The organism is Streptomyces sp. NPDC127129 (genome assembly GCF_042671585.1).
GTDB lineage: Bacteria > Actinomycetota > Actinomycetes > Streptomycetales > Streptomycetaceae > Streptomyces.
Genome location: NZ_JBHXTV010000003.1, coordinates 448,341 through 504,402 on the forward strand (window position 1 = coordinate 448,341; position 56,062 = coordinate 504,402).

The window sequence follows — 56,062 nt, forward strand, 5'->3', positions numbered from 1 at the left end:
CCGCCGCCCGGGACGTTCTCGCGGGCGACCGCGGCCCCCAGGCGTGCGCTCACCTCGCCGAAGCGGGCCGCGTCGTCCCGCAGCAGCGCGTCGAGGTACTCCAGGGACCGGGGATGGCCGCCCAGACGGGCCCACACCTGGGCCCGCTCGGGCGGCGACAGGGCGTCGATGCCGGGCAGGCGCCAGATCAGCTTCCGGGTCTCCTGCCAGGTCAGCGGCCCGAGATGAAGGTGATCGACACCCGCGACCGGGAAGGGATGCCTGCTGGTGACGAGGGTGCCGTGGCGCTCCGCCCAGACCTGGAGGAACTCCGCGAGCTCCGCGTCGGCAAGGTGGTGCTCCTCGTCGAGATTGTCCTCGGCGTCGTCGAGGACGAGCAGGAGCGGTACGGCGTCCCGCGCGGGCGCCCCCAGCAGCTCCCGCCAGTCGCGTCCGGGCTCGTGCAGGGCGATCACCCACTGGTGCAGCGGATGGGTCTCGTCGAGCCCGTTCCGGGCGCAGTGGGCGCCCAGCCGGCGGCGCAGCTGCTCCATGATCGCGTCGACGGTCGTCCCGCCGGCGACGGCCACCACGACAGCGTCGGGCGCGGCCACCGTGAAGCGGTGGACCAGTTCGGCCGCGAGGCTCGTCTTGCCGACGCCTCCGATGCCGTGCAGCAGGACCCGCGGCTCGCCGTCGGCCAGCGTGCGCAGGGTCCTCCGGCGGCCGACGAAGTCGTGCCGTGCGCGGACCGTGCCGTCGGCCACGACCGCAGGGGGGTGGGGCCGGGCGAGGGAGGCGGCGGGCGGTTCCGGGCGGTGGGCGGGGGGCGCCCCGGCGGAGGGGCGGCCGCCCGGCCGTGACGCCGGATCGGCGAGGAACAGCGTCGGCGTCGCCCACTCGGGAACGGGCCGTGGTTCGCGGGCGAGCTCCCTGCGCACCTCGGAGAAGACGGCCAGCAGGTCCGCGTGCGGGCGGCGCGTCAGCCTCTCGTACAGGCGAGCGCAGAGTTCGATGGCGTAGTCGTCGCTGACGGCGCCGTTCATCGCCAGTACGGCCTGGGCGCCGTGGTCCAGCAGGCTCCTGGCCAGACCGGGCAGTTCGGCCTGTCCCTCCAGGGCGGTGGAACAGCCCGCCAGCACGATGAGCGGCACCTCGCCGCCGGTCGGCAGGACGTCCCGTACGAAGCGCCCCGCGTCCACCGCGTCCTCCTCGCCCGTCGGCGTCTCCAGGAGCAGGGCGCCGGGGCGGGCGTGGCAGGAGATGTGCAGGACGTCGCAGGGGTCCGCGTCGAGCGCGGACCGGATCGCCGCCGTGCTGCCCCACTCCAGGACCCGTACCCGGTGCCCCGAGCGGCGGCCGGGCTCCACCGCGTCCAGGATCCTGGCCCATTCCCGTTCGTAGTCGAGGAGCTCCCCCGAGCTGTCGTCGGGGGCGGCGACCGCGGCGACGATCCGCAGGGGGCCGCCGGCCGCGGCGGGGGCGGGCCCGCCGGTGCGCCGCGTCGTCCGGTACAGGTCGACGCCGGGGTCGAGCGCCAGCGGGACGTCGCGACCGGGCGGAACGAGGGTCTCCCAGGGCAGGTCGGCCACCGTCGGATCGGTCACGTCGACGCCGACCCGGTGGCGGCCCGGCCGCCGCAGCTCCGCCGACAGCGCCCGGCCGACGGGGCCGTCCAGGAAGCGGTCCAACAGCGCGGCCCCCACCTCCCGCAGCAGGTCGTCCGAGGGTGCCCTGCGCAGCCGCCACAGCAGATCGGCCGTGCGCTGGCTCTCCGCCTTCGGCGTCTGCGCGGTGGTGACGCCCCCGATGTCGCACCGCACGCTCGTGGTGCCGATGTCCAGCCTGATCACGTGAGCCCCCGCTCCGTCCCGCCCCACCGTGCCCCGTCACACCACCCGTACCCCGTTTCCGTGGTGACGCCAACTGCCCATCCGGCCATACTGAGTTCATGACCGACGCCCCGGAGGAGCCCCCGCAGCCGAACGCGGTGCGGGTCAACGACGCCGGCCTCCTGGAGTACTTCGACGGGGAGGTGTGGGCGCCGTACGTGGACCTGCCGGACGACGACCCCGGGCCGCTCGGCCTCGTGATCCGGGGGGAGTCCCCGTGAGCAGCCCGGCGGCCAGGGACTCCGGCCCCGCCGTCCTCGACGCCCTGCCCTCGCCGCTGGACTCCGTCGCCGACAGCCGGGAGGCCGCGCGGTGGACCCTCGCGTCCACCGGCGCCGTCGGCGCGCTGCTGCTCGGCGGCGGCCCGTTGCTCGCCGTGGGGCGGATCGACGACTGGGCCCACGCGGCCTGGGCGGGTGGCGGCCTGTTCGTGGCCCTGCTCGGCATCGCCTGGGCGATGTGGCAGACCAGCGAGGTCCTCGTCCCGCCGCTGACCACGCCCGAGATCCTCACCTCACCGGCCCTGCGCGGGCTGCGCGAGCGGTTCGACGCGGCGCCCGGCTTCTACTTCGGCTCCGCCGCCACCGACGTCGAGGGCCTGTTGCGGCACCGCCGGGTCGCCACGGAGATCTCCCGGCGGCTGGCGACCGCAGGAGCGGCGGAACGGGCGGCGCTGGAACAGGGGTTGGCCACGGCCCACCGCAACATCGCGCGGACGGACCCGTACCTGCGCTGGCTGCTGGCGACCGCCCACGCCTGGATCGTGCGGGAGAAGCTGCGCAGGGCCCGGCGGCACACCTTCCTCTCCGCCGTGCTCGTCATCGTCGGCGCGGTGGTCTTCCTCGGCGCGACGGGACGCTGAGCCGGCCCGGCACCGCCGGGCCGGGCCGGGCCCTAGCCGGACGGCGCCGGGTCGGGCTCCCGGGCCAGGGCGTGCGGAAGGGTGCCCCAGGGGTGGGGACCCGTGCCCGGGACCGCGCAGTGGACGCGGGTCGTCGGGAGCGCGCCGCGCGGAGCCGCGTAGACCAGGTGGCAGTAGTGGTCGGCGAGCGGCAGATCGAGGCCCCGGTAGGAGTCCCAGGGGCCCTCGAACGTGACCAGCAGGTCCGCGAGTTCGGCGTAGCCCGGGTCGGGATGGGCGCCGTGGTTGAGGACCAGGGTGCGGGCGCCCGCGGCGCGGGCGGCGACGGATATGCGACGGACGTGGGCGAGGGCCTCGGGCGCGGTCGGCACCTGGTCGAGGAAGGCCCCGTCGGCTCCGTACCAGTCGCGGTGGCGCAGCAGTTCCGCGACGACCTCGCCGTGCGGGCGCCGCCCGTAGGCGGTGTCGGTGTAGCCGAGAACCCGGACCCCGGCGGCATGGAGCCGTGCGGCGACGGCGGCGAAGCCGGGGTCGGGGGCCGTCCCCGCGCCGCTCGCGGGGTTGAGGACGACGCCGTACAGGGACGGAGCGGCCGCGACCACGGCGTCCCACTCCTCGGGCCGGTCGGCGGGGTGCTCGTAGAACGGCACGAGCAAGGCAGGGCTGGAGCGGGTGGCGGGGGTCACGGACTTCCTCAGACGCGGTGGGCGGTCGGGCGGACGAGCAGCGCGCACGTCAGGACGGCGAGGACGGCCGCGGCCACGGCGGAGACGGCCGGGCCCGAACTCGGGGCGAGGGTCTGGGTCGCGGCGGCGGCCACGCAGACGGCGGCCGCGCTGCGCACCGCGCCGAAGGCCTGGAGGAGCAGGCCGAGCCAGAGCACGACCCCGACGAGCACGAGTCCGACGAGCCGGGCGCCGCCCAGCGCCTCGGCTCCCGGCCACAGCAGGGTGCCGACGGCGGCCAGGGTGAGGAGGACGCCGAGGTAGGCGCCGAGGCAGTGGACGAGGTTCCCGGCCGCGGCCCGCCGGAAGGCGCGAGCGGTGGTGAGCGTCCGCAGCCGGGCGAGGCTGACGCTGCGGAACCGGTGGAGCAGCCACTCGGCGGGCCCCATCGAGAGCGTGAGCGCGACCACGGGCCCCGCGCCCGTGACGAGGGCGTCGCCGGTCCCCGCGTACAGCACGAGGAGTCCGGTGCCGAGGCCGAACAGGCCGTACGGGAGCGAGGCGGCGAGCGGAGGTCCGGAACGGGGCCGCCGCAGAGGCCCCGGGCGCAGCACCGTCGCCGCGAAGGCGGTCGCGGCCGCCAGGGAGAGGACGGGCAGGCCGGCCCTGACCGGGTCGGGGAGGTCGAACCAGAGCGCGGGCACGGCCCCGAGCAGCGGTGACAGCGCGCAGAGCAGGGCGCGTTCACGGCCGAGGACGAGCAGGACGGTCGCGGCGCCCAGATACAGGGCCTGGCCCGCCGCGAACACCACGGCCGGCCAGTCGCCGGGCCCCGCGGCCGCGAACGCGACCGCGGAGCCGAGGAGACCGCCCGCCGGGGCGCCGAGGAGCAGGGTGCGGGCGGCGGCCGCGGGGTCGCCGAGACCGAGCCAGGAGTACGCGCGGTGGGAGAGTGCCTGGTTCCACACCCATCCGGCCACGGCCCCCGCGAGCAGCGGGGTGGTGCTCGCCCCGCCCAGGAGCGGGGCGCCCAGGACGTAGGCGAGCCCGGGCAGCGCGAAGACGAGACCGCGCAGCAGACAGCCGGCGAGCCCGAGGTGCCACGGCCCGGCGGGCGCGGCCTGGGGCCGGGGGTGGTGCCGTTCGACGCGCGCGTAGATGTCCTCGGCGAGCGCGAAGGAGTCGGCGCGGCCGTAGGTGAGACGTATGTGGTCGTCCGTCATGCCGTCGGACTCCAGGATCGCCGCTATCTCGTCCGGGTGCACGGCGCGGGCCGCCAACGCGCTCAGGCGGTGGGCGAGTTCGCTGACGGGATCGTCGGCGTACGCCGAGTCGTGCGGGGAGCCGGTCACGCGCTGGCGCGGGACCACGGGCAGGGTGTCGCGCATCGTGCCGTTCTTCAGCCAGAGGGAGCCGCTCATGACAGGGAGCCTCCGCCCACGAGTTCCTGGCGCCAGGGGTCGGTGAGGAGCGCCGTCCAGTCCTCCGCCTCGGGCGCGGTGTGGACGGGCCGGCCGGCGAGCTCGCGGTAGATCCGGCGGAAGCCGTCCACGGAGCGGTGCAGGGTGAACCGGTCGACGACCCGCTGCCGGGCCCTGCGCCCCAGTTCGGCCCTGCGCGCGCCGTCCCGCAGCAGTTCCGTGACGGCCGCGGCCATCACGGCGGGCTCGCGGGGCGGGACGACGAGTCCGGTGTCGCCGACGGCCTCCCGTACCCCGCCGACGTCGGTGGAGACCGTGGCCCGGCCGCAGGACATCGCCTCGATCAGGGAGAACGGGAAGCCCTCGCTGATCGAGGAGAGCATCACCACGCTTCCGGCCGCGTAGGCGCGGGCCACGTCGGAGACCCGCCCCTCGAAGGTGATGCCGTCGGTCACGCCCAGCTCGGCGGCGAGCTTCTCCAGACGGGTCAGGTAGTCCTCGTTGCCCGCGGGGACCGGCCCGAACAACCGCAGCCGCAGCTCCGGCAGTTCGGCGCGGGTGATGGCGTACGCGCGGATCAGCGTCTCCAGGTCCTTGATGGGGTCGACGCGGCCGCACCAGCTGAGCGTGGGGACCTCCGGCTCGGGGCCGGCGTCGGGGAACGCGGCCGGATCGACGCCGTTGTAGACGGTCCGGATGCGCTCGGCGGGAGCGCCGCCGCGCTCCTCCCAGCGCCGGTTGTACTGGTTGCACGGGGTGATCAGGTCGGCCTTGCGGTAGCCGAGGGTGTTGAGCTCGCGGTAGAAGCCGAGCATCAGGGCCTTGACCGGCCAGCGCTGGGCCTCGGTGCGGTAGCCGAGGTAGCGCTCCCGCAGGTAGATGCCGTGTTCGGTCAGCAGGAACGGCACTCCTTCGAAGTGCTGGGCGGTCAGCGCGGGCAGGGTCGCGAGTCCGCTGGAGACCGCGTGCGCGACGCTGTCGTCGGGTATCCGGGCGGCGAGCGGGCGCAGCGCGTGTTCGAGCAGGTCGGTGGCGGTGAGCGCGTCGTGGACGGTGGGCCGGGCGGCTGCCGTCGGCAGATGGGGCATGGTCCAGATCCACATCAGCGAGCGGAGCGCGTGCTCGGAGCGCAGGGCGGCGGTGAGGCCGCCGCGCCGGGCCGCTTCGGCGAGGGCGTAGAGGCTCTCGCCGAAGTCGCAGCCCGAGCCGGGGTCGAGGATGGAGAGCAGGAAGCGCTCGTAGGTGTCGATGAAGCGGCGGCGCTCACGGCCCCGCGGGGCCCGCCCCCGCTCCGGGGCGGTGCCCCAGAGCGGGAAGGCGGTGTGCTGGTAGATGTTCGGCGGCAGCTCCCAGGTCACGGGCTCACGGCCGCTGCCGGTGAGGGCGAGGATCTGGAAGTCGACCTCGGGCATGCCCCGGACGAGCTGGTCGCACCAGGTGCTCACTCCCCCGTGGACGTGCGGATAGGTGCCTTCCGTGAGCATGGTGACGTGACGGCCACTGCTCGGCATGTGCGTTTCCCCCAGAACGTACGGGCAAGTGGTCAGGCAGAACGTACGGGCACGTGGTCAGGCGGTCGGGAGCTTGAGCGTGATCGTGGACTGCAGCGCCTCGGGGCCGGTCCAGGCCGAGCGCGCCCCGGCGTAGGGCGTCCCGAACACCGCGGTGCCGAGGAGGAGTTGCTTGCGCGTGCCCTCGGGGACGGTGACGGGGGCGGTCACCCCGGAGGGCGCCTTCACGGTGACCGTGGTGCCGATGCGGTACGCGGTGACCTGGCCGGCCGCGAGCGCCCGGTCCCAGGCGGTGCGGCGGTCCATCTCGGTGCCGACGTCGCGCTGGCGCGGGTTCACCAGCGGGGTGTTGTCGGCGAACAGGGCCCGGTAGTCGGCCAGCACCCGGTCGAGGACGGGGTAGAGGATGCGGTCCTCGGCGAGGTTGGACTGGTGGACGTAGTGCGGGCGCGGGTCGTTCGCCACCACGTGGGAGAGGGCCGTGCGGGCCTCCTGCGGGACGATGTGGGTGGCGTACCCGGTGGCGGTGTCGAGCGGGGCGGGCAGGCAGGTGGAGGCCGGGTTGGACTCGCAGATCCCGCTGCCGCCGTCGGCCCGCGAGGTGTAGACCCAGTTGTACTCGTCGGCCATCTCGGCGGCCGTACCGACGTTGTAGTACACGTTCATCGGGTGGCGCGGGACGGTCTTCGCGGCACCGACGGCGCGCTGCTGGGGCTCGCGGGAGTTGTCGCTCGCGATCCACTTCACACCGTTGTCGGAGAGCGCGCCGGACAGGTTGGGGTTGTCGACGGGCTGCTGCGGCGAGGTCTTGAGGCCGGAGTGCTCGCCGGTGACGAGCTCGGTGCGGTCGACGGAGATGCCCTTGCCGACGGCCCAGTTGTGGTTGTCGCGGATCTGCGCGGAGATGGTGCTCCGGCTCGTCCACTGGGTGGCTCCGGCGGCGGTCTTCGCGCACTGCCAGGGGACGGTGCTGGTGTCCTGCACACAGCCCAGGAAGGGGTGGGTGTAGGTGTGGTTGATCCAGCGGTACTGGGCGCGGTCGGCGATCAGCCGGGCGGCGAGCGGGTCGGTGCCACCGTTCTCGGTCTTCCACTGCTCGCCCTGGCCGCCGTTGTAGACCATGTCCAGGGTGAAGCCGGCGGACTTCTGCCAGGCGGCGGCGTACGTGGCGTCGTCGGCGGTCATCCGGACCGGGTTCTCGCCCGCCTCGCCGTCGCCTCCGGGGCAGTCGAAGTCGCCGGGGGTGCAGTTCCTCGTGGAGTCCCAGCGGGCGTCGGGGGCGAAGACGTCGTCGACGTGGACGGAGAAGTAGTTCCGGTTCTGCCCGAGGTGGACGCCCTGGGTGAGCCACTCGACGATGCCGCGGGCGAGGGCCCGGAACTGCCGCTGGTACTGGTTGTAGGCGAAGGTGACGACCAGTTCGCGCCGGCCGTCGTGGGCGTACTCGCCGATCAGGCTGGCCCGTCCGCCGCCGTCGACGGGGATGTCGAGAAGGCTGGTGAAGCCCTCGCGGGGGCGGCCCGCGTAGCCGTAGCTCTCGGAGATCGACGGGTCGTTGTCCTCGAAGGTGACCGGTCCGTCCAGGTAGCGGAACGGGCCGGTCTTGCCGACGGCGGTGACGGCGGCAGCGGCTCCGTCGAGGGGACCGGAGAAGCCCCCGTCGCTGGTGTAGTCGAGCCCGACACCGGGGTGGGCCCAGGTGTAGGCGTCGACCTGCGGGATGCCGAAGCTCTGCTCGTACGCCGTGAGCGCCGCCTGCTCGGCGGAGTCGGGCCCGAAGGCGGCCTCGTGGGGCAGGACGACGCCCTGGTACTTGGCGCGGGGGCGCCCCGAGACCGTGTCGCTGAGGAAGGCGGCGTCGATGACCGGACGGCCGGAATCGGCCAGATCGACCCGGCGGTACGGAACACCGGTCGAGCGCAGCTCGGCGGTGATCGCCTCCACCGCGCCGCCCCCGTCGTCGACGACCAGGACCGTCAGGTCGATCCTCGGGACCGGCGGCGCGGCGGCGCTCGCGCCCGCCGTCGGAACGACGGTGGCGAGGAGCGCGGCCGCGATCAGCGCGGCGGTCCTGGGCGTACGCCCCAGGCCCGGGGCCGCGGTTCGGGGCGTGCGGGATCCAGCAGAGTCCATCGGTGGTGTCCCCCCTCGACGGGTCCGCCGAATGCGAAGGACCCGTGGAGATGATGCGGATGGTGCAAAGGGGCGGCTGCCGCCCTTGCGCGAATGAGGCGAGTGTGGACGAGCTCTCCGACCTTGAGGGGTAAACGTGAAAGAGACACCACGGAAGAGTGAATCACCGTCGCCGTGAGCGAACACGTAGAGCGAGCGTAGGCTCGTTCTCGGCGCTCCTCGGGCCGAAATACGATGCGGCGGGCATGGTCGGCCCATCCCTCGACCGCCACAGAACTCAATGGAAGCGAGATTTCACCACCGTGACTGCTCTCACTCTCAGCACAGCCGGGGCCGCGACCCTGCGCGCCGACGCCCTCGTCGTCGGTGTCGCGAAGTCCGGCAAGGGCCTGGTCGTCGCCCCCGGCGCCGAGGCCGTGGACAAGGCGTTCGACGGCAGGCTCGCCGCCGTCCTGGAGACCCTGGGCGCCGCGGGTGCCGAGGGTGAGGCCATCAAGCTGCCCGCCCCCGCCGGTCTGAAGACCCCCGTCGTGCTCGCCGTCGGCCTGGGCTCCGCCCCCGAGGACGGCGAGGCGTACGGCGCCGAGGCGCTCCGCCGCGCCGCCGGCACCGCCGCCCGCTCCCTGCACGGCGCCAAGAAGGCCGCCTTCGCCCTGCCGGTCACGGCCCCCGAGGACGCCGAGGCGATCGCCGAGGGCGCGCTCCTCGGCGCGTACGCCTACACCGCGTACCAGGAGGGCAAGAACGGCAAGGACGCGAAGAAGCCGCTGGCCGAGGTCGCCCTGCTCGGCGCCAAGCCGCGCGACAAGGCCTTCAAGGCCGCCGCCGAGCGCGCGCAGGCGGTCACCGAGGAGATCAACCGCGCCCGCGACCTGATCAACATGCCGCCGAACGACCTCTACCCCGAGACGTTCGCCGCCGCCGTCACCGCGGCGGGCAAGGTGCACGGCCTCAAGGTGCAGGTGTTCGACGAGAAGGCGCTCGTCAAGGGCGGCTTCGGCGGCATCCTCGGCGTCGGCCAGGGCGCGGTCCGCGGCCCGCGCCTGGTCCGCGTCGCCTACACCCACCCGAAGGCGGAGAAGACCCTCGCCCTGGTCGGCAAGGGCATCACCTACGACTCGGGCGGCATCTCCCTGAAGCCGGCCGGCCACAACGAGACGATGAAGTGCGACATGAGCGGCGCCGCCGCCGTCTTCGCCGCCGTCGTCGCCGCCTCCCGCCTCGGCCTGGCCGTCAACGTGACCGGCTGGCTGGCGCTCGCCGAGAACATGCCGTCGGGCTCGGCCACCCGTCCCGGCGACGTGCTGCGCATGTACAGCGGCAAGACCGTCGAGGTCCTCAACACCGACGCCGAGGGCCGGCTCGTCCTCGCCGACGCCCTCACCCGGGCCTCGGAGGAGAACCCGGACGCGATCGTCGACGTCGCGACCCTGACCGGCGCGATGGTGCTGGCCCTGGGCAACCGCACCTTCGGCATCATGGCCAACGACGACGACTACCGCACCGCGATCCACGAGATCGCCGAGGAGGTCGGCGAGCAGTCCTGGCCGATGCCGCTCCCGGCTGACCTGCGCAAGGGCATGGACTCCCCGACCGCGGACATCGCGAACATGGGTGAGCGGATGGGCGGCGGCCTGGTCGCCGGCCTCTTCCTCCAGGAGTTCGTCGGCGAGGGCATCACCTGGGCCCACCTCGACATCGCGGGCCCGGCCTTCCACGAGGGTGCGCCGTACGGCTACACCCCGAAGGGCGGCACGGGCTCCGCGGTCCGCACGCTGGTGAAGCTGGCCGAGCGCACGGCCGACGGCGAGCTCTGACCGTCCCCTCGGGTCCGTCCCGAGCGTCACGGCCCCCGGGAAGACTCCCGGGGGCCGTGACGTTCCCCTCCTTCGGGAGGACCGCCCGTGCTTCCGTGGGGCGACGGCGCTTTCGTGGGGCCGTTGCGCTCTCGACGAAATCCGTAGGTTCGCACGCCGGGGTTACCCGCCCGTACGGACGATCGCCCGGTCTCACACACCGGCCCCGCGTCCCGCCGTCCGGCAACAAGTGCGAAGATGGGTTCTCGGCAGGACAGGGCCCCCACCACAGGGCCGAAGAAAAAGCGGCCGAACACCAGCCGCCGCCCGGTCATCGGAGACCGGCGCCCGGCGCACATGCATGGAGGACGTGACGTGGCGAACGACGCCAGCACCGTTTTCGACCTAGTGATCCTCGGCGGCGGTAGCGGCGGTTACGCCGCGGCGCTGCGCGGAGCGCAGCTGGGCCTGGACGTCGCACTGATCGAGAAGAACAAGCTCGGCGGCACCTGCCTGCACAACGGCTGCATCCCGACGAAGGCCCTGCTCCACGCCGGCGAGGTCGCCGACCAGGCGCGCGAGGCGGAGCAGTTCGGTGTCAAGGCCTCCTTCGAGGGCATCGACATCAAGGCCGTGCACAAGTACAAGGACGACGTGATCTCGGGCCTGTACAAGGGCCTGCAGGGTCTGGTCGCCTCCCGCAAGGTGACGTACATCGAGGGCCACGGCCGCCTCTCCTCCCCGACCTCCGTCGACGTCGACGGCCGCCGCGTCGAGGGCCGTCACGTCCTCCTCGCCACCGGTTCCGTACCGAAGTCGCTGCCGGGCCTGGAGATCGACGGCAACCGGATCATCTCCTCGGACCACGCGCTGACCCTGGACCGCGTCCCGGAGTCCGCGATCATCCTCGGCGGCGGCGTCATCGGCGTCGAGTTCGCCTCCGCGTGGAAGTCCTTCGGCACCGACGTCACGGTCATCGAGGGCCTGAAGCACCTGGTCCCGGTCGAGGACGAGAACAGCTCCAAGCTTCTTGAGCGCGCGTTCCGCAAGCGCGGCATCAAGTTCAACCTCGGCACGTTCTTCCAGTCCGCCGAGTACACCGACACCGGCGTCAAGGTCACCCTGGCCGACGGCAAGACCTTCGAGGCCGAGGTCCTGCTCGTCGCCATCGGCCGCGGCCCGGTCTCGGCCGGTCTCGGCTACGAGGAGCAGGGTGTCGCCATGGACCGCGGCTACGTCCTCGCCGACGAGTACATGCGGACCAACGTGCCCACGATCTCGGCGGTCGGCGACCTCGTCCCGACCCTGCAGCTGGCCCACGTCGGCTTCGCCGAGGGCATCCTGGTCGCGGAGCGCCTGGCCGGTCTGAAGACCGTTCCGATCGACTACGACGGCGTGCCCCGGGTGACGTACTGCCACCCCGAGGTCGCCTCCGTCGGCATCACCGAGGCCAAGGCCAAGGAGATCTACGGCGCGGACAAGGTCGTCGCCCTGAAGTACAACCTCGCGGGCAACGGCAAGAGCAAGATCCTGAAGACCGCGGGCGAGATCAAGCTCGTCCAGGTCAAGGACGGTGCCGTGGTCGGCGTCCACATGGTCGGTGACCGCATGGGCGAGCAGGTCGGCGAAGCGCAGCTGATCTACAACTGGGAGGCGCTGCCGGCCGAGGTCGCGCAGCTCATCCACGCCCACCCGACGCAGAACGAGGCGCTCGGCGAGGCGCACCTGGCGCTGGCCGGCAAGCCTCTGCACTCCCACGACTGACGCTCACGTCATCACGGGCGCGACGACCACTTACCGCAATTCGTTAGGAGCAACTGAAACCATGTCGGTTTCCGTAACCCTGCCGGCGCTCGGCGAGAGCGTCACCGAGGGCACCGTCACCCGCTGGCTCAAGGCCGAGGGTGAGCGTGTCGAGGCCGACGAGCCGCTGCTCGAGGTCTCGACGGACAAGGTCGACACCGAGATCCCCGCCCCCGCGTCGGGCGTTCTCGCCTCCATCAAGGTCGCCGAGGACGAGACCGTCGAGGTCGGCGCCGAGCTCGCGATCATCGACGACGGCTCCGGTGCGCCGGCTGCCGCCCCGGCTCCGGCGGCCGCCGCCGCCGAGGCCCCCGCCGCCCCGGCCCCCGCGGCCGAGGCGCCTGCCGCTCCGGCCCCCGCGGCCGAGGCCCCCGCCGCCGCTCCGGCCGCTCCGGCCGGTGGCGCCACCGGTACGGACGTCGTCCTGCCGGCGCTGGGCGAGTCCGTCACCGAGGGCACCGTGACCCGCTGGCTGAAGTCGGTCGGCGAGACCGTCGAGGCCGACGAGCCGCTGCTCGAGGTCTCCACGGACAAGGTCGACACCGAGATCCCGGCCCCGGCCTCCGGTGTCCTCCTGGAGATCGTCGTCGCCGAGGACGAGACCGCCGAGGTCGGCGCCAAGCTGGCCGTCATCGGTGCCGCGGGTGCCGCTCCGGCCGCCGCTCCGGCTCCGGCCGCCCCGGCTCCGGCCCAGGCCGCGCCCGCCCCCGCCGCGCCGGCCCCGGCTCCCGCCCCGGCCGCCCCGGCTCCGGTCCAGGCCGCGCCCGCCGCCCCGGCTCCGGCCGCCGCTCCGGCCCCCGTGGCCGCTCCGGCTCCGGTCGCCCCGGCCGCGCCCGCCCCCGCCGCCGCACAGCCGGCGGACGACGGCGCCTACGTGACCCCGCTGGTCCGCAAGCTCGCCTCCGAGAACGGCATCGACCTGGCGTCCGTCAAGGGCACCGGCGTCGGCGGCCGTATCCGCAAGCAGGACGTCCTCGCGGCCGCCGAGGCCAAGAAGGCCGCCCCGGCTCCCGCCGCCGCTCCCGCGGCCGCCGCTCCCAAGGCCCCGGCCCTGGAGGCGTCGCCGCTGCGCGGTCAGACCGTCAAGATGACCCGCATGCGCAAGGTCATCGGCGACAACATGATGAAGGCGCTGCACGGCCAGGCCCAGCTGTCCTCGGTCGTCGAGGTCGACATCACCAAGCTGATGAAGCTGCGCGGCCGTGCCAAGGACGCGTTCGCCGCCCGCGAGGGCGTCAAGCTGTCCCCGATGCCGTTCTTCGTGAAGGCGGCGGCCCAGGCGCTGAAGGCCCACCCGGTCATCAACGCCCGGATCAACGAGGACGAGGGCACCATCACGTACTTCGACTCGGAGAACATCGGCATCGCCGTGGACTCCGAGAAGGGTCTGATGACGCCGGTCATCAAGGGTGCGGGCGACCTGAACATCGCCGGTATCTCCAAGGCCACGGCCGACCTGGCCGGCAAGGTCCGCGGCAACAAGATCACCCCGGACGAGCTGGCCGGTGCGACCTTCACCATCAGCAACACCGGTTCGCGCGGTGCGCTGTTCGACACGATCATCGTGCCCCCGAACCAGGTCGCCATCCTGGGCATCGGTGCCACGGTCAAGCGTCCGGCCGTCATCGAGACCGCCGAGGGCACCGTCATCGGCGTCCGCGACATGACGTACCTGACGCTCTCCTACGACCACCGTCTGGTGGACGGCGCCGACGCGGCCCGCTACCTGACGGCCGTCAAGGCGATCCTGGAGGCCGGCGAGTTCGAGGTCGACCTCGGCCTGTAGGCGAGGCCGGCTTGGCAACGTAACAAGCCTCACCTGCGGCGCCCCCGCCCGGAAGTGTTTCCGGGCGGGGGCGCCGCCGTATTGTCTTGAGTGTCAACGCGTCCCTTAAGGAGCGGCTTCATGAGCGTGCCCGTCGTCCACTCGCTGCGCGAACAGATCCGCGAGCACATCGTGGAGGGCATCGTCAGCGGCCGCTGGAAGCCGGGCGAGCGGATCGTGGAGCGCCGGATCGCGACCGAGCTGGAGGTCAGCCAGACGCCGGTCCGCGAGGCACTGCGCGAGCTGGAGTCGCTGCGGCTGATCGAGTCCTCCCCCAACAAGGGCGTACGGGTGCGGAACCTGACCGCGGCCGACCTGGAGGAGAGCTACCCGGTCCGGGCCGGTCTGGAGCAGATCGCTGCGGAGCTCGCGGCGACCCGTCTCGCGGCCGACTGCTCGGCCCTGGAGCCGCACGTGGCGGCGCTCTACGAGGCGGACCGGGCGGCCGACGGTACGGCCCAGGTGCGGCACACGGTGGGCTTCCACCGCGAGCTGGTCAAGGCGGCGGGGAACGGCGTGCTGCTGCACACCTGGGAGGGCCTGGGCATCGAGGTCTTCACCGCGCTGTCGATCCGCTGGCTCGGCACGGTCCAGAAGTCGTACGCCGAGGAGCACCAGGAGCTCGTGGAGGCCTTCCGCCGCGGCGACCCGAACATCGGCTCGCTGGTCAAGGCCCACGTCCTCGGCTGCGCCCCGAGGGCCTGACGCCGCGAGGGCACGGCCCGACGCACCGGCCGGCCCGACGCACCGGCCCGACGCACCGGCGCCCCGCGCGGCGCCCGACCCACCTCCGTACCCGATGAGCGGGCCCTCCCCGGGGCCCGCTCATTCGTGCGAGGGGCCTCTCATCCGCCCTCCCACCTGCGAAAACAAGGCACCCGGTGCCCATTTTCGCGGCACCCTGTGCCGACTTTCGCGATCTGGAGCGGTTTTCCCCGGCTACCCTTTGATCGATCATCGATCGGCGGCTTACAGTCTTCGGCGGGCCGCTACCCGGCCCTTCGCCCTGTCCTGCCAGACAAGGCACCCCTTCTCCACCCCCATCTGTCCGGAAGGCGGCGATCATGACCGATCCCGTAGGCAAGATTCCGAGTGAGCTCGACCAGCTCCCGGACCGTGACACCGAGGAGACCGCCGAGTGGGCGGCCTCCCTGGACGCCGTCACCAAGGCCGCCGGCCCGCACCGGGCCGCCTACCTGATGCGCCGCACGCTGCAGCACGCCGAGGGCGCGGGCCTGGCCCTGCCCAAGCTGCTGGAGACGGACTACGTCAACACCATCCCCACCTCCGCGGAGCCCGTCATCGACGGCGACGAGGAGATGGAGCGCAGGATCACCGCCTGGAACCGCTGGAACGCCGCCGCCATGGTGACGCGCGGTGCCAAGCACGGGGTCGGCGGCCACATCGCCACGTTCGCGTCGGCGGCCTGGCTCTACGAGACCGGCTTCAACCACTTCTTCAAGGGCAAGGAAGCCGACGGTTCCGGCGACCAGCTCTACATCCAGGGCCACGCCTCCCCGGGCATCTACGCCCGCGCGTTCCTCGACGGACGCCTGAACGAGGCCCACCTCGACAACTTCCGGCAGGAGTCGGGCGGCAACGGCCTCCCCTCCTACCCGCACCCGCGCCGCCTCCCCTGGCTGTGGGAGTTCCCGACCGTCTCCATGGGTCTGGGCCCGCTCTCCGCCATCTACCAGGCGCGCTTCAACCGCTACCTCACCAACCGCGGCATCAAGGACGTCTCCGCGTCCCACGTGTGGGCGTTCCTCGGTGACGGCGAGATGGACGAGCCCGAGTCGACGGCGGCACTCGCCCTCGCCTCCCGCGAGGGTCTGGACAACCTGACCTTCGTCATCAACTGCAACCTGCAGCGCCTCGACGGCCCGGTCCGCGCCAACTTCAAGATCGTGCAGGAGCTGGAGGCCCAGTTCCGCGGCGCCGGCTGGAACGTCGTGAAGTCGCTGTGGGGCAACGCCTGGGACGAGCTGTTCGCGCTCGACACCACCGGCGCCCTCGTCCGCCGCCTCCGCGAGGTCCCGGACGCGCAGGTCCAGACGTACCAGACCCGCGACGCCGCCTACATCCGCGAGGACTTCTTCGGCAAGGACCCGGCGCTCGTCGCGATGGCGCAGCTGCTGAGCGACGACAAGATCCTCGAGTGCTTCCACCTCTCCCGCGGTGGCCACGAGCCGCGCAAGGTGTACGCCGCGTACAAGGCCGCCCTGGAGTTCAAGGGCGCCCCGACGGTGATCCTCGCGCAGACCGTGAAGGGCTTCACCCTGGGCGAGGGCTTCGCGTCGAAGAACGCGAACCACCAGATGAAGAAGCTCTCCACCGACGAGTTCAAGAACATGCGTGACCTCCTCGGTCTGCCGATCTCGGACGCGCAGTTCGTCGACGGCGTCGTGCCGTACGGCCACCCCGGCGCCGACTCCGCCGAGGTCCGCTACCTCCAGGAGCGCCGCGCGGCCCTCGGCGGCCCGGCCCCGGCCCGCCGTTCGCACGCGCTCGCCCCGCTGCCGGCCCCGGCGGAGAAGGCGTTCGCCGCCTTCGACAAGGGCTCCGGCTCGCAGTCGATGGCGACGACGATGGCCTTCGTCCGTCTGGTCAAGGACCTGATCCGCGACAAGGAGACCGGCAGGCGCTGGGTCCCGATCGTCCCGGACGAGGCCCGTACCTTCGGCATGGAGTCGCTGTTCCCGTCGCTCGGCATCTACTCGCCGAAGGGCCAGACGTACGAGCCGGTCGACCGCGACCAGCTGATGTACTACAAGGAGGCCGTCAACGGCCAGATCCTCAACGAGGGGATCACCGAGGCCGGTTCGATGGCCGACTTCATCGCCGCTTCCACCGCGTACTCCACGCACGGCGAGGCGATGATCCCGTTCTACATCTTCTACTCGATGTTCGGCTGGCAGCGCACCGCCGACCAGATGTGGCAGCTCGGCGACCAGCTCGGGCGCGGCTTCCTCGTCGGCGCCACCGCGGGCCGTACGACCCTGACCGGTGAGGGCCTGCAGCACGCCGACGGCCACTCCCCCGTCATCGCGGCGACCAACCCGGCCGCGCTGACGTACGACCCGGCGTTCGCCTACGAGGTCGCGGCGATCGTCAAGGAGGGCCTGCGCCGGATGTACGGCGAGGGCGCCGAGGGCGAGGACCGGGACGTCTTCTACTACCTGACGGTCTACAACGAGCCGATGCCTCAGCCCGCCAAGCCGGCCGGCATCGACGAGGGCATCCTCAAGGGCCTCTACCGCTTCAACACGGCGGAGTCCGCGGGCCTCGACCTCCCGGCGAACGCCTCGCGCATCCAGCTCCTCTCCTCCGGTACGGCCATCCACTGGGCCCTGGAGGCGCAGAAGCTGCTCGCCGCCGAGTGGGGCGTGGGCGCGGACGTGTGGTCCGCGACCTCCTGGACGGAGCTGCGGCGCGACGCGCTGGAGGCCGACGCGGCTCTGCTGCGCGGCGAGGAGCAGATCCCGTACATCCGCAAGGCGCTGGAGGGTGTGGAGTCCCCGGTCCTCGCCGTCTCTGACTACATGCGTCAGGTCCCGGACCAGATCGCGCAGTGGGTCGAGCAGGACTGGTCCTCGCTCGGTGCGGACGGCTTCGGCCTGTCGGACACCCGTGACGCGGCCCGTCGCCACTTCGGTGTCGACGCGCAGTCGATCGTCGTCGCGGCCCTCGCCCAGCTCGCCCGCCGCGGCGAGGTCCCGGCCTCGGCGGTGAAGGAGGCGCGCGAGCGCTACGGCCTGTAGGGCCGATGGCCGGCCGGGCAGAATGCGCGTCATGCGCGCTGCCCGGCTGATCAGGATGGTCCTTCTGCTCCAGTCCCGACCGTCGATGACGGCGGCCGAACTGGCCGCGGAGCTGGAGGTGTCCGAACGGACCATCACCCGTGATGCCCTCGCCCTCTCGGAGGCGGGGGTTCCGGTGTATGCGGACCGGGGCAGGGCCGGCGGGTACCGGCTGATCGGCGGCTACCGCACGCGGCTCACGGGCCTCGCGCGCGGCGAGGCCGAGGCGCTGTTCCTGTCCGGGCTGCCGGGCGCGCTGCGGGACATGGGCCTGGAGGACGCGGCGTCGGCGGCCCGGCTGAAGGTGTCCGCGGCGCTGCTGCCCTCGCTGCGCGACGCCCCGGACTCGGCGGCGCAGCGCTTTCTGCTCGACGCCCCGGGCTGGTACCAGGAGCCGCAGACGCCGGAGCTGCTGCCCCCGATCGCGGAGGCGGTCTGGGACGACCGGCTCGTCTCGGCCCGCTACCGGCGCGGGGACACCGAGGTGGAGCGCGAGCTGGCGCCGTACGGGCTCGTCCTGAAGGCGGGCGTCTGGTACCTGTGCGCGCGCTCCGGTACGGCGTTCCGGACGTACCGGGTGGACCGTTTCTCGGCCGTGGCCCTCGGCGAGGAGCGGTTCGAGCGGGACGGGGAGTTCGACCTGTCCGCGTTCTGGTCGGAGCGGGCCGCGGAGTTCGCCCGTTCGATCCTGCGCGCCGAGGTCGTCCTGCGGCTCACGGGGGCGGGGGCCCGCCGGCTGCCGTACGTGACGGACCGCGCGGCGGCGGAGGAGGCGCTGGCGGCCGCATCGACGGACGCCGGGGGCCGGCTGACGGCGACGCTCCGCGTGGAGAACGAGGACGTCGCCTTCAGCCAGCTGCTGACCCTGGGCCCGGAGGTGGAGGTCCTGTCCCCCGCGCCGCTCCGCTCCCGCTTCACGGCCGCGGCGGAGGGCCTGACCGCGCTGTACGGCCCGGGGGCCGGGCGGCGGGGTGGTCAGCGGTAGTCCTCCACGGACGGGGTGCCGGTCTCGCCCGCGAGCATGTAGCCCCAGGCGTCGGGCTGCGAGCCGTCCGCGTCCGTGAAGCCGTACACCCGGGCCAGCTGACCGCTGGAGAGCGACTGTCCGTTCCAGCGGTCCCGGTCGGGGTCGGCCGCGAGGGCCGCGACGGCCCGGCCGACGTACATCGGGGATTCGGCGATCTCGAAGCCCGGGACCTTCTCGATCGCGTCCCTCCAGTTCTCCTCGGTCACGCCGAAGGCCGCCAGCATCTGTTCGGAACGCAGCCAGCCGGGCGTGAGGCAGACCGCGGTGGCGCCGACGTCCTTCAGGTCGTGGGCGAGCGCGAACGCCATCCGGATCGGGGCGTTCTTCGTGAGGTCGTAGAAGAAGTTCTCGCGGAAACGCGTGTTCCACTCGGCGGTGCCGTCGGTCATCTCGACGACGAGTCCGCCCGGCCGACGGATCAGCAGCGGCAGCGCGAGGCGGGAGGTGATCGCATGCGTCCGTACACCGAGCTCCATCATGCGCAGCCCGTCGGTCAGATCGGTCTCCCAGATCTTCTTGCCGAACTTGAGCAGGTGCTCCCCGCCCCACACGTCGTTGACGAGGACGTCCAGCCGGCCCCGCTCCGCGTCGATCCGTTCGACGAGCGCCCGGACCTGGTCGATCTCCAGATGGTCGGTGGGAACGGCGACGCCCTCGCCGCCGGCCGCCGTCACCAGCTCGGCCGTCTGCTCGATGGTCTCGGTCGTACGGCCGACCTCGCTCACCCTGTCCCGGGTGGTGCGCCCGGTCACGTACACGGTGGCGCCCGCCGTCCCGAGCGCCACGGCGATGGCCCGTCCGGCGCCCCGCGTGGCGCCCGCGACCAGTGCGATCCTGCCGCTGAGCGGCTTCGTTGTGGTCTCCATGGGACGAGCGTGACAGGAAAGTACGACACCTTCTGTCCGGTTTGATTTTGGCTGTTTCCGGGTGCGTCGCCCTTCCCCAAGGTCGATGCTTGGTCCGTGATGGACGAGACGGAGTTCTGGGAGATCATCGACTCCACCCGCGAGGCCGCCGAGGGCGACCCCGAGGAACACGCCGACCTGCTCGTCGAGCGGCTGCTGCAGCTCGACCCCGACTCCGTGCTCGACTTCGCCCGCCATTTCGAGGCCCGCTACAACCGCGCCTACCGCTGGGACCTGTGGGGCGCGGCGGCGGTGCTGCTCGACGGTGCGGGCGACGACGCCTTCGACTACTTCCGCTGCTGGCTCATCGGGCAGGGCCGGGAGGTCTTCGAGGGCGCGGTGCACGACCCGGACGCGCTCGCCGAGCTGCTCGACGAGTTCGACGAGGAGATCGACGGGGACGGCGAGGAGCTGGGGTTCGCCGCGGACGAGGCGTACGAGCAGCTCACCGGCGCGGAGGCACCGGACCTGGGGATTCCGCCACAGCCGGCGGAGCCGGAGGGCGTCGCCTTCGACCTGGAGGACGACACGGGGCTCGCGGCGCGCTATCCGCGCCTGTGGGAGCGCTTCGGCGCGTAGGTCCGTACGAAGGCGCCCAGGATCGTACGAAGGGGTGAAGGGTGAGGTACGGACCCGGGGGGCCGTCCCCACCCCGGGTCCGTACCGGTCCGTCAGCCGAGCCGCAGCTCGGGGTCCACCTGACCGAGGATCATGTCCGTCCGGGCCGGCAGCGCCTCGTGGAGGGTGTCGGGCTGCGGGACCACCCAGTACTTCCCCTGCGCGACCTGCGTGAAGACCCGCTCCGCGTGCTCCTCGGGGGTCAGGCCGTGCTCGTCGCTCATGGCCTGGAGGTGGTCGGCGAAGCCGGTGACCTCGGGCGCTTCGGACGCCCCGGGGCGCGCCGCACGGAAGATCTCGCTCCGCACGGCCCCGGGAGTCACCACGGACACCTGGATCGGGGCGCCCTTCATCCGCATCTCGTAGTGCAGCGACTCGGTCAGGGCGAGCGTGCCGAACTTGGTGACGCTGTACGGGGCCATCAGGGGGCTGGGCAGCAGCCCGCCGATCGACGACACGTTCACCACCCAGGCCCGCTCGCCACGCTCCAGCATGCGCGGCACGAAGGCGCGGATGCCGTTGACGTAGCCGCCGATGTTGACGCGGAGCATGGCGTCCCAGCGCTCGGCGGGGATCTCCCAGGAGTAGCCCATGGCCATGATCCCGGCGTTGTTGACCAGCAGGTCGACGGTGCCGAAACGGCTGTACGCGCGCTCGGCGAGCGCCTCCACGGAGGACGGGTCGGCGACGTCGGTGACGACCGCCTCGGCCTGCGCGCCCGTCTCCCGCAGCTCGTCCGCGACGGCGGTGAGGCGGTCGGCGGCGATGTCGGCGAGCACGAGCTTCATGCCGAGACCGGCGGCGTGGCGGGCGAGCCCGGCGCCGATACCGGAGGAGGCGCCCGTGATCACCGCCGTACGGCCGCCGAAGACCGTGGCGGCGCTCATCAGAAGTGGGTCCCGCCGTCGACGCGGACCTCGGTGCCGGTGATGAACTTCCCGTCGTCGGAGGCGAGCATCGCGACGACACCGGCGACGGTCTCGGGACCGGCGAAGCCCTCGCCGAGGGCCGGGGCGAGCTTGGCGAAGAGGGACCAGTCCGTGTCCTCGGGCAGGCCGGGGCCGGTGGACTGCCGGCTGGCGCCGGAGCCGTCGGTCATGCCGGACGAGATGGAGCCGGGCTGGACGGCGGTGAACCGGATGCCCTGCTTGGCGTATTCGGCCGCCAGCGCGTGGGTCATGGACTGGATGCCGCCCTTGCTGGCCGCGTAGGCGGCCATGTACGGGTGGGCGAACATCGCCGAGGTGGAGGAGAAGTTCACGACGGCGGAGCCGTCGCCCTCCAGGAGCGCCGGGATCGCCTCTCGGATCATCAGGAACGTGCCGGTCAGGTTGATCCGGACGACCTGCTCGAAGGCGTCGAGCGTCGTCTCGTGGGTGTGCGAGGAACGCAGGATGCCGGCCGCGTTGACCAGTACGTCCAGGCCGCCGAGCGCCTCGACGGCGGCGGTGACACCGGCGCGTACCGAGGTCTCGTCGGCGATGTTCACGACGAGGGTCGTCAGCCGGTCCGCGGCGGCGCCGGCCTTGGCGACGGTGTCCTTGAGGCCGTCCTCGCTGATGTCGGCGGCGACGACGCTGCCGCCCTCGGCGAGCATGCGCAGCACGGTGGCCTGGCCGATGCCGGAGCCGCCACCGGTGACCAGTGCGCGGCGTCCTTCGTAGCGGTTCATGTCCTGTCCGACCTCTCGACGGCGAATCTCTCGGTGCAGGCACACGGTACGCCCAAGTGGCACGTTTTGCCATAGCTGCACGATATGCATGGTCGGCAGACGTGGGGCGTACCCTTCGTACGGTGAGCACCAAGCCCTCCTCGAAGCCCGGCTCCCTGACGGAGCGCCGCAAGGCGGCCACCCAGCTCGACATCGCGCGCGCCGCCGCCGAGCTCTTCACCGAGCGCGGCCCCGACGGCACCACGGCCGAGGACATCGCCCTGCGTGCCGGGGTCGCGCTGCGCACCTTCTACCGGTACTTCCGCTCCAAGCAGGACGCCGTCGCCCCGCTCCTCGCGGGCGGCGCGGACCGCTGGCGGGAGTCGCTGGCGGCGGCGGAGCCGGGTTCGACGGTGCCTGCCGCCCTGGAACGGTCGATCGCCGAGGCGCTCGCGGCCGCCGACGAGGAGGCGGCCGAGGGGCTGCGCTGGACGCGCGGGCTGCTGCGGGCGGCCGCGGAGGACCCGGCGCTGCGGGCCGTCTGGTACCGCGTGAACCAGGAGTCGGAGGAGAAGCTGCTCGCCGTGGTCGCCGAGCTGGCCGGCCCGGGCGCCGACCCGCTGGAGGTACGGCTCGCGGCGGCGGCGGCCACGGACGCGATCCGGGTCGCCCTGGAGGCCTGGGCGGAGACGGACGCGCCGGTCCGCGGAAAGGGCGCTCCGGCCGAGCTGGCGGTGCGCTGCCTGCGTGAACTGATGGGCGGAATGGGACCGTTGAAGCCGTCGGAGGCGGGGCGCACGGACGCCTAGAGGCGGCGCGGACGGGACGGCCCGGGCCAGGTGCGGCGGGCCGGCTCCAGGGCCGGTCCCGCGGGCACCCCTAGGGTGCGACCGAGCGGCCCATCAGGACGTCGTCGACGTACGCGCCGCCCAGGAAGAACTCGCCGGGCAGCACGCCCTCCACCACGAACCCCTCGGAGGCGTACAGCGCGCGGGCGGGCTCGTTGTGGCCGAGGACGCGCAGGGTGATCCGCGTGCAGCCCTGGCGCCTGGTCTCGTCGAAGGCGGCGCGCAGGAGCGCGCGGGCTACGCCCTTGCCGCGGGCGCTCTCGGCGACGGCGAGCCCCTGGATCTGGCGGACGTGCGCGTTGCAGGCGAGCGGGGTGGGCGGCACGAGCCGCAGATAGCCGACGACGTCCGGCCCGCGCTGCGCGACCAGGAAGTCCTCGGGCCGGTGCCGGTCGTCGAAGAACGGCGCGTACGGCGGCTCCGGCGGCGGGAGCACGGCGTGCAACGGCGACCAGGTGGCGCGGTCCAGCTCCGCCAGCGCGTCCCCGTCGGCGGCGAGGGCCTGTCGTATGTGCGTGTCCGGCGCGATCATGTGCGCCACTGTGCCACGTCCGGACCGGGGAGGGCAGGATGTCCCCATGCAACGCTCGCGTATCGCCGTCACCGGCGCCTCCGGACTCATCGGCACGGCCCTGGTGCGCTCGCTGCGCGCCGACGGCCACCAGGTCAGCCGTCTGGTGCGGCGGCCCGCCAGGACCGCGGACGAGATCGAGTGGGACCCGGCGCGGCTGTACGTGGACGCGGCGGGGCTCGTCGGTGTCGACGCGGTCGTGCACCTGGCGGGCGCGGGCGTCGGCGAGCACCGCTGGAACGAGGCGTACAAGAAGGAGATCCGCGACAGCCGCGTACTCGGTACGCGCGCGATCGCGGAGGCCCTCGCCTCGCTGGCCGACCCGCCGCGGGTCCTGGTGTGCGGCACGGCGCTCGGCTACTACGGCGACACCGGCTCGCGCGCGGTGGACGAGAGCGCGCCCGCCGGCGAGGGCTTCCTGCCTTCGGTCTGCGTGGAGTGGGAGGCGGCGGCGGCCCCCGCCGAGGAGGCCGGCATCCGGGTCGCCTACGCCCGCACCGGTCTCGTCGTGGCCGCCGAGGGCGGTGCGTGGGGCCGGCTCTTCCCGGTCTTCCGCGCCGGGGTCGGCGGGCGGATGGGCGACGGCCGGCAGTACTGGAGCTTCATCTCGCTGCACGACGAGGTGGCCGCCCTGCGGCATCTGATCGACACCGACTCCCTGGCGGGTCCGGTGAACCTGACCGCTCCCGAGCCGGTGACCAACCGGGAGGTGACGGCGGCGATGGGCCGGGTCCTGCGCCGCCCGACGTTCTTCACGGTCCCGGCGCCGGCGCTGCGCCTGGCGCTCGGGGAGTTCGCGGTGGATGTGCTGGGCAGTCAGCGGGTGCTGCCGAGCCGCCTGTTGGAGTCGGGGTTCGATTTCGCCTTCCCGACGATCGACGAGGCGATCCGCGCGGCGGCCTGACACCTCGCGGTGCGACCCCGTGCTGCGTGCACCCCCGCGCGCGCCGCTGGCGCGGGCCCTGGCGAGGCCCCAGGCTGGCATGCCCTGAATGCGAATGCGGGCATTCCGGGGGCCGGTTGGGGGCATAGGCCTCCCACCAGCCGCGCCGACCTGGGGAGGGGCACGTGCTCAGTACCGCACGCCACAAGGACGTCGCCACGGACGTCGTCATCGTCGGGGCCGGGATCGCGGGGCTCGCGGCCGCCCACCGTCTGACCAGCGCCGGGCTCGGCGTCACGGTCCTGGAGGCCGGTCCACGGGTCGGCGGCCGGATGGCCACCGACGACATGGAGGGCTTCCGCCTCGACCGGACCGGGCCGCTGCTCACGGCCTCGCACGCCGAACTGCTCCGGACGCGGGGCCTGGAGGGGGTGGCGCTGCGACCGTTCGCGCCGGGGGCCCTGGTGCACAGCGACGGTCGGTACGCGAGGGTCGGAGAACCGTTCCCGCACCCACGCCGGCGCTCCGCCCACACGCCCTGGCGCGTAGGGGGAGCGTTCAGTGTGGCGCGCGCCCTCGCGAGCGCCCCCCGTAATCCGGCCGCCTCGCTGGACCAGGCGCGGCTCGGAGCCTCGCTGGCACGGCTCGCGGCGACGCCCGCGCAGCGCCTGCTGGCCCGGCCGGAGCGGACGGCCCGCGAGGCGCTGACGGCCCGGCTGCCGGCGCGCACGGTCCAGGGGGTCGTACGGCCCCTGATCGCGGCGCTGCTCGGCGATCCCGACCTGACCACGTCCAGTCGCCACGCCGACCTGGCACTGCGCGCGTTCGCGCGCGGGCGGCTCTGCGTCCCGGAGGGCGGGTCCGGCGCACTGCCCGAGCTGCTCGCCGCGTCACTGCCGCCGGGGACGGTGCGCACGGGGGTCCGGGTCACGGACGTCGCGATCAACCGGGTCGAGACGGCGGAGCACGGGGTCTTCGGCTGCCGTTCGGTCCTGCTGGCGACGGGCGCGCGTACGGCGGCGGAGCTGCTGCCGGGGCTGCGCGTGCCGCGCTTCCACGCGGTCACCGTGCTGCATCACACGGCCCCGGAGGCGCCCGCACCCGACCCGGTCCTGATTCTGGAGTCCGACCCGGGCGGCCCGGTCGCGCACACGGCCGTCATGAGCGCCGTCGACCCCACGAGGGCGCCCGCGGGCCGGGTCCTGGTGTCCTCGACGGTCCTCGGCACCCCGCCCGACGACGCGGAGCGCCGGGTCCGCAAGCACCTCGCGACCCTGTACGGGACGTCGACGGACGAGTGGGAGCTCCTCGCCCTGCACCACACCGCCGAGGCGATCCCCGCGATGCCGCCGCCGCACGACCCCCGTCGCCCGGTGCGCCTGCTCGCCGGTCTCTACGTCTGCGGCGACCATCGGGACACGTCCACGCCCCAGGGGGCCCTGACCTCCGCCCACCGCGCGGCGCACGCGCTCCTGACGGACCTCGGCGTCCGTGTGTCCCAGGGCGCCCCGACGGAGGCGGCGGCGTAGGCGTAGGCGGGCACGACCGGCGGGCAGCACGACCCGCAGAGCAGCACGACCGGCAGGCAGCCCGGCAGGGAGCACGGATCGGCCGGGCTGCACGACCGGCAGGCAGCACGACCGGCAGGCGCGCGGGGGCGTCAGCCGATCGCCGCCACGCGGTCGCGGTAGGTACGGACCGCGGCCGCGTCGCGGTACGGCTCCAGCCGCCGTTCGAAGTCGCGGATGTACTCCAGCGCGCGGGCCGAGCGCATCTCGGAGGCCTGCTGCGCCGCCTCCGCGCCGAGCGCGCACGCCTGGTCCAGTTCGCCGAGGCCGAGGCGGGCGGAGGCGAGGACCACCCGGCAGAAGAGGCGGCTGCGCGCGAAGCCCGGGGCCCGGAGCTGGAGGGAGCGTTCGGCGTGCTGCGCCGCGGCCCGGTACTGCTGGAGGTCGCGGTGGCAGTGCCCGAACTCGTCGGAGAGCTGCGCCTCGTCGAAGGGGCGCGCCCAGTACGGCACGTCGTCCCCGGGCCTGGCCGCCTCCAGCGCCCGCTCGGCCCTGGCCAGCGCGGCGCCGCACGCCCGGGCCTCGCCGAGCACCCCGTGCCCGCGCGCCTCCACGGAGTGCAGCAGGGCCTGGACGACCGGCGGCGCGGCCGAGCCGACGCCCTGCTGGGCGACCCGGGCCAGCTGCACGGCCTCGCGCCCGTGGGCGAGGTAGACGGCCTGCCGGCTCATCGTGATCAGGACGTACGAGCCGTAGGCCCGGTCCCCCGCCGCCTGCGCGAGCCGCAGCGCCTGGACGAAGTACCGCTGGGCCAGTCCGTGCGCCGCGATGTCGTACGAGGTCCAGCCCGCCAGTCGCGTCAGATCGGCCGCCGCGGCGAACAGGCGGCGGCCGACGGTCTCCCCGTAGATGCCGCGCAGCATCGGCTCGGCCTCGTGCTCCAGGTAGCGCACGAGGGCCTGGCGCGCGTGGCCGCCGCCGTACGCGTGGTCGAGGGTGCGGAAGAGCTCGCCGACCGAGCGCAGCGCGGCGATGTCGCCGCTGGAGACCCGCTGCCCCGGCCCCCGGTCCGTGCCGCGCTGCCGGGGCACGGACAGTCGGCCCTGCTGTGGGACCCGGGGGTCCTGCGGGACCCGGGGGTCCTGCGCGAGCCGGACGTCCACGCCGAGCCGCCCGTTCGGCGCGGCGCTCTCGCTCCGTGCCACCCGGTCGTCGGCCCGGCCGATCAGCCAGTCGCGGCTGGGGACGACGAGCCCCGCCGGGGTGAAGGCGATCTTGCGCAGCTCCGCGTGGCTGCCGGAGTCCTTCCGCCACAGCCCGCTGACGATGTCGACGGCCTCCTCGGGCGTCGCCGCGAACTCGAGACCGGCGTACACGGGCGCGCAGGCGTCGAGACCGAGGTCCTGCGCGGAGAGGCGGCGGCCAAGCCGCCGGGTGAAGACCTCGGCGATCAGGGCGGGCGTGGTGCCGCGCGGCTGCTGACCGCGCAGCCAGCGGGTCACGGAGGTCTTGTCGTACCGCAGGTCGAGCCCGTGCTCCAGGCCGAGCTGGTCCACCCGTCTCGCCAGGCCCGCGTTGGAGAATCCGGCCTCGGCGATGAGCGCGGCGAGCCGGCGGTTCGGGATGCGCTGCGGGGGTCGTTCCGTCATCAGCTGTGCGGTCTCCTGCCTTCCGGGCCCGGATGGAAGCCGTGCGGACCCTCATGGAACGGCGTGAATTTAGCGGCCCTCACCGCCTATACCGCCTCCTTCGCCCCACATTCATCCGATCGTGTGAGGATTGGGGCCATCGCTGACGGAGAGGCCCCACGCGGGGGCCACCGCACCTGCCGGACCGGTCTCCGTGACGCCGCCGTACAGTGGCATGGGCGCGAATGACGCATGGTGCCGAGCCGCCCCGGGACGATCCCCGGACCCGGCCACGGCACCAGGAGGAGGCACTGCCGTGAGTGAGCTGCGATTCGTCCGTCTGGGCTTCGGCGACGACGCCGTCGAGTACCAGGTGGCCTGGGACAAGCAGCGCGAGGTGCACACCGCCCGGTTCGCCGACGAGATCACCGACACCTGTCTGCTCCTGGAGCACCCGCCCGTGTACACGGCGGGCCGGCGTACGGAGGAGAGCGAGCGCCCCCTCGACGGGACGCCGGTCGTGGACGTGGACCGCGGCGGAAAGATCACCTGGCACGGCCCGGGTCAGCTCGTCGGCTACCCGATCATGAAGCTGCCCCGACCGGTCGACGTCGTCGCGCACGTGCGCCGTCTGGAGGAGGCGCTGATCCTCACGGCCGCCGAGTTCGGCGTGGAGACCACCCGGATCGAGGGCCGCAGCGGCGTCTGGGTGCTCGGTGACCCGGTGGAGCAGCGTCCGGCGCTCGGCGGGCTCTCGCTGGACTTCGACCCGCGGCTGAGCGACCCGGAGTTCGACCCGCGGCTCAACGGCCCGGAGTACGCCCCGTCCAACGCCGGTCAGCGCCGCGAGGACCGCAAGCTGGCCGCGATCGGCATCCGGGTCGCCAAGGGCGTCACCATGCACGGCTTCGCCCTGAACGTGAACCCGGACAACGCCTGGTTCGACCGGATCATCCCCTGCGGGATCCGGGACGCGGGCGTGGCCTCGCTCGCGAGCGAGCTGGGCCGGGACATCACGATCGAGGAGGTCCTGCCGGTGGTCGAGAAGCACCTGCGCGCCGTCCTGGAGAACGCGGAGCTGAAGCCGCGCCCGGTCGAGCGCGAGACGGCCGCCGCCTCCGCGTAGCGCGTGGGGAATCGCATGGGGAATGCCGGGCTCTGGCCATAGGTTGCCCAGGCGTAAACAAAACCGTACGAACAACGGGCGTACCCTGGTGTGCGCCGAAGAATCGAAGCTACAGGGAGCCGGTCGTGTCCGCAGTCGCACCCGACGGACGCAAGATGCTGCGCCTTGAGGTCCGTAACGCCCAGACCCCCATCGAGCGCAAGCCCGAGTGGATCAAGACCCGGGCGAAGATGGGTCCCGAGTACACGAAGATGCAGGGCCTCGTGAAGAGCGAGGGCCTGCACACGGTCTGCCAGGAGGCGGGCTGTCCCAACATCTTCGAATGCTGGGAGGACCGCGAGGCCACCTTCCTCATCGGCGGTGACCAGTGCACGCGGCGCTGCGACTTCTGCCAGATCGACACGGGCAAGCCCGAGGCGCTGGACCGTGACGAGCCCCGCCGCGTCGGCGAGTCGGTCGTCACGATGGACCTGAACTACGCCACCATCACCGGCGTCGCGCGCGACGACCTGGAGGACGGCGGCGCCTGGCTGTACGCGGAGACCGTGCGCCAGATCCACGAGCAGACGGCGAACCGCGCCGACGGCCGTACGAAGGTCGAGCTGCTCGCCCCCGACTTCAACGCGGTGCCCGAGCTCCTGGCGGAGGTCTTCGCCTCCCGCCCCGAGGTCTTCGCGCACAACGTGGAGACGGTGCCGCGGATCTTCAAGCGGATCCGTCCCGGCTTCCGGTACGAGCGTTCGCTGGACGTCATCACCCGGGCCCGTGACTACGGTCTGGTCACGAAGTCGAACCTGATCCTCGGCATGGGCGAGACCCGCGAGGAGATCAGCGAGGCCCTCCAGCAGCTGCACGCGGCGGGTTGCGAGCTCATCACGATCACGCAGTACCTGCGCCCCTCCGTCCGGCACCACCCGGTGGAGCGCTGGGTGAAGCCGCAGGAGTTCGTGGAGCTGAAGGAGGAGGCCGACGAGATCGGCTTCTCCGGCGTGATGTCGGGCCCGCTGGTCCGTTCCTCGTACCGCGCGGGCCGGCTGTACCAGCAGGCGATCGAGAAGCGCGGCGCGGTGGACAACGCCACGCAGGCCGTGTGAGGCGTCGCCGCCCCACGAGCGCGTGATCGGCGTGTGAATTCACGCACAAGCAGTTACCGGCCGGTAGTGGCCGGATCCGGCGCGACCCGTACACCCCCGCAGGTCAGGGGGGAGTACGGGTCGCGTCGGCGTCTCCGGATGCGTGCAGATGGCCGCATCAACGTTTCATCAGTGTTTGACCACCGGGTCACGCACTGGTAACACCAGTCTGTGAGCCTGGCTTCACTCACCGCCACAACGTCGTGAGCGTCACACTCGCTCCACCCCCCACCTCGTCTCATCCACGCTTGAGGGAGGACCCCCGCATGCAGGCCGCGACCCACGTCCGTGCCACCGCCATCCCGTCCGTCACCGACGCCCTGAAGGCCGTCGAGGCCCTGCTGCTGGCCGGCGGGCAGCGGACGGCCCGCCGGAACGCCTGGAACTCGGTCCTGGAGGACCGCCGCCGGGCCAAGGACCGGGTCGAGGCCCAGCATGTGATGGAGGCCGTGGCTGGCCGCGCTTCCCGGGCCACGTAAACTTCAGGACATGGCGAGGAAGGCAAACACGGGCAGCGGTGACGCTGCGAACCAGGGGCGACTGAAGCAGATCGCCCTCACGTACAAGATGACCCGAAAGGCCGACCCGAAGGTCGGGCTTGTCGTCGCGGGCGTGGGCATCGTCGTACTCGGTGTCCTCCTCGCGATCGGCTTCCTGATCGGGCACCCGGTCTACCTGGGCATCCTGGGCTTCATCCTGGCGCTGCTCGCGATGGCGATCGTCTTCGGACGACGTGCCGAGCGCGCCGCCTTCGGGCAGATGGAGGGCCAGCCGGGCGCGGCGGCCGCGGTGCTGGACAACATCGGGCGCGGCTGGACGACGACCCCGGCGGTCGCGATGAACAAGAGCCAGGACGTCGTGCACCGCGCGGTCGGCCGGGCGGGCATCGTGCTGGTGGGCGAGGGCAACCCGAACCGGGTCAAGCCCCTGCTGGCGGCCGAGAAGAAGAAGATGGCCCGCATCGTCGTGGACGTGCCGGTGACCGACATCATCGTCGGCAACGGCGAGGGCCAGGTGCCGCTGAAGAAGGTCCGCACGACCATGCTGAAGCTGCCGCGGGTGCTCTCCGGCCCCCAGGTGACGGTGGCCAACGACCGGCTGCGGGCCATGGGCGACCTGATGAGCAACATGCCGCTGCCGAAGGGTCCGATGCCGAAGGGCATGCGGATGCCGCGCGGCGGAAAGATGCGCTGACCTCCGACGGAGGTCTCTCCTCCACGACGAAGGGCGCCCCCGGAACCGGACAGGTTCCGGGGGCGCCCTTCGTCGTGCGGGGTGTGCGTCGTGCAGGGTGTGCGGGGTGCCCGTCGTGGTGCGTGGCTCAGATCCGGACCTGTACGGCGCCGGAGAGGCGGTCGTGGAGGCCCCGGCCGTCGCGGTCCCAGATCAGGGCCGGGATGGCGAGGCAGACGAGGAGGCTGCGGACCACGACCCGCAGGATGCCGAGCCGGCCGCCGTTCACCGAGGCGACCCGGAGGCCGAAGAGCCGCTTGCCGGGGGTGGAGCCGACGGTTCCGACCGTCAGCACGCTCAGCACGAGCAGGATGACCAGCGCCCAGTTCCCGGTCGCCTGGCTGTAGCCGTCGGTGACCAGGCCGTATGCGATCAGCATGCAGAGGGCCCAGTCGACGGCGAGGGCGCCGATCCGGCGGCCCGGGCGGGCGATCGAACCGGGGCCCTCCTCGGGGAGCCCGAGCTGCTGACCGCGGTAACCGAAGTCGACACCTGCGTCCTCGGCCGCCGCGCGGGGGCCGGACAGCCATGATCCGAGTGCTTGCCTGTTGTCCACCCGACAACGGTACTGCGCCCGTTTTTGATCACTTCGGCCCGGGTCGCCGAGGGGCGCCGGGAAGCGGAGGGGCACCCAGGCCGGTTAACTTGGGTGAAACAAATGGGTCATGCTTGAGAAATCCCGTCTGCCTATGGTCGGGTCCAGCGTGTGCCACCGCACTGGCCGCACGAACGAGCTGCAACCCCGCCCCTCCCCGGGCCGGGAGTAGGAGGAGTTGGATGTTCCAGAACGCCGACGAGGCCAAGAAGTTCATCAAGGACAACGACGTCAAGATGGTCGACGTCCGTTTCTGTGACCTTCCGGGAGTGATGCAGCACTTCACGATCCCGGCGACGGCGTTCGACCCGTCCGAGGAGCTCGCCTTCGACGGCTCGTCGATCCGCGGCTTCCAGGCCATCCACGAGTCCGACATGGCGCTCCGCGCCGACCTGTCGACGGCCCGCCTGGACCCGTTCCGCCGCGACAAGACGCTGAACATCAACTTCTTCATCCACGACCCGATCACGGGCGAGCAGTACAGCCGTGACCCGCGGAACATCGCGAAGAAGGCCGAGGCGTACCTCGCCTCCACCGGCATCGCCGACACCGCGTACTTCGGCCCCGAGGCCGAGTTCTACGTCTTCGATTCGGTGCGCTTCAACACCACCGCCAACGAGGGCTTCTACCACATCGACTCCGAGGCCGGCGCCTGGAACACCGGTGCGGTCGAGGACAACCGCGGCTACAAGGTCCGCTACAAGGGCGGCTACTTCCCGGCCCCGCCGGTCGACCACTTCGCCGACCTGCGCGCGGAGATCTCCCTGGAGCTGGAGAACGTCGGCCTCCAGGTCGAGCGCCAGCACCACGAGGTCGGCACCGCCGGCCAGGCCGAGATCAACTACAAGTTCAACACGCTGCTCGCCGCGGCCGACGACCTGATGCTCTTCAAGTACATCGTGAAGAACGTCGCCTGGCGCAACGGCAAGACCGCGACCTTCATGCCGAAGCCGATCTTCGGCGACAACGGCTCGGGCATGCACGTCCACCAGTCGCTGTGGGCCAACGGCGACCCGCTGTTCTACGACGAGACGGGCTACGCGGGCCTCTCGGACACCGCCCGCTACTACATCGGCGGCATCCTCAAGCACGCCCCGTCGCTGCTCGCCTTCACCAACCCGACGGTGAACTCGTACCACCGCCTGGTGCCCGGCTTCGAGGCCCCGGTCAACATGGTCTACTCGCAGCGCAACCGCTCCGCGGCCATGCGTATCCCGATCACGGGCTCGAACCCGAAGGCCAAGCGCGTCGAGTTCCGCGCGCCGGACCCGTCCTCGAACCCGTACCTCGCCTTCTCGGCGCTGCTCCTCGCGGGCCTCGACGGCGTGAAGAACAAGATCGAGCCGGCGGAGCCGATCGACAAGGACCTGTACGAGCTGGCTCCCGAGGAGCACGCGAACGTCCAGCAGGTCCCGACCTCCCTCCCGGCGGTCCTGGACGCCCTGGAGGCGGACAACGAGTACCTGCAGGCCGGCGGTGTCTTCACCTCCGACCTGATCGAGACCTGGATCGACTACAAGCGCACGAACGAGATCGCCCCGATCCAGCTGCGCCCGCACCCGCACGAGTTCGAGCTCTACTTCGACCTCTAGACCGCGGACGGGTCGAGCGATCGACCGGAGCGCTGAACGACAGTGAGGGCCGCCACCCCGGATTCCGGGGTGGCGGCCCTCGTCTCTGTCTGCGGCTCTGTCTTCGTCCCTGTCCGGGGGCCGGGCGGTGGCTCGGGTCAGCGCCCGTAGCGGATCAGCGCGCGGACCATGTGGCAGGTGGTGTCCGAGGGCGGGTGGATGCCGAGCAGCTCGGCCGTGGTGCGTATCTTCGCGTTGCCCGCCTTCGCGGGGTCGTGCACACCCGCGTCGAGGAGGACGATCGCGAGGCGCATGGCCTTCAGGCGGCGGTTGTGCGTGATGTACCACTCGCGGGGGCGGCCCGCGGGGAGCGGCTGCTTCCGGAGGGGCTTCCAGGGTTCGAGGGACGGCTTCCGGATCATGGCTGTGGCCACGGGCGACCTCCTGACGAACGGTGGGTGCGGGCCCTCCCCGGGACCCTCACCTTCACCTACGATTTTACTGCCCCCCACTGACAATCGCCCCTGGCCAGAGGGGGTTTGGGGGGTGGTGGGAGGAGCCCGAGGGGGTACCGTGGGGCGCATGGAGATCTGGATCAATCCCGCCTGTTCCAAGTGCCGCAGCGCGATCAGCCTGCTCGACGCGGAGGGCGCCGAGTACACCGTGCGCCGCTACCTGGAGGACGTGCCGAGCCCGGACGAGATCCGGGCCGTACTGGAGCGGCTGGGCCTCGAGCCGTGGGACATCACGCGGACCGGGGAGGCCGTCGCCAAGGAGCTGGAGCTGAAGGACTGGCCCAGGGACGAGGCGAACCGGGACCGCTGGGTGGAGGCGCTCGCCGCGCACCCCAAGCTCATCCAGCGCCCGATCATCACCGCGGAGGACGGCACGGCGGTGGTCGGCCGCACCGAGGAGGCCGTACGGGACGCACTGTCCCGCTGACGTCACATCTCCGCGCATTGAGCAGAACCGGCGCGCTTCCCGTATCTGACGCCACAGGAACCGACAGGAAACGAACGGAGCCTCACGTGTCACGCAGGAAAACGCTCGGCCGGAAGAAGAAGATCGCGCTGATCGCCAGTGCCCTCGTGCTCGCCGGCGGGACGGCGGTGGTGCTGACCGGAACGAGTCAGGCGTCCGTGGCCTGCGACGGCCTGACCACGGCGCTCGCGAACAACGAGCGGTTCATCGCGGACCAGCGCGCCAACCCGGACGCACAGTCGCAGGCGCGGATCGCCAACCGGGAAGCGGTGATCGCCCAGATCCGGCTTCAGCAGGCGGCGTCGGGGTGCGGGGGTGATACCGGGGCGGCCGCCCCCGCCGCCCCGGCCACACAGCCGGCACCAACCCAGGCGCAGCCCGCCCCGCCTGCGCAGCCCGCCCAGCCCGCCCCGCCCGCGGGTGGCGGCGACGGCGGCGGCTCCGGGGATGTCGTCTGCGCCGGATCGACCGTCACACTCTCCGGCGAGGCCGGTGCCCCGGCCGCGTCCAGCAACCAGTTCCCGCTCGGTACGCGCCTGAAGGTCACCAACCTCGACAACGCCAAGTCGACCACCGTCGAGGTCACCTCCACCTCCGGCAGCTGCGTCCTGCTCAACGACGCGGCCTTCGAGCAGGTCCGTGAGCCGGGCAAGTTCCTGATCCGCAAGGCCCGGATCGAGCGCGTGGGCTGAGGCCGCGCCGCCGTCAGGCGGCGGGCTCCCTCCCCGGGCCCGCCGCCTGCTCCGCGAGGGAGAGGATCTCCGTGATCCGCGCGCCGAAGCGGGCGTCGCAGGCGTGCGGCACCCCCGTCCTGGCCGACTCCAGGAGCGCGTCGACCGCCCGGCCGAAGGCCTCCGTCGCGCCGTCCCACGCCGGCAGCGCCGCCCGGCCCCGCTTCCCGTGCAGCGTGAGCGCGGCCTCCGCCGCCTCCGGCGGGGCGGAGAGGGTCAGCGTCGCCGTGCTGCTCGCGCCCGACGTGTGACGCAGGACCAGGTGGTGCGTGTCCGCGGGGCCCCGTACGGCCGTCACGTCGGTGACGTCGCCCAGTACCGGGAGGTACACGGAGAGGACATGCGGGCCGACGTCCCACAGGCCGCCCTTCTCACGCCGCCACGGCGAGGCCGCGTACGCGCTCTGCGACCCCGGGCCGTACAGCGAGCCCAGCCAGTGCGCCGCGCCGAGGAACCAGTCGCCCGCGGCGGCCTGTTCGTCGATCCAGCGGGCCGTGGCGTCGGCGAAGCGGAGCGTGCAGAAGACCACGGACGCGACCTCCGCCGGCCCGGACACCTCGGCGACGTCACGGGCGGCCTCGACCGTCGTGGCCACCGGCTTGTCCAGGAGCAGGTGGCAGCCCATGGCGGCGGCCCGGAGGGCGAGCGGGGCCTGGACGTCCGGAGGAAGGGCGAAGGCTACGGCGTCGCTCACCTCGAGGAGGTCCTCGACGTCGTCGTACGCGGTCGTGCCGAAGGCGGTGGCCAGTTCGGCGGCCGCCTCGGGCCGTCTGCCCCACACCCCCACGAACTCGACACCGTCGTGCGCGGCGAGCGCGGGCGCGTGGGTGCGCGCGGCCCAGGGGCCGGTGCCGAGCAGTCCGATACGGGCCTTGGCGCCCCGGTGCGTGGTCATGCCCCCCAGTCTGCCGGTCCCCACCGACACCATGCCCCCAGTCTGCCGGTCCCCACCGACACCGGCCCCGCAAATCCACTGGCGGCCCTCCCCTCCCGCGGTGTTACGTTGCCTGCGCCGGCCGCGGGACTCCGGTGCGACTTCCGGGACCTGCCTCTGAAGCAACGTTTTCGCTGTTCGCGCCCCCATTCCCCGGCCGGCACCCATGCCACCGCGAGGGAAGCCATGACCACGCCGACGGAGACGATCTCCGACCTCATCGCCGCCGAGGACGTGCTGCTCTTCGTCAACGCGGCCGTCACCGCCACCGGTCAGCGGGAGTTCCGCTCGTCCGCCGGGGAGCAGCGGCTCTCGCTCGCGTTCCTGCACGAGTACGTCCGGGTCAACTACCGGACCGTGTACGCCGCCGCGCTCGCGCTCGACATCAACGACCACAACGCGGCGATGATCGTCGAGCGGCTGCTGCGCACCGCCGACGAGGCCGGCGGGGCGGACGGGAAGCGGGCGGAGGGGCGGCTGATCGCCGCCCGGCTCGCGCGCCTGCCCCCGCAGCGGGTCTACCGGCTCTTCCGCGCCCTGCGCGCCGCCAAGGTCAACAACCGGCGCACGCGCGCGATCGTCCGCGACTGGCTGGCCGGCCGCGCCGACCTCGGTCACGACGCCGTGAAGTACCGCGCCGGACTGAAGGCCGTCGCCCGCCACGCCCATCTGCCGCTCGCCACCGCCGAGTCGGGGGACTTCCTGTTCGCGCCCCGCCGCCGGGTCCGCTACGAGCACCCGTACCTGGACGCCTACCGCCGCGCGCAGTACGAGCAGGGGGCGCTGTACGAGCTGCCGTTCACCGTCGCCGAGGGGTTCGCGGCGAAGCACGGCGTGCGGCGCGCGGTGTTCCTGGAGCGGATCGCTCCCCGGATGACCCGGCTGGAGCGGCTGCGGACGGAGCGCGCGAGCGATCTGACCGTGATGCCGCTGACGCGGCTCGCCCTCTACGTGCTCTCCCTCCCCTTCGGGGAGAGGGTGGAGCGGCGCGCCGAGCTGACGGCCGCGCTGCGGGCGGCCGCGCTGCGCGTCGCGGGGCCGTACGCCGGGACGTGGGGCCGGGTCGCGGCGGTCCTCGACGACAGCTACTCCGCCTCCGGTTCGTCCGTGAAGCGGCGCCGCCCGCTGGCCGTCGCGCTCGGCTGCCACTTCCTCCTCGACGCGCTGGCCGCGCCGGGGGCGTACACCGCGCACTGGACCTCGGGCGCCACCGATCCGCTCCTCGTGCGGCCCTGGGGGCCGACCCCGCTCGGGGCGCGGATCCTGGACGCCCTGGAGGGGCCCGCCCCCGACCGGCTGGTGATCGTCTCGGACGGCTGGGACAACGCGCCGCCCGGCCTCGCGGGCGAGGTGCTCCGCGTCTGGCGGACGCGCCTCGACCCGGGGCGGCGGACGAGCGCGGTCCATGTGAACCCCGTATACGACGCGGCCGGTTTCGACGTGCGCCGGCTCGCGCCGAGCGTGCCGACCGCGGGGATCAGGGACGCGGAGGATCTGGCGGCGCTGGTGGAGATCGCGCAGTTCGCCGAGGGCCGGACGGGGCTGGCGGAACTGCGGGCCTATCTGGACCGCAGGGTGGAGCTGTTTCTGCGGGAGGCGACGCGATGACCCGGATCGATCTGACCGGTCTCGACGTCCGGCCGGCGCAGGTGTGGGGCGGTGTCCGGCTCGTGCCGCTGGTGCGGGCCGAGCCGGTGGAGGGGCTGCGGCTCCACCGTGAGGTGTACGGGGAGGGTGGAGCGGTCGAGCTCGGGGACCGTACGACCTACACCTCGTACATCCCGCACGGCTTCGTCGCGGACTGGTCCGGGGACGAGCGGGAGTCGGCCGCGTACGGCACCCGGTTCGGGGGCGGAACGGCCGGCGGGGCGGGGCCGGAGGTCGTTCCGGTGCGCCGTCACCACCGGCTCGCCAAGCGCCGGCGCGCCGACGGGCGGGCGGAGAAGCGGCTGCGCTTCCTGCCTCTGCACCTCGCCCTGGAGGGGTATCTGGCGCTCCACTTCGGCGGCCCGTCCGTGGTCTGGGACGAGTGGTCCCAGCAGGCGGTACGCCAGGGCCTGTCGCCGCGCGCCGAGGCGGCGTACGCGGGATGGAGCGTCCCGGGGCTCGCGGAGGCGCTGCGGATCTTCGAGATCCACCCGGGGCAGTGCGGCCTCATGCTGTACGTCGCCGACTCCCTGGCCGCCGCCTTCGTCGTCCCCCACCCGGAGGACTACCGAGCCCTCCACCCCACCCTGATCGAGGACCTGTACGGGGAGCTGATCCACCAGTACGCGTACTACGGCGCCCCGGTGCCGGAGTTCGCGGCGCGCATCCGGGACGAGGGGGGCTCCGTCCGTACGCTCGCGGATCTGCGGGCGGCGGCCCGGGCGCAGGAGCGGTCCTGGGCGGAGGCCCACGACGGGCTGATGGCGCGCGATCTGCTGGAGACGTCGTACGCCTTCGAGCGCGTGTACCGGATGGATTCGTATGACCTGTACCGGTTCCTGCCTCCCTTCCGGCGGGCGGGTGAGGAACAGCACATCGGGGAACTGATCGCCGACCGCAAGGGCCGGACGCTCTATCTGAAGACGTTCCGTCTCTCCGAGAGCCAGATCAGACGGGGCCACCTGCTCCGCCGCCTCGCGGACGCCGACTGGCATCTGGGGCGCACGGCCGAGGCGTTGGGCACGACGTACACCGAGCTCGTACGGCGCGTCAGGGCCGCCGGCCTCGGCTCGCTCCTCGACGCCCACGTCGTCGCACGGCGGCTCCGCGAAGATCGGGAAAGCTGAGTAACACGGGGTTCACAAACGGGCAACGGGCGGGAAATCCCGTGTTGCGAAGCTGCGCGCAGACACACCACGCAGCTCTCGCAGCGTCGCGAGCCGCAGCACGCACCCCGCAGCAGCACGCCAAAGGATGAGGCCCCGTGACCTTCAAGGCTGAGTACATCTGGATCGACGGCACCGAGCCGACCGCGAAGCTTCGCTCCAAGACGAAGATCCTTCCGGGCACCGGTGCCACTCTGGAGGAGCTGCCGATCTGGGGCTTCGACGGATCCAGCACGAACCAGGCCAAGGGCCACGCCTCGGACCGTGTCCTCAAGCCGGTCTTCGTCTGCCCGGACCCGATCCGCGGCGGTGCCGACATCCTCGTGATGTGCGAGGTCCTCAACACGGACATGACGCCGCACGAGTCCAACACGCGTGCCGCGCTGGCCGAGGTGTACGCGAAGTACGCCGCTCAGGAGCCGATCTTCGGCATCGAGCAGGAGTACACCTTCTTCGACGGCGAGCGCCCGCTCGGCTTCCCGGTCGGCGGCTTCCCGGCCCCGCAGGGCGGCTACTACTGCGGTGTCGGCGCCGACGAGATCTTCGGCCGCGACATCGTCGAGGCGCACCTGGAGAACTGTCTGCAGGCGGGTCTGGGCATCTCCGGCATCAACGCCGAGGTCATGCCGGGCCAGTGGGAGTTCCAGGTCGGCCCGCTGGCGCCGCTGGAGGTCGCGGACCAGCTGTGGGTGGCGCGCTGGCTGCTCTACCGCACGGCCGAGGACTTCAAGGTCTCGGCGACGCTGGACCCGAAGCCGGTGAAGGGCGACTGGAACGGCGCGGGCGCGCACACCAACTTCTCGACGAAGGCCATGCGCGAGGGCTACGACGCGATCATCACCGCGTGCGAGTCCCTGGGCGAGGGCTCGAAGCCGCTCGACCACGTCAAGAACTACGGCGCCGGCATCGACGACCGCCTGACGGGCCTGCACGAGACCGCCCCGTGGGACAAGTACTCCTACGGCGTCTCGGACCGCGGCGCCTCGGTCCGTATCCCGTGGCAGGTCGAGCAGGACCAGAAGGGCTACATCGAGGACCGTCGCCCGAACGCGAACGTGGACCCGTACACGGTGACCCGCCTGCTGGTGGACACCTGCTGCGAGGCCCTGGAGAAGGCCGGCCAGGTCTGATCCACCCCGCTCTCCCCGAAGGGGCGCCCGCCGACCACCGGCGGGCGCCCCTTCGGCGTCGGCACGGTGAACCCGGGTGCGGTCCGGGGCAGGTGAACAGGGACGCGGGGGTCGTCCCGGGTATTCCCGAGTAGTACACTAGGGATATGGCCCTCACTCAGAACGGATCCGCGACAGGTCGCACCGACCTCGAGCCGTTCTGGCCTTCCCGGCAGCACCATGACTTCGACCGGTGCTGTCGGCGCGTGAAGAACGCGTCGGCCCTCTAACGCCCGACCGGTACAAGACCGGTTCCGCGGCCTTCGGCCGACGCGCGAACGACGTCGTACGTCTCCGACTCGCGCGAAAGAGCTGAGCTTTCATGGCCCACACCCAGACCGGCACCGCGTCCCTGACCGCCGTCCGTTCCCACCGCCCCCGGCTTCGGGCCGTCGATCCCGACGAGGTCGTCGACCTCGCGCGGGTCGCGGACTTCCTGCCGCCCGGTGCCACGCTGCTGCCCGCACCACCCCACGCGCTGCCGACGCTGCCCGGACGGCCGCCGATGGTCGGGTACCTCGTGCTGGTGCCCGTCGACCAGCAGCAGCCGCCCGGCCCCGCGTCCGCACCCGGCCTCGCGCCCGCCGCCACCGGCCCCGCGACCGGCCCCGTCAACGGCCTCGCGGCCGGGGACCCGGGACCCGTGACGATCGACGGCGACCGGCGCATCGCGTTCGTGGACGGCCGGCCGCTGGATCTCACGTACCTGGAGTTCGAGCTGCTCGCCCATCTCGTCGCGCACCCCCACCGCGTCCACACCCGCGACCAGCTGGTCACGACGGTCTGGGGGTACGGGCATGTGGGCGACGGGCGGACGGTCGACGTGCATGTGGCGCGGCTGCGCCGCAAGCTGGGCGCCGAACACCGCCACACGATCCAGACCGTGCGGCGGGTCGGCTACAAGTACACGCCCTGATCAGGCCGTTCGGGACCCCTCGGACCTCGCCCGCACCCTGGCCACCAGGGAGAGGGCGAGGTCCACGAGCAGGAACGCCACCAGGCTGAGCCCCAGCATCGGGACGAACCAGCCCACGAGCGCCGTCGCCGCGAGCAGCGGCAGCAGCATGGTCGGCGGGATCTTCCGCCATGCGCCTCGCGCCACCGGACGCCCGGGGCGGCGCAGCCACCACATCCGGTAGCCCCAGACGATCAGCAGGATGAGGGCGAGGGCGAGGACGGCGAGCGCCAGCTGGTTGACCAGGCCGAAGGTCACACCCATGTGCATGTCGATGCCGAAGCGGGTCAGCTGGGCGAGCACCGGGTAGTCGGCGAACCGGAGTTCGTCCATGACCGTGCCGTCGGCCGGGTTCACCGCCACCGAGTCCAGGTGGACCGGGAACTGTGTGTCGGTCTCCTTGACGACGTAGCCCCGGCCCTCGGCGGGCAGGACCACCGACATCCTGCCCTCGATGCCCTTCGCGCGGGCCGCCTCGACCACCGCGTCGATGCCGACGTCCGGGCCCTTGGCGGCCGGCGCCTCATGGCCGGCGCCGTGGCCCGCGTGCTCCGACGAGCCGCCGGCGGCAGCGCCTTCGAGGGTCGCGGAGACGGCCGGGGTGGCTCCGCCGAGCTGGTCCTGGACCGCGCCGATGTTCTCACCCGCGTACCGCGACCAGGTCAGACCGGTGGCGGAGAGCGCGACGAGACCGGCCACCGCCCACAGACCGACCGTGCCGTGCCAGGACAGCGTGCGGCGGCGGGACTTCGGGCCGCGCTCGGGGACGAAGAGGGAGCGGCGGTTCTTCCTGCGGCGGCCGATCCAGAGCAGCAGGCCGCCGAGGGCTATGACCCACAGCCAGCTGGCGGCCAGCTCGCTGTAGTTGCGGCCGAGATCGCCCAGGTGCAGATCGCGGTGGAGTCCGTCGATCCAGGTGCGCAGCGGAAGCGCCCCGGAGCTGCCGTAGCTGGGGAGCTGTCCTCGTACCTCCGCGGTGTACGGGTCGACGAAGACGGCGAGGGACGTGCCCTCCTCGACGTCCGGGTCGGCCATGAGGACACGGGTGGTTGCCCCGTCCTCGGCGGAGGGCCAGACGGCGGTGACGGTGCCGTTGGGGTTCACCTTGGTGGCGGCGTGGACCTGCTGCGAGAGCGGCAGGACCTTGTCCCCGACGGGGACTTCCAGCTCGTGCGCGTAGACGATCTTCTCGGCCTGGAAGGAGAGCGCGTAGAGGAGGCCGCTCGCGGCGGCGATCAGCAGGAAGGGGGCGATGAGGACGCCGGCGTAGAAGTGCAGGCGGAGGACGAGGGGGCGCAGAGCGCTCCAGGTCCCCTGGGAGCCGCCGCTCCCGGCCGCCGGGTCGGGAGTGACGGGTGCCTCGGCAGTGTCGGGAGTGACGGCTGCCTCGGCCGTGTCCGGGCGTGCGGGATCGTCGATGGTCATGACTGTCCTAGGAGTCGGTGTCGACAGGGGGAATCGGCCCCCGGGTCAGACGTGGACTCCGAGGGCTGTGGCGCGGGGAAGGGACAGCCGGGGCGGGCCGCGCCGGGAGAGGGTGTGCGCGAGGACGACGCCGTGCAGCCGGCGGGTGTGCCGGCGCGGGCGTACGGGGTGCGGGAGTTCGGGTACGCGGACGACGGCGAGCAGCAGCCGCAGCGGGGTGAAGGCGAGCGCTCCGACGGTCCGGGCGAGCGCGAAGAGCGCGGCCTCGCCCCTGGCCAGCCAGAGGCCGCAGACGAGGGCGGCGAGGGCGTGGGCGGCGAGCATGCCGGCGGAGGAGTGGCCGGTGGCGCCCTCCATGAGGGAGGCCATGGCCGCCATCGTCGCCGGGTCCATGGTCATGTGCGCCATGGCCGCGTGGTCGGCCGTCGCCATGGGGTCGATCGCCGCGTGGTCCACGGCGCCGCCGCGGCCCTCGCCCGCCGAGAAGATCAGGTGCAGGACCGTCTGAACGGCCGCGAGCCCCCCGGCGATCGCGAACGCGCCGCGACGCCGGCCGCCCGCCAGCCAGGCGAGAGCGCCGGTGACCGCGAAGGCCGCGTACAGCGAACCCGGAGGGGTCGAGTGCGCAGACATGGACGAATGCCCCACAGCAGCCAATGTCACGCACACCGCCGCAAAGAGGGCGGCTCGCAGGGCGCGTATCGGCGAGCGGGCATCCGTCATGATCCGGCCATGGTGACATCCCCTCGCCCGGAGCGGGAGACCCCCTCCCGTTTCACCCGTGGAGGAATCGTTGGGCGATGCCCCGCCCCCCGATGCACAGTCGTGGCATGAGACTTCTGATCTTGGGCGGTACCGAGTTCGTGGGGCGCGCCGTGGCCGAGGCGGCGCTGGCGCGGGGCTGGGAGGTGACGGTCTTCCACCGCGGTCGCCACGAGCCCCCGGCCGGGGCCGTCTCGCTGATCGGCGACCGTACGGCCCCGGGCGGGCTCGCCGCGCTCACCGCGGACGAGAAGGCCTCCTGGGACGCGGTGGTGGACACCTGGTCGGCGGCGCCGTCGGTCGTCCGCGACGCGGCCCGGCTGCTCGCGGACCGCGTGGACCGCTTCGTCTACGTGTCGAGCCGGTCGGTCTACGCCTGGCCGCAGCCGGCGGGTCTGACCGAGGACGGGGCACTGGTCGAGGGCTCGCCGGACGCCGGTGACGTGCCGTACGCCGAGGCCAAGCGGGGCGGCGAGCTGGCGGCCGTCGAGGCGTTCGGCCCGGACCGCACCCTCTTCGTCCGCGCGGGGCTGATCATCGGCCCGTACGAGAACATCGGCCGGCTTCCGTGGTGGCTGGGGCGGATCGCGCGGGGCGGCCCGGTCCTCGCGCCGGGCCCGCGCGCGCTGCCGCTCCAGTACATCGACGTCCGCGACTTCGCCGAGTGGACGGCCGACGCCGCGGCGGTCGGGCTCTCGGGCGCGTACAACCTGGTCTCGCCGCCCGGACACACCACGACCGAGGAGCTGCTCGACGCCTGTGTGCGGGCGACGGGCTCGGACGCCGAACTGCGCTGGGCGGAACCGGAGAAGCTCCTCGCCGCCGGCGTCGAGCCGTGGTCCGACCTGCCGATCTGGATCCCCCCGGGCGAGCTGTACGAGGCGATGCACCGCGCCGATGTCTCCAAGGCGCTCGCGACCGGGCTGCGCTGCCGCCCGGTGACCGAGACGGTCGCGGACACCTGGGCCTGGCTCCGGTCGATCGGCGGCGCGGCCCCGCACCGCGCGGACCGGCCGCCGGTGGGACTCGCCCCGGAGCGGGAGGCGGCCCTCCTGTCGGACTGATGTCCGCCCCGGTTCGGTTGAACGCAGGGGGCCTTCCGTCCGTATGAAGTCCCATGCGACGCACAAGAAAACGTTCGACACGCGCGAAACGAGCGGTGGCCGCCTCCGTCGCCCTGATTCTGGGCGGGGGCGGCCTGATCGCCGCCAATGTCTACGCTTCGGCCGGCCAGGGCTGGGGCAACCAATCGCCGCCGCCGCCCGACCGGCAGAACGCGGTCTCGACGATCGACTGTCCCGACGTCGGCGACGAGCTGACCCAGGTGCCGGAGGCCTCGCGGACCGCGGTGGACCGTGAGCTCGCCACGCTGGACAGTCAGATCACCGTCGCGTACCAGCGCCTCGCCGACAACAAGGAGCGGGTCGAGAGCGACCCGGCCTTCGCCGAGCAGCAGATCCTGACCCCGCTCAGGAACGAGCGGCTCAACATCCTGCAGCGCATCGGCCAGATGACCGGTCAGCAGCTCGACAGCCTCGCGCCGTGCACCCTGCGCGCGGACGACGAGCAGCCGGCGGGCGGGGACAACGGCGGCGGGGACAACGGCGGCGACAACGGCGAGGAGGGGGAGCAGGAGCAACCCGGCGAGGAGGAGCAGGACCAGGGCCAGGCGGGGAACGGGCCCGAGGCCTCGGACTTCGTCGACATCACCACCGTCCAGCCGAACGTGAACCTCCCCCGGCAGCGCCGGGGCGCCTCGCGCGGTTCGTTCGCCACCAACTGCGGCACGAACAAGAACGGCAAGTTCAACCCGGACAACGTGATCGTCGCGCCGGGAGTGAGCAACGGCGCCCACCACATGCACGACTACGTCGGCAACCAGGCCAACGACGCCTTCGCCAGTGACGACGACCTGGCCAGGGGCCGGACCACCTGCCGGAACCAGGGCGACCGTTCGACGTACTACTGGCCCGTGCTGCGCCTGCAGAACGGACAGGCGGAGGCCGACGCGCAGGCGGACGGCGGCGGCAAGGACCAGAACGTCGGCGAGATCCAGACACCCGCCCAGGTCACCCTGAACTTCGTCGGCAGCCCGGTCTCCAAGGTCACCGCGATGCCCCGGTTCCTGCGGATCATCACGGGCGATGCCAAGGCCTTCACCAACGGCGACGCGAACGCCAACGCGTCCTGGTCCTGCACCGGCTTCGAGAACCGCCAGCTGAAGGACAAGTACCCGATCTGCCCCGAGGGCAGCAAGGTCGTGCGGACCTTCCGCTTCCAGAGCTGCTGGGACGGACAGAACACCGACAGCGCCAACCACCGCACCCATGTGGCCTTCGCCGACCCGGCGAGCGGGCGCTGCGGCAACGGCTTCCGGGCCATCCCGCAGCTCGTCCAGCGGATCGTCTACGACGTGCCCCCCGGCCCCGGTTTCGCCGTCGACTCCTTCCCGGAGCAGCTCCACAAGCCGATCACCGACCACGGCGACTTCATCAACGTCTTCGACCAGCGGTTGATGCGGAGGGTGGTGAGCTGCATCAACGAGGGGCGTCGCTGTTCCTAGTGGCCTCCGGACCCGTGTCCTGACCCGTGTTCCGGCCCCTGACCGGAACCGTGTTCCGACCCGTGTCCGGACCCGTCTCCGGAGGACTGCGACGCGTGCGGCGCGTGCGGCTCGGTGGTCTCGACCTGACCACCGAGCCGTTCGCGTACCTGCTTCACCGTGCCGTCGTCGGCGGACACGGTCCACTTGCGGCCGACGAGATACGTACCGCCGTAGTCCTTGGCCTCGTTGAGCCACTCGCGCTGCCCGCGATCGGTCGCGAAGGTGGTCAGGACGTACGCGCCGTCGTCCGTCGCGCACTTGGCCTGACGGAGCTCGGCCGCGTCCGTCTGGAGGTCGGGGGCGCAGCCGGCGCGCTCCGCGATCTGCTCCAGGGTGCCGCTCGCCTCCTCGGGCGCCTCCGCCTGCGAACTGCACCCCGTCACGGCGACCGTCGCCGCCAGAAGGGCCAGGGCCACCGTCGTCGTCGTTCGTCGCGTGCGCATCAACATCCGCCCATCCTGCCCGCCCGGTCGCGCCGAGGTGACCGGAATCCGATCGGTTACGGTTTGGTCTGATACATCCCGAAGACGTACCGATACGGAGGAGTCGACGCCATGCCCGCCATCCCCGCCGCCACCGTCGCCAACCTCCGCGACCTGGGCACGCTCCCCCTCGGTGAGGGACGCAGCGTCCGCTCGGGGCGGCTCTTCCGGTCCGCGCAGCTCGACCGGCTCGATCCTGCGGACCCGGCGGTGGCCGCGCTCGGCATCCGTACCGTCGTCGACTTCCGTACGGCGCAGGAGCGGACGGACCGGCCCGACCGGGTCCCGCCGGACGTGCGGCTGCTCACCGCCGACGTGCTCGCCGACCATCTGGCCGCCAGCGGCCTGCCACCCGCCGCCCGGCTGAAGACCCTGCTCACCAACCCCGTGCTGGCCGATCAGGCGCTCGGCGGAGGCCGGGCCCAGGAGGCCTTCGCCCGGACGTACCGGGCCTTCGTGTCGAGCGACTCCGCCCGCGCCGCCTACCGGATGTTCCTCACCGAGCTCGGCGATCCGCGCGGCGGCCCGCTGCTCTTCCACTGCACGGCGGGCAAGGACCGCACGGGCTGGGCGGCGGCGGTCGTGCTGACCCTGCTCGGCGCGGACGAGAAGACGGTCCTGGCGGAGTACCTGTCGGTCAACCCTGCCGTGCGCCAGGCCTTCGCGCCGATGATCGAGGGGTTCACGGCACAGGGCGGCGACCCGGAGCTGGCGCTGGCCCTGATCGGGGTCGTACCGGAGTACCTGCGGGCGGCGCTGGACGAGGTGGCGGTCCGGCACGGCTCGATGGAGCGGTACGTACGGGACGGGCTCGGCGTCCCCGACGAGGTGACGGCCGTGATCCGCGAGCGCCTGACGGTCCACGAGGCCTGAGCCGCGACGCCCGCCGCTCGGTGGCCCGGGGACCGGCTCCGGCCGCCGCCGGGCGGCCGTCCGCCGGGGTGACCATCGGATGATTCGCTCGTTCTGCTGAATGTGAGCACCCAGGAACTCGCCTCCTTCCCCTTCGGCCCGGTCGATGTCGAACAGGCCGAGGCCGCGCTCGTCGAGCACTACCCGCGGCTGGTCCGGATCGCGTACCTCGTGCTGCCGCCCTCGCTGGGCCGCAACCGGAGGGTGCTGACGGCGCACGCGCTCGTCCAGCGCTCGCTGCCGGGGCGGCGGGCCTCCGGGGCCGGGATCCCCGGGCCGCACTGCTCGGAGGACGCGGTCGACCCCGGGTACGCGTACGTCCGGGTCGAGGTGCTCCGGCAGGCGTTCGTCGCGGGGCTGCCGCTGCGGCGCCGGGCGCTGCCCCGGCGGGCGCAGTTCCCGCCGCTGCTGCCGCACGTATGGGGGCTCCGGCTGTTCCCGCGCGCGGGCGGCGCCGACGAACTGGCCCTGGACCAGCGCCTCTCCGCCCTGACCGGACCGGCGCGGGCGGTGTACGTGCTGCGGTGGCTGGAGCGGCAGGGCGATCCGGAGGTCCTGCGGGTGCTCGCGGCGGCCGGGGTGGCGGAGCCGGACGCGGAGGCGGCGCTCGGGGCGGCCGACGAGGTGGAGGCGGCGCTGGGCATCGGGGCGGCCGGGCTGCTCGACTCGCCCGAGTTCGATCCGTGCTCGCTGCAGGCCCGGCCGACGGATCTGATGCGCCGCCGTCAGCACGGCAGGGCGGCGCTCGCCGCGGCGGCGGCCGTCCTGGTCTGCGGGACGCTGCTCGGGCTGCCCGGCGAGGGCTGGGGGCCCGGCGGCGCCTCCGCGCCCTCGTACGCGCGCAATCCGGCCGTGGAGGCCGCGCTCGACCCGGGGAAGCTGCGCCGCGTCCCCGCCGGGTTCTGGCAGCGCTCGACGCGGACGGACTTCTCGGTCTGGCCGGCGCGGGGCGCCCTGGTGGACGACCGGGCGCTGCTGCGGCGGGCGCTCGCGGTGTGGGCACGGCCCGGCGCCTCGGTGCGGTCCTCGGCGACACCGGGGACGCCGGTGGGGCCGCCGATGGGCTCGCCGCACCTGCTGTACGCGGGCGAGGTGGACGGTTCGCGGGTGGTGCTGTTCCACGACGGGCTGCGGGCGGTGCGGTACGCCGAGCCGTCGGCGGGGACGGCCGGTGCGGCGCTGGACTTCGCCCGGACGGACGGGGCGGACGAGGCCGGCTCCGCGGCCCTGGTGCTCTCCCGTACGACGGCCAACGTCCGTTACGTGACGGCCCCCTGGGTCCGGGAGACGACCGTACGGGACCTGCTGGCTCCGGCGAAGGAGCCGTGGCGGCTCGAACGGGACGCGCACGGCGTCACACAGCCGCTGCTCAGCCCCGCCCAGGCACGGGGGTGCACGGCATGGAACACGCTCCAGGTCCGGGACACGACGGGGGTGCGGCTCCTTGCCGATCTGGGCGAACTGGCGCCCGCCCGGCTGACCTCGGGACCGCCCGGGGCGCCGGCGGACGTGACGGGGAAGGCCGCGCGGTCGCTCTGGGAACGGGCGGCCTGCCGGCTGACGGCGGTCCGCTCGCACGGGGTGCGGTCGGTGAACGCCTGGCCGTTCGCCGAGCAGCGGCTGCCGGAGGACGGGGGCCGGGCGGCCTGGGTGTGTGCCCGCGCGGAGACCTGGCGGGGCACGGGCAGCCGGGTCCTCGCCCAGTTCCAGGGCCCCGCGCCGGGGGTGGCCGCCGCCGTGGTGGCGCAGGCCGAGGAGTCCCCGGCCTGCGGGGTGCGGGAGCCGCGGGTGCTCGCCGGGGTGCTCTGGCAGGCCAGGAGCGGCCGTTGGTACGTCCTGGCGGCGGGGAGCGGGGACGTCGTGTCGCTGCGGACCACGGGCGGGGTGAAGGGCGAGGCGGACGGCCCGCTGCTCGCGGTGCGGACGACGGCCGGTGCCCGTGCCGACCTGGTCGGCACGCTGAGGGACGGAACGCGGGTGAGCGCGTTGCGGTAGCGGTCGTCCGGCCCGGCGAAAACTCGTGCACGACCCTGGTGCGCGTTGCTTACCCCTCAGTACATTGACGGTATGTCTAATACGCAGCCTGCACCGGTGGCGTCGGAGCACATCGAACTCAAGGCCCGCAAGGTCTCCTTCGACTGGGAGGAGACCCCGCTGCACTGGGTTCCCGGCGATCCGTTCACCACCCACACCATCAACGTGCTGCACCTGCTGCTTCCGGCCGGCGAACGATGGTTCGTGCACGTGTACAAGCAGGTGCTCCCGTTCATCACCGACGACCGGCTGCGTGACGACGTCATCGGCTTCATCGGCCAGGAGGCCGTCCACTCCCAGGCGCACGACGACGTGCTCCCGCACCTCAAGAAGCTCGGCCTGGACCCCACGCCGTACACCGCGCAGGTGGACTGGTTCTTCGAGAAGCTGCTCGGGGACCGGACCCTGCCGCCCGGCCGGGCGCGCCGCTGGTGGCTCATGGAGCGGGTCGCGCTCATCGCCGCGATCGAGCACTACACCGCGTTCCTCGGCAACTGGGTCCTCAACGCGGAGGAGCTGGACCGGCGGGGAGCGGATCCGACGATGCTGGACCTGCTGCGATGGCACGGCGCCGAGGAGGTCGAGCACCGCTCCGTCGCCTTCGAACTGTTCATGCACCTCGACGGCGGCTACCGGCGCCGCGCCCGGACCTGGGCCACCGCCTTCACCGCGATGGTCTTCCTCTGGCAGCGCGGCACCCGCTTCTTCATGGAGAACGACCCCACGCTCCTCAACGGCAGGGCGTCGGTCGGCCAGCTCGTCCGCAAGGGCCGGGAGGGCGTACTGCCGTCCACGCCCGATCTGCTCCGGGCGGTCCCGCGCTACCTCAGCCGCGACTACCACCCCTCCCAGGAGGGGAACACGGCCCAGGCCGTCGCCTATCTGGCCAACTCCCCCGGCGCCAACGGAGGCCGCTGACCATGCCCCGTCCGCTCACCGTCGTCCTGATCGCCGGGGCCGCGGTCCTCGCCAAGCGGGCCATGCGCCGCCGGATCAACGCCGCCCCGCTCTGGCCCCTGCCCGCACTCGACGAGCCGGTCTCCGGCCGCGGCCGGCTCGCGACCGTGACCCGGAAGGTCCTGGTCACCGAGCGCACCGAGCCCGCGGAAGGCGTCGTACGGCTCCGGCTCGAAGGCACGGGCCTGCCCGCCTGGCAGCCGGGCGCCCATGTCGACCTGGTGCTGCCGTCCGGGCTCGTACGGCAGTACTCGCTCTGCGGGGACCCTGCCGACACCGACGCGTACACGGTCTCCACCCGTCTCGTCGAGGGGGGCCGGGGCGGCTCGCGCGAGGTGCACGAGCAGCTCCACAAGGGCACGGAGATCGAGATCCGCGGGCCCCGGAACCGCTTCCCGCTGACCGACGCGCCCGCGTACGTCTTCGTCGCGGGAGGCATCGGCATCACCCCCGTCCTGCCGATGCTGCGCGCGGCGGAGGCGGCGGGCGCCGACTGGCGGCTGCTGTACTGCGGGCGCAGCCGCGCCACCCTGCCGTACCTCGACGAGATCGAGAAGCTCGGCTCCCGGGTGACGGTGGTCGCCGAGGACGAGTCGGGGCGCCCCGCACTCGGCTTCCTCGCCGAGGTGCCCGAGGAGACGGCGGTGTACTGCTGCGGCCCGGACGGCCTGATGGACGCCGTGACCGCCGCGATGCCGGCGGGCCGGACGCCGTACCTGGAGCGCTTCTCCCCCGCCGCGGCGGGCGGCGGCCCCTTCGAACTCGAACTGCGCCGCACCGGACGTACGGTGACGGTGGCGGCGGACCAGTCGGTTCTCGCCGCCGTCCGGGGCGCGGTGCCCGGCGTCGCGTACTCCTGCGAGCAGGGCTTCTGCGGCACCTGCCAACAGCGGGTCCTGGAGGGCGAGATCGATCACCGCGACGAGCTGCTCACGGACGCGGAGCGCGGCGACTCGATGCTGATCTGCGTCTCGCGCTGCGCCGGAGAACGGCTGGTTCTCGACCTCTAGGAAGTGTCTTCGGATCAGGCCGGATCAGGCCGGGTCAGGGAAGGATCAGCCAGTCGAAGGCGAGGGCGGCCGCCAGGCCGCCCACCAGGAGCCAGGTGCCCAGCCGCGTACGGCCGTTGCGGGAGAGCTCGATCACGACGCCGCAGAGGATCATGGCCAGCCCGTACACGCCGACGACCAGCACGGACGTACGGCTGGCCAGCCGGATCACCAGGACCGCGGCCATGGCGACCAGCAGCACGGACGCGGCGGCTATCCGCAGTTGGCGGGCCTGCTTCGGGCTCAAACCGTTGGTGCTCATGTCGAGGGAGCGTAACGGACGCCCGTTAGGCTGTTCGCATGACGACCGGGGTACGCCGCAGGATGGGCGTCGAGGAGCGCAAGCAGCAGCTGATCGGGGTGGCCCTTGAGCTGTTCAGCCACCGCTCTCCCGACGAGGTGTCCATCGACGAGATCGCCGCGGCCGCGGGGATCTCGCGGCCGCTGGTCTACCACTACTTCCCCGGCAAGCAGAGTCTGTACGAGGCGGCGCTGCGGCGGGCGGCGGACGAGCTGGCGGCCCGGTTCCTGGAGCCGCCGCAGGGCCCGCTGGGCGCCCGGCTGCTGCGCGTGATGGGCCGGTTCTTCGACTTCGTCGACGATCACGGGCCGGGTTTCGCGGCGCTGATGCGGGGCGGGCCCGCGGTGGGCTCGTCGACGACGAACGCGATGATCGACGAGGTACGGCAGGCCGCGTACGAGCAGATCCTGGCCCACCTGGACGTCGAGCGCCCCTCGGCCCGGCTCGAACTGGTCGTCCGGTCCTGGGTGTCGCTGGCCGAGTCGACGGCGCTGATCTGGCTGGACGGGCGGCGGGTGCCGCGCGCGGAGCTGGAGCTGCAGCTGGTGCACGACTTCGCGGCGCTCGCGGCGGTGAGCGCGGCCTACGACGCCGAGATGGCGGACATCCTGGTCCGCATGCTCGCCGACGAGCCGGCCGACGGTCCGTTCGGCGAGCTCGCCCACCGGCTCATGGCGCTGGTGCCGCGGGTGCCGGCCCAGGGCGGTCAGAGCCCGCGCTAGACGGGGTTCAGGGGTGCGGACCTCGGCGGAGGGAGCCGGACCGGACCCCTTACGGTGATCACCATGGACGCACAAGTGACCTTCCGGCAGGCGGACGACCGCGATCTGGACCGTCTGGTGGGGTTGTTCGACACGGCCGCCGGCTGGATGGTCCGCAACGGGATCGACCAGTGGAAGCCGGGCGACAAGAGCGCGGAGCACTTCCGGGCGCGGATGGCCACCGGAGAGGTATGGCTCATGGCCCGTGACGGCCGGGCCGTGGGGGCGTACGAGCTGTGGTGGGAGGACGAGCCGGCGTGGGGCCCTCAGCCGCCGGTCGCGGGCTACGTCCACCGGCTGATGACCGACCGGGAGGCCGCCCCCGCCGGAGCCGGCCGCACGCTCCTCGCGCACGCGGAGGAGCGGATCGCGGCCGGCGGGAGGGCGGTGGCCCGGCTGGACTGTCTGACGAGCAACCCGCGGCTCCGTACGTACTACGAAGCCGCGGGCTACACGGTCGTCGGCGAGGAACCCGGAAAGGTCGCCGCCGACGGCACGTCCTACGGGGTCACGCTCCTGGAGAAGGCGCTCACCCGGCCCTGAACACCGCGACCGTACGGGCCGGGACGGTGAAGGTGCCCGAACCGGCTTCGTACGAAGCGGACTTGACCACGGTGTCCGAGCCCCCGGCCTGGACCGGGTGGAGGGCGTAGCCCTTCCCGGCCAGGGCGGCGACCCGCTGGGTCTGCCGCTCCGGCGTGGCGTTGAAGACCACGACCAGCCCGCCCAGGCGCATGGTGATCACGCCCGGGGTCTCGCCGGTGCCGGAGAGCGGGAAGGACAGGGCGTCCTGGACCTGCCCGGCGGTGGCGAGGGAGAAGGCGGACTCGGTCGTACGGATCTTCTGCAGATCCCGGTAGGCCGCCGAGGCGCCGTCGATCTCCTTGCAGCCGACGGTGAGGGCCGGGGCGGTCAGCAGCGGCTTTCCGTACCCCCACTTGGCCTTGTTGTCGGCCGCCGGAGGCAGGCCGCGGCCGAAGCCGTTGCCGTCGCCGCAGTTCCAGTGGATCGCGTTGAACCAGTCGCCGCTGTCGTACGAGTTGCGGTCGAGCGACTTGGAGCGCAGCAGGTCCGAGCCCGCCTGGGAGAGCGCGGGGCCCTGCGAGAGCGTCGCCGTCGCCATGGCGAGGACCTGCATCCGGGACCGGTCGGCGGCCGGCGTGCCCGCGGGGAGCTTGAAGGCGAGCGCGTCGTACAGGGTCTCGTTGTCGTGGGCGTCGGCGTAGGCCAGCGCGTCGCCGGGGGCGGCCGCGTAGCCGGCCGGGGAGCCGTTGTAGTCGACCTGGCTGCCCTTGACCGTACGGCCGGAGGTGTCGGTGAAGGAGTAGTCGGCGAGGTTGCCGGACAGACCGACCTTGATCAGGTCCTGGTAGTGCAGGAGCCGGGCCTTCTGCTGCTCCGGGGTGCCGTTGGCGGTCGAGGAGTTGGGGTCGGTGAACAGACCGGAGGCGAAGCCCTGGACGCCCGGGTCCTCGTCGAAGGGGCCGCCGCCGCGGACGGCGTCACGGGCCCGGTCGGAGAAGGTCGCGACGCCCGTGCCGGCCATGTTCTTCTGGGTGGCCTGGACGAAGCGGGAGTCGTCGGCGATCTCGCCGAAGTTCCAGCCCTCGCCGTAGAGCACGATCGCCTTGCCGTCGACGCCGTCCTTGGCGACCGTCAGCGCGTCCAGGGCCTTGCGGACGGCGAGGATGTTCTCCTTCGGGTGGTGGCCCATGAGGTCGAAGCGGAAGCCGTCCACCTTGTACTGCTTGGCCCAGGTGACGAGGGAGTCGACGACGAGCTTGCCCATCATGGCGTTCTCGGGCGCGGTGTTGGCGCAGCAGGTGGAGGTGGCGACGGAGCCGTCGGCCTGCAGCCGCTGGTAGTAGCCGGGCACGACCTTGTCGAGGACGGACTTGTCGGCCTGGCCGCTCGCCACGGTGTGGTTGTAGACGACGTCCATGACGGTGCGCAGTCCGGCGCCGTTGAGCGACTGGACCATCTGCCGGAACTCGACCGTACGGCGGGTGCCTTCGGGGTCGGTGGAGTAGGAGCCCTCGGGGACGGTGTAGTGCAGCGGGTCGTAGCCCCAGTTGTAGGCGTCCTTGGCCGCGGCGGCGGCGACGCAGGCCTGCTGCTCCTCGGAGTCGGGGGCGTAGACCTTGAGGTCGCAGGCCGGCTCGGTCTGCGCGGACTTCTTCTCGGGGATGGTGCCGATGTCGAAGGCCGGGAGCAGATGGACGTAGGACGTGCCGGAGGCGGCGAGCGCCTTCAGGTGCTGCGAGCCCTTGCTGCCGGCGTCGGTGAAGGCGAGGTAGGTGCCCTTGTGGGCGGGGACGGCCGTGGTGTCCGCGATCGAGAAGTCGCGGATGTGGAGCTCCTGGATCTGGGCGTCCCGCAGCGGTACGGCCGCCGGCTTGGCCAGGCTCTTCCAGCCCTTGGGGGCCAGCTTCGGGTCCGCGAGGTCGACGACCAGGCTGCGGGCCGAGTCGGTGGTCAGGGCGGTGGAGTAGGGGTCGGTGACCTTGTTGGTGACGATCTGCCGGACGCTCGGCGCCCAGACCTTGACCACGTAGCGGTACGGCTTGCCCGTCCACGCGCGCGTGCCGGTGACCGACCAGACGCCGGAGGCGTCGTCGCGGCGCATGGGCACGGTCCTGCCGTCGAGTTCGAGCGCGACGGACTGGGCCGTGGGCGCCCAGAGGGACAGGGTGGGGCGGCCGCCCCGGAAGACCGGGCCGAGGTCGGCCCCGGTCGCCTTCGGCGCGTAGAGGTCGTCGAGGACGCCGGCGAGCTGGACGCCCGTGGCCGTCAGGACGGCGCCGTTCGCCGCGTACTGGGCGGCGACGAGCTGCCCCTTGAGCGCCTCGCGGACGCGGTCGCGGTCGCGCGGGTCGACCGTGAAGGCTCCGTACGCCTTCAGGTGCGGGAAGGCGGCCTTCTGGGCGTCGGTCAGCTCGGTGCGGTTCAGGCGCAGCGCCCGGCGGTCGTCGCCGGTGAGCGTCCCGTTCTCGACCGTGATGGAGCCGGCGCGGGAGGAGAGCAGCACGCTGGAGGCGGCGGCGTCGCTGCCGTTCCAGGCGAGGGTGGTCTCGTCGATCCAGATCGCCTGGGCCTTGGCGAGGTCGAGCGCGGCGCCGCTGCCCTTGGGCTGCGGGAGCAGGTACTTCTCCTGGCCGCCGAGCAGCCACACCTCGTGGCCGTCGGCCTTCAGGTCGAGGGACTGGTCGGTGGGCAGGTCCTTCTCGTCGCCCTTGTGGAGGATGTACGAGAGGGAGGTGGCACCGGCCGCGAGCGGAACCTCGTAGACCGCGCCGTAGGCGTCGGTGCGCACCGGCTCCAGCGGCTTGCTCCAGTCGGTGGGGTTCGCGGCGCCGGTCCAGGTGTGCAGGCCCCAGCCGGCGTGGTCGCCGTCGGCGCGCTTGTAGTGCAGGACGGCCTTCGTCGTGTCCTGGGGCGGGTACGCACCCTCGGGCGCGGCGTTCAGTACGGTCGGCCTGCCCTGCTCGATCCAGACCTCGCCGGGCTTGGAGAGGTCGACGGCGCGGTCGGCGTCGGTGTCCTTGACGCCGTCCTTGTTCACGGCGATGAAGCCGACCGATGAGGCGCCGGGCTTGAGCTTGACGTAGGCGAAGGCGCCGTAGGCGTCACGGCCGGTGAAGGGCTTGCCCGCGGGCCATGTGGTGCCCTCGCCGTCGGCGATGTCGCCCCAGGTGTACAGACCCCAGTCGGCGTAGTCGCCGTCGGCGCGCTTGTAGTGGACGATCGCGTAGTCGCGCTGGGTGGCGGTCGGCGGCTGCTCGACGGCCGGGGCTCCGCTGGTGGTCGCGGCGGTCGCGCTCGCGGTGCGGCCGGCGCTGTCGACGACGACCGCCTTGTACCGCAGGGCGGTTCCGGCGGGCGCGGTGATCTTCTGGGTGACCTTGTACGGGGCGTGGTCGGCGGAGCCGAGGACCTGCCACTTTCCGGTGCCGGTCTGGGCGGCGAAGACCACGCGGTTGAGCTGTCCGCCGGTGACGTCGGCGGAGAGCTCGACGGTGCCGGTGGCGCCGGCCTCGGGGGCCTTGAGGGTGATCTCCGGGGTGGCGGCGGGCGCGCCGAGCGGCTTCGCGGCCTTGAGCACGAGGGAGCCGAGAGCCGGGACGGTCACCTTGATCCTGGTGTCGCCGGCGCTGGTGACGCGCGTGTCACCGCCGTGGATCGCGGTGAAGTCCATGCCCGCGGAGCC

At 72.8% G+C, this 56,062-nt stretch carries 49 protein-coding genes (2 of these 49 only partly in view); 31 read left to right on the forward strand and 18 right to left on the reverse strand.

Annotated elements, in window-relative coordinates; genetic code table 11:
* Positions 1 to 1,832, reverse strand: partial view of a tetratricopeptide repeat protein gene (locus tag ACFVGW_RS08180; protein ID WP_385851269.1) — the 5' end (the start) only. The gene continues 2,344 nt to the left of window position 1, outside the view; the window shows 1,832 of its 4,176 coding nt (coding positions 1-1,832); the start codon lies at positions 1,830 to 1,832; the stop codon falls past the left edge of the window.
* A 98-nt stretch (positions 1,833 to 1,930) separates the two neighbouring features.
* Between ACFVGW_RS08180 and ACFVGW_RS08185 the strand changes: the two genes are divergently transcribed.
* Both ACFVGW_RS08185 and ACFVGW_RS08190 read left to right on the forward strand, forming a co-directional pair.
* The gene (locus ACFVGW_RS08185) at positions 1,931 to 2,092 is read left to right on the forward strand and encodes a hypothetical protein (RefSeq protein WP_383228738.1); all 162 of its coding nucleotides are present in this window, start codon (positions 1,931 to 1,933) and stop codon (positions 2,090 to 2,092) included.
* A complete protein-coding gene (locus ACFVGW_RS08190; protein WP_385851270.1) occupies positions 2,089 to 2,733 on the forward strand; it encodes a hypothetical protein in 645 nt (214 codons plus the stop codon). The genes ACFVGW_RS08185 and ACFVGW_RS08190 overlap by 4 nt, the downstream gene beginning before the upstream one ends.
* Before the next feature lie 32 nt (positions 2,734 to 2,765).
* Here ACFVGW_RS08190 and ACFVGW_RS08195 read toward each other — a convergent pair whose 3' ends face one another.
* The 4 genes from ACFVGW_RS08195 to ACFVGW_RS08210 are packed head-to-tail and all read right to left on the reverse strand — an operon-like array spanning position 2,766 to position 8,463.
* Positions 2,766 to 3,419 (reverse strand): spherulation-specific family 4 protein, encoded by a 654-nt coding sequence (locus tag ACFVGW_RS08195; protein ID WP_385851271.1) that lies wholly within the window; start codon positions 3,417 to 3,419, stop codon positions 2,766 to 2,768.
* Between the two features lie 8 nt (positions 3,420 to 3,427).
* Complete coding sequence (locus ACFVGW_RS08200; RefSeq protein WP_385851272.1) at positions 3,428 to 4,819, reverse strand: hypothetical protein; 1,392 nt, start codon at positions 4,817 to 4,819, stop codon at positions 3,428 to 3,430.
* Positions 4,816 to 6,330 carry a GT4 family glycosyltransferase PelF gene (gene pelF, locus ACFVGW_RS08205; RefSeq protein WP_352189351.1) on the reverse strand — a complete coding sequence of 505 codons (1,515 nt, stop codon included), beginning with the start codon at positions 6,328 to 6,330 and terminating at the stop codon, positions 4,816 to 4,818. The genes ACFVGW_RS08200 and pelF overlap by 4 nt, the downstream gene beginning before the upstream one ends.
* A 57-nt stretch (positions 6,331 to 6,387) precedes the next feature.
* Entirely contained in the window at positions 6,388 to 8,463 is a 2,076-nt protein-coding gene (locus ACFVGW_RS08210) for a hypothetical protein (protein ID WP_385851273.1), read from the reverse strand.
* 302 nt (positions 8,464 to 8,765) lie between these two features.
* On the opposite strand from ACFVGW_RS08210, the gene ACFVGW_RS08215 reads away from it, so the two are divergent.
* The 6 genes from ACFVGW_RS08215 (at position 8,766) to ACFVGW_RS08240 (ending at position 18,672) form a co-directional block, all read left to right on the forward strand.
* Entirely contained in the window at positions 8,766 to 10,280 is a 1,515-nt protein-coding gene (locus ACFVGW_RS08215; RefSeq protein ID WP_385851274.1) for a leucyl aminopeptidase, read from the forward strand.
* Positions 10,281 to 10,634: 354 nt separating this feature from the next.
* Positions 10,635 to 12,023: a dihydrolipoyl dehydrogenase gene (gene lpdA / locus ACFVGW_RS08220; RefSeq protein ID WP_383228744.1), complete on the forward strand. Its 1,389-nt coding sequence runs from the start codon at positions 10,635 to 10,637 to the stop codon at positions 12,021 to 12,023.
* Between the two features lie 61 nt (positions 12,024 to 12,084).
* Positions 12,085 to 13,848 (forward strand): 2-oxoglutarate dehydrogenase, E2 component, dihydrolipoamide succinyltransferase, encoded by a 1,764-nt coding sequence (gene sucB / locus ACFVGW_RS08225; protein ID WP_385851275.1) that lies wholly within the window; start codon positions 12,085 to 12,087, stop codon positions 13,846 to 13,848.
* Positions 13,849 to 13,968: 120 nt separating this feature from the next.
* Positions 13,969 to 14,592 (forward strand): GntR family transcriptional regulator, encoded by a 624-nt coding sequence (locus tag ACFVGW_RS08230; protein ID WP_352191427.1) that lies wholly within the window; start codon positions 13,969 to 13,971, stop codon positions 14,590 to 14,592.
* Between the two features lie 359 nt (positions 14,593 to 14,951).
* Positions 14,952 to 17,648, forward strand: a complete 2,697-nt coding sequence (aceE, locus tag ACFVGW_RS08235; protein ID WP_385851276.1) for a pyruvate dehydrogenase (acetyl-transferring), homodimeric type — start codon at positions 14,952 to 14,954, stop codon at positions 17,646 to 17,648.
* Positions 17,649 to 17,679: 31 nt separating this feature from the next.
* Complete coding sequence (locus ACFVGW_RS08240) at positions 17,680 to 18,672, forward strand: helix-turn-helix transcriptional regulator (RefSeq protein ID WP_385851277.1); 993 nt, start codon at positions 17,680 to 17,682, stop codon at positions 18,670 to 18,672.
* Here the strand turns inward: ACFVGW_RS08240 and ACFVGW_RS08245 are convergent.
* Positions 18,663 to 19,580, reverse strand: coding sequence for an SDR family oxidoreductase (locus ACFVGW_RS08245; protein WP_385851278.1), 918 nt, complete (start codon positions 19,578 to 19,580; stop codon positions 18,663 to 18,665). The genes ACFVGW_RS08240 and ACFVGW_RS08245 overlap by 10 nt on opposite strands.
* 99 nt (positions 19,581 to 19,679) lie before the next feature.
* Between ACFVGW_RS08245 and ACFVGW_RS08250 the strand changes: the two genes are divergently transcribed.
* Positions 19,680 to 20,198 carry a DUF4240 domain-containing protein gene (locus ACFVGW_RS08250; RefSeq protein WP_352191431.1) on the forward strand — a complete coding sequence of 173 codons (519 nt, stop codon included), beginning with the start codon at positions 19,680 to 19,682 and terminating at the stop codon, positions 20,196 to 20,198.
* Between the two features lie 92 nt (positions 20,199 to 20,290).
* Here the strand turns inward: ACFVGW_RS08250 and ACFVGW_RS08255 are convergent, their stop codons facing one another.
* On the reverse strand, positions 20,291 to 21,124 hold the full coding sequence (locus tag ACFVGW_RS08255) for an SDR family NAD(P)-dependent oxidoreductase (RefSeq protein WP_385851279.1): 834 nt from the start codon (positions 21,122 to 21,124) through the stop codon (positions 20,291 to 20,293).
* Entirely contained in the window at positions 21,124 to 21,909 is a 786-nt protein-coding gene (locus ACFVGW_RS08260) for an SDR family NAD(P)-dependent oxidoreductase (protein ID WP_385851280.1), read from the reverse strand. Before ACFVGW_RS08260 ends, ACFVGW_RS08255 begins: the two co-directional genes overlap by 1 nt.
* A gap of 122 nt (positions 21,910 to 22,031) precedes the next feature.
* On the opposite strand from ACFVGW_RS08260, the gene ACFVGW_RS08265 reads away from it, so the two are divergent.
* The gene (locus ACFVGW_RS08265; protein ID WP_385851281.1) at positions 22,032 to 22,697 is read left to right on the forward strand and encodes a TetR/AcrR family transcriptional regulator; all 666 of its coding nucleotides are present in this window, start codon (positions 22,032 to 22,034) and stop codon (positions 22,695 to 22,697) included.
* 70 nt (positions 22,698 to 22,767) lie between these two features.
* Here the strand turns inward: ACFVGW_RS08265 and ACFVGW_RS08270 are convergent, their stop codons facing one another.
* Positions 22,768 to 23,268, reverse strand: coding sequence for a GNAT family N-acetyltransferase (locus ACFVGW_RS08270; RefSeq protein WP_352191420.1), 501 nt, complete (start codon positions 23,266 to 23,268; stop codon positions 22,768 to 22,770).
* 46 nt (positions 23,269 to 23,314) lie between these two features.
* Here ACFVGW_RS08270 and ACFVGW_RS08275 point away from each other — a divergent pair, with 46 nt between their 5' ends.
* Together ACFVGW_RS08275 and ACFVGW_RS08280 are read left to right on the forward strand one after the other, a co-directional pair.
* Positions 23,315 to 24,211, forward strand: coding sequence for a TIGR01777 family oxidoreductase (locus ACFVGW_RS08275; protein ID WP_385851282.1), 897 nt, complete (start codon positions 23,315 to 23,317; stop codon positions 24,209 to 24,211).
* A 164-nt stretch (positions 24,212 to 24,375) separates the two neighbouring features.
* Positions 24,376 to 25,719 carry an NAD(P)/FAD-dependent oxidoreductase gene (locus ACFVGW_RS08280; protein WP_385851283.1) on the forward strand — a complete coding sequence of 448 codons (1,344 nt, stop codon included), beginning with the start codon at positions 24,376 to 24,378 and terminating at the stop codon, positions 25,717 to 25,719.
* A gap of 131 nt (positions 25,720 to 25,850) precedes the next feature.
* On the opposite strand, the gene ACFVGW_RS08285 is transcribed toward ACFVGW_RS08280, so the two are convergent.
* A complete protein-coding gene (locus ACFVGW_RS08285) occupies positions 25,851 to 27,347 on the reverse strand; it encodes a regulator (protein ID WP_385851284.1) in 1,497 nt (498 codons plus the stop codon).
* A 295-nt stretch (positions 27,348 to 27,642) separates the two neighbouring features.
* On the opposite strand from ACFVGW_RS08285, the gene lipB reads away from it, so the two are divergent.
* The 4 genes from lipB (at position 27,643) to ACFVGW_RS08305 (ending at position 30,779) form a co-directional block, all read left to right on the forward strand.
* Entirely contained in the window at positions 27,643 to 28,452 is an 810-nt protein-coding gene (lipB, locus tag ACFVGW_RS08290) for a lipoyl(octanoyl) transferase LipB (protein ID WP_352191416.1), read from the forward strand.
* A 125-nt stretch (positions 28,453 to 28,577) separates the two neighbouring features.
* On the forward strand, positions 28,578 to 29,546 hold the full coding sequence (gene lipA / locus ACFVGW_RS08295) for a lipoyl synthase (protein ID WP_352191415.1): 969 nt from the start codon (positions 28,578 to 28,580) through the stop codon (positions 29,544 to 29,546).
* A 305-nt stretch (positions 29,547 to 29,851) separates the two neighbouring features.
* Positions 29,852 to 30,064 carry a hypothetical protein gene (locus ACFVGW_RS08300; protein WP_352191414.1) on the forward strand — a complete coding sequence of 71 codons (213 nt, stop codon included), beginning with the start codon at positions 29,852 to 29,854 and terminating at the stop codon, positions 30,062 to 30,064.
* 10 nt (positions 30,065 to 30,074) lie between these two features.
* The gene (locus tag ACFVGW_RS08305) at positions 30,075 to 30,779 is read left to right on the forward strand and encodes a DUF4191 domain-containing protein (RefSeq protein ID WP_383228755.1); all 705 of its coding nucleotides are present in this window, start codon (positions 30,075 to 30,077) and stop codon (positions 30,777 to 30,779) included.
* A gap of 127 nt (positions 30,780 to 30,906) precedes the next feature.
* Here the strand turns inward: ACFVGW_RS08305 and ACFVGW_RS08310 are convergent, their stop codons facing one another.
* Positions 30,907 to 31,374, reverse strand: a complete 468-nt coding sequence (locus tag ACFVGW_RS08310) for an RDD family protein (protein ID WP_383297367.1) — start codon at positions 31,372 to 31,374, stop codon at positions 30,907 to 30,909.
* Between the two features lie 221 nt (positions 31,375 to 31,595).
* On the opposite strand from ACFVGW_RS08310, the gene glnA reads away from it, so the two are divergent.
* The gene (gene glnA / locus ACFVGW_RS08315) at positions 31,596 to 33,005 is read left to right on the forward strand and encodes a type I glutamate--ammonia ligase (protein ID WP_352191411.1); all 1,410 of its coding nucleotides are present in this window, start codon (positions 31,596 to 31,598) and stop codon (positions 33,003 to 33,005) included.
* Positions 33,006 to 33,142: 137 nt separating this feature from the next.
* Here glnA and ACFVGW_RS08320 read toward each other — a convergent pair whose 3' ends face one another.
* Positions 33,143 to 33,406, reverse strand: a complete 264-nt coding sequence (locus ACFVGW_RS08320; RefSeq protein WP_352191430.1) for a hypothetical protein — start codon at positions 33,404 to 33,406, stop codon at positions 33,143 to 33,145.
* Between the two features lie 160 nt (positions 33,407 to 33,566).
* On the opposite strand from ACFVGW_RS08320, the gene ACFVGW_RS08325 reads away from it, so the two are divergent.
* Together ACFVGW_RS08325 and ACFVGW_RS08330 are read left to right on the forward strand one after the other, a co-directional pair.
* Positions 33,567 to 33,926 carry an arsenate reductase family protein gene (locus ACFVGW_RS08325; protein WP_383228757.1) on the forward strand — a complete coding sequence of 120 codons (360 nt, stop codon included), beginning with the start codon at positions 33,567 to 33,569 and terminating at the stop codon, positions 33,924 to 33,926.
* Positions 33,927 to 34,012: 86 nt separating this feature from the next.
* Complete coding sequence (locus ACFVGW_RS08330) at positions 34,013 to 34,657, forward strand: hypothetical protein (RefSeq protein WP_352191409.1); 645 nt, start codon at positions 34,013 to 34,015, stop codon at positions 34,655 to 34,657.
* A gap of 13 nt (positions 34,658 to 34,670) precedes the next feature.
* On the opposite strand, the gene ACFVGW_RS08335 is transcribed toward ACFVGW_RS08330, so the two are convergent.
* Positions 34,671 to 35,591 carry a Gfo/Idh/MocA family protein gene (locus ACFVGW_RS08335; RefSeq protein WP_385851285.1) on the reverse strand — a complete coding sequence of 307 codons (921 nt, stop codon included), beginning with the start codon at positions 35,589 to 35,591 and terminating at the stop codon, positions 34,671 to 34,673.
* Between the two features lie 225 nt (positions 35,592 to 35,816).
* On the opposite strand from ACFVGW_RS08335, the gene ACFVGW_RS08340 reads away from it, so the two are divergent.
* From ACFVGW_RS08340 to ACFVGW_RS08355, 4 genes are all read left to right on the forward strand, one after another.
* A complete protein-coding gene (locus ACFVGW_RS08340) occupies positions 35,817 to 37,238 on the forward strand; it encodes a hypothetical protein (RefSeq protein WP_385851286.1) in 1,422 nt (473 codons plus the stop codon).
* Positions 37,235 to 38,404, forward strand: coding sequence for a hypothetical protein (locus ACFVGW_RS08345; protein WP_385851287.1), 1,170 nt, complete (start codon positions 37,235 to 37,237; stop codon positions 38,402 to 38,404). The genes ACFVGW_RS08340 and ACFVGW_RS08345 overlap by 4 nt, the downstream gene beginning before the upstream one ends.
* 137 nt (positions 38,405 to 38,541) lie before the next feature.
* Positions 38,542 to 39,573, forward strand: a complete 1,032-nt coding sequence (gene glnII, locus ACFVGW_RS08350; protein WP_352191405.1) for a glutamine synthetase — start codon at positions 38,542 to 38,544, stop codon at positions 39,571 to 39,573.
* Positions 39,574 to 39,934: 361 nt separating this feature from the next.
* Positions 39,935 to 40,528: a winged helix-turn-helix domain-containing protein gene (locus ACFVGW_RS08355; protein WP_385851288.1), complete on the forward strand. Its 594-nt coding sequence runs from the start codon at positions 39,935 to 39,937 to the stop codon at positions 40,526 to 40,528.
* Here ACFVGW_RS08355 and ACFVGW_RS08360 read toward each other — a convergent pair whose 3' ends face one another.
* Together ACFVGW_RS08360 and ACFVGW_RS08365 are read right to left on the reverse strand one after the other, a co-directional pair.
* Entirely contained in the window at positions 40,529 to 41,992 is a 1,464-nt protein-coding gene (locus ACFVGW_RS08360; protein ID WP_385851289.1) for a PepSY-associated TM helix domain-containing protein, read from the reverse strand.
* 45 nt (positions 41,993 to 42,037) lie between these two features.
* The gene (locus tag ACFVGW_RS08365; protein ID WP_385851290.1) at positions 42,038 to 42,625 is read right to left on the reverse strand and encodes a hypothetical protein; all 588 of its coding nucleotides are present in this window, start codon (positions 42,623 to 42,625) and stop codon (positions 42,038 to 42,040) included.
* 197 nt (positions 42,626 to 42,822) lie between these two features.
* Here ACFVGW_RS08365 and ACFVGW_RS08370 point away from each other — a divergent pair, with 197 nt between their 5' ends.
* Both ACFVGW_RS08370 and ACFVGW_RS08375 read left to right on the forward strand, forming a co-directional pair.
* Positions 42,823 to 43,818 carry an NAD-dependent epimerase/dehydratase family protein gene (locus ACFVGW_RS08370; RefSeq protein ID WP_385851291.1) on the forward strand — a complete coding sequence of 332 codons (996 nt, stop codon included), beginning with the start codon at positions 42,823 to 42,825 and terminating at the stop codon, positions 43,816 to 43,818.
* 53 nt (positions 43,819 to 43,871) lie between these two features.
* Positions 43,872 to 45,317: a DUF1996 domain-containing protein gene (locus ACFVGW_RS08375; RefSeq protein ID WP_385851292.1), complete on the forward strand. Its 1,446-nt coding sequence runs from the start codon at positions 43,872 to 43,874 to the stop codon at positions 45,315 to 45,317.
* Here ACFVGW_RS08375 and ACFVGW_RS08380 read toward each other — a convergent pair.
* Positions 45,314 to 45,802, reverse strand: coding sequence for a hypothetical protein (locus ACFVGW_RS08380; RefSeq protein WP_385851293.1), 489 nt, complete (start codon positions 45,800 to 45,802; stop codon positions 45,314 to 45,316). The genes ACFVGW_RS08375 and ACFVGW_RS08380 overlap by 4 nt on opposite strands.
* 111 nt (positions 45,803 to 45,913) lie before the next feature.
* On the opposite strand from ACFVGW_RS08380, the gene ACFVGW_RS08385 reads away from it, so the two are divergent.
* The 4 genes from ACFVGW_RS08385 (at position 45,914) to ACFVGW_RS08400 (ending at position 50,754) form a co-directional block, all read left to right on the forward strand.
* Positions 45,914 to 46,714, forward strand: coding sequence for a tyrosine-protein phosphatase (locus tag ACFVGW_RS08385; RefSeq protein ID WP_385851294.1), 801 nt, complete (start codon positions 45,914 to 45,916; stop codon positions 46,712 to 46,714).
* 93 nt (positions 46,715 to 46,807) lie between these two features.
* Positions 46,808 to 48,748: a hypothetical protein gene (locus ACFVGW_RS08390; RefSeq protein ID WP_385851318.1), complete on the forward strand. Its 1,941-nt coding sequence runs from the start codon at positions 46,808 to 46,810 to the stop codon at positions 48,746 to 48,748.
* 72 nt (positions 48,749 to 48,820) lie between these two features.
* Complete coding sequence (locus ACFVGW_RS08395) at positions 48,821 to 49,705, forward strand: metal-dependent hydrolase (protein WP_383228770.1); 885 nt, start codon at positions 48,821 to 48,823, stop codon at positions 49,703 to 49,705.
* A gap of 2 nt (positions 49,706 to 49,707) precedes the next feature.
* A complete protein-coding gene (locus tag ACFVGW_RS08400) occupies positions 49,708 to 50,754 on the forward strand; it encodes a PDR/VanB family oxidoreductase (RefSeq protein WP_385851295.1) in 1,047 nt (348 codons plus the stop codon).
* 34 nt (positions 50,755 to 50,788) lie between these two features.
* On the opposite strand, the gene ACFVGW_RS08405 is transcribed toward ACFVGW_RS08400, so the two are convergent.
* The gene (locus ACFVGW_RS08405; protein ID WP_260226591.1) at positions 50,789 to 51,055 is read right to left on the reverse strand and encodes a hypothetical protein; all 267 of its coding nucleotides are present in this window, start codon (positions 51,053 to 51,055) and stop codon (positions 50,789 to 50,791) included.
* Between the two features lie 38 nt (positions 51,056 to 51,093).
* On the opposite strand from ACFVGW_RS08405, the gene ACFVGW_RS08410 reads away from it, so the two are divergent.
* Both ACFVGW_RS08410 and ACFVGW_RS08415 read left to right on the forward strand, forming a co-directional pair.
* Complete coding sequence (locus ACFVGW_RS08410; RefSeq protein WP_352191394.1) at positions 51,094 to 51,816, forward strand: TetR/AcrR family transcriptional regulator; 723 nt, start codon at positions 51,094 to 51,096, stop codon at positions 51,814 to 51,816.
* Between the two features lie 63 nt (positions 51,817 to 51,879).
* Positions 51,880 to 52,398 carry a GNAT family N-acetyltransferase gene (locus ACFVGW_RS08415; protein WP_385851296.1) on the forward strand — a complete coding sequence of 173 codons (519 nt, stop codon included), beginning with the start codon at positions 51,880 to 51,882 and terminating at the stop codon, positions 52,396 to 52,398.
* Here the strand turns inward: ACFVGW_RS08415 and pulA are convergent.
* Positions 52,385 to 56,062, reverse strand: partial view of a pullulanase-type alpha-1,6-glucosidase gene (pulA, locus tag ACFVGW_RS08420; RefSeq protein ID WP_385851319.1) — the 3' portion only. The gene runs 1,644 nt beyond the window's last position; the window shows 3,678 of its 5,322 coding nt (coding positions 1,645-5,322); its start codon lies beyond the right edge, outside the window; its stop codon occupies positions 52,385 to 52,387. The two genes, ACFVGW_RS08415 and pulA, sit on opposite strands and share 14 nt — an antisense overlap.

Bases quoted from the DNA above. Each gene is read 5' to 3' on its own strand.
- ACFVGW_RS08185 (WP_383228738.1), top strand. From the start codon at position 1,931: ATGACCGACGCCCCGGAGGAGCCCCCGCAGCCGAACGCGGTGCGGGTC.
- ACFVGW_RS08200 (WP_385851272.1), bottom strand. From the start codon at position 4,819: ATGAGCGGCTCCCTCTGGCTGAAGAACGGCACGATGCGCGACACCCTG.
- pelF (WP_352189351.1), bottom strand. From the start codon at position 6,330: ATGCCGAGCAGTGGCCGTCACGTCACCATGCTCACGGAAGGCACCTAT.
- ACFVGW_RS08210 (WP_385851273.1), bottom strand. From the start codon at position 8,463: ATGGACTCTGCTGGATCCCGCACGCCCCGAACCGCGGCCCCGGGCCTG.
- sucB (WP_385851275.1), top strand. From the start codon at position 12,085: ATGTCGGTTTCCGTAACCCTGCCGGCGCTCGGCGAGAGCGTCACCGAG.
- ACFVGW_RS08230 (WP_352191427.1), top strand. From the start codon at position 13,969: ATGAGCGTGCCCGTCGTCCACTCGCTGCGCGAACAGATCCGCGAGCAC.
- aceE (WP_385851276.1), top strand. From the start codon at position 14,952: ATGACCGATCCCGTAGGCAAGATTCCGAGTGAGCTCGACCAGCTCCCG.
- ACFVGW_RS08240 (WP_385851277.1), top strand. From the start codon at position 17,680: ATGCGCGCTGCCCGGCTGATCAGGATGGTCCTTCTGCTCCAGTCCCGA.
- ACFVGW_RS08245 (WP_385851278.1), bottom strand. From the start codon at position 19,580: ATGGAGACCACAACGAAGCCGCTCAGCGGCAGGATCGCACTGGTCGCG.
- ACFVGW_RS08250 (WP_352191431.1), top strand. From the start codon at position 19,680: ATGGACGAGACGGAGTTCTGGGAGATCATCGACTCCACCCGCGAGGCC.
- ACFVGW_RS08255 (WP_385851279.1), bottom strand. From the start codon at position 21,124: ATGAGCGCCGCCACGGTCTTCGGCGGCCGTACGGCGGTGATCACGGGC.
- ACFVGW_RS08260 (WP_385851280.1), bottom strand. From the start codon at position 21,909: ATGAACCGCTACGAAGGACGCCGCGCACTGGTCACCGGTGGCGGCTCC.
- ACFVGW_RS08270 (WP_352191420.1), bottom strand. From the start codon at position 23,268: ATGATCGCGCCGGACACGCACATACGACAGGCCCTCGCCGCCGACGGG.
- ACFVGW_RS08275 (WP_385851282.1), top strand. From the start codon at position 23,315: ATGCAACGCTCGCGTATCGCCGTCACCGGCGCCTCCGGACTCATCGGC.
- ACFVGW_RS08285 (WP_385851284.1), bottom strand. From the start codon at position 27,347: ATGACGGAACGACCCCCGCAGCGCATCCCGAACCGCCGGCTCGCCGCG.
- ACFVGW_RS08300 (WP_352191414.1), top strand. From the start codon at position 29,852: ATGCAGGCCGCGACCCACGTCCGTGCCACCGCCATCCCGTCCGTCACC.
- ACFVGW_RS08305 (WP_383228755.1), top strand. From the start codon at position 30,075: ATGGCGAGGAAGGCAAACACGGGCAGCGGTGACGCTGCGAACCAGGGG.
- glnA (WP_352191411.1), top strand. From the start codon at position 31,596: ATGTTCCAGAACGCCGACGAGGCCAAGAAGTTCATCAAGGACAACGAC.
- ACFVGW_RS08320 (WP_352191430.1), bottom strand. From the start codon at position 33,406: ATGATCCGGAAGCCGTCCCTCGAACCCTGGAAGCCCCTCCGGAAGCAG.
- ACFVGW_RS08325 (WP_383228757.1), top strand. From the start codon at position 33,567: ATGGAGATCTGGATCAATCCCGCCTGTTCCAAGTGCCGCAGCGCGATC.
- ACFVGW_RS08335 (WP_385851285.1), bottom strand. From the start codon at position 35,591: ATGACCACGCACCGGGGCGCCAAGGCCCGTATCGGACTGCTCGGCACC.
- ACFVGW_RS08340 (WP_385851286.1), top strand. From the start codon at position 35,817: ATGACCACGCCGACGGAGACGATCTCCGACCTCATCGCCGCCGAGGAC.
- ACFVGW_RS08345 (WP_385851287.1), top strand. From the start codon at position 37,235: ATGACCCGGATCGATCTGACCGGTCTCGACGTCCGGCCGGCGCAGGTG.
- ACFVGW_RS08355 (WP_385851288.1), top strand. From the start codon at position 39,935: ATGGCCCACACCCAGACCGGCACCGCGTCCCTGACCGCCGTCCGTTCC.
- ACFVGW_RS08360 (WP_385851289.1), bottom strand. From the start codon at position 41,992: ATGACCATCGACGATCCCGCACGCCCGGACACGGCCGAGGCAGCCGTC.
- ACFVGW_RS08365 (WP_385851290.1), bottom strand. From the start codon at position 42,625: ATGTCTGCGCACTCGACCCCTCCGGGTTCGCTGTACGCGGCCTTCGCG.
- ACFVGW_RS08370 (WP_385851291.1), top strand. From the start codon at position 42,823: ATGAGACTTCTGATCTTGGGCGGTACCGAGTTCGTGGGGCGCGCCGTG.
- ACFVGW_RS08375 (WP_385851292.1), top strand. From the start codon at position 43,872: ATGCGACGCACAAGAAAACGTTCGACACGCGCGAAACGAGCGGTGGCC.
- ACFVGW_RS08380 (WP_385851293.1), bottom strand. From the start codon at position 45,802: ATGCGCACGCGACGAACGACGACGACGGTGGCCCTGGCCCTTCTGGCG.
- ACFVGW_RS08385 (WP_385851294.1), top strand. From the start codon at position 45,914: ATGCCCGCCATCCCCGCCGCCACCGTCGCCAACCTCCGCGACCTGGGC.
- ACFVGW_RS08395 (WP_383228770.1), top strand. From the start codon at position 48,821: ATGTCTAATACGCAGCCTGCACCGGTGGCGTCGGAGCACATCGAACTC.
- ACFVGW_RS08400 (WP_385851295.1), top strand. From the start codon at position 49,708: ATGCCCCGTCCGCTCACCGTCGTCCTGATCGCCGGGGCCGCGGTCCTC.
- ACFVGW_RS08405 (WP_260226591.1), bottom strand. From the start codon at position 51,055: ATGAGCACCAACGGTTTGAGCCCGAAGCAGGCCCGCCAACTGCGGATA.
- ACFVGW_RS08410 (WP_352191394.1), top strand. From the start codon at position 51,094: ATGACGACCGGGGTACGCCGCAGGATGGGCGTCGAGGAGCGCAAGCAG.
- ACFVGW_RS08415 (WP_385851296.1), top strand. From the start codon at position 51,880: ATGGACGCACAAGTGACCTTCCGGCAGGCGGACGACCGCGATCTGGAC.